At 59.5% G+C, this 55,662-nt stretch carries 58 protein-coding genes and 2 tRNA genes (2 of these 60 only partly in view); 37 read left to right on the top strand and 23 right to left on the bottom strand.

The features are described 5' to 3' along the window. Positions 1–114 carry the 3' portion of a gamma-glutamyl-gamma-aminobutyrate hydrolase family protein gene (locus ACOH1Z_RS03925; RefSeq protein ID WP_449647170.1) on the top strand. It extends 642 nt beyond the left edge of the window, so 114 of the gene's 756 nt are visible here — the last part of the coding sequence; its start codon lies off the left edge, out of view; the stop codon is at positions 112–114. Positions 115–181: 67 nt separating this feature from the next. Here the strand turns inward: ACOH1Z_RS03925 and ACOH1Z_RS03920 are convergent, their stop codons facing one another. Beyond that, positions 182–373 carry a hypothetical protein gene (locus ACOH1Z_RS03920; RefSeq protein ID WP_449647169.1) on the bottom strand — a complete coding sequence of 64 codons (192 nt, stop codon included), beginning with the start codon at positions 371–373 and terminating at the stop codon, positions 182–184. A gap of 298 nt (positions 374–671) precedes the next feature. Here ACOH1Z_RS03920 and otsA point away from each other — a divergent pair, with 298 nt between their 5' ends. Genes otsA through ilvC form a run of 6 tightly spaced genes read left to right on the top strand, consistent with a single transcriptional unit; the run spans position 672 to position 8,096 of the window. Further along, positions 672–2,177 carry an alpha,alpha-trehalose-phosphate synthase (UDP-forming) gene (gene otsA / locus ACOH1Z_RS03915; protein ID WP_449647168.1) on the top strand — a complete coding sequence of 502 codons (1,506 nt, stop codon included), beginning with the start codon at positions 672–674 and terminating at the stop codon, positions 2,175–2,177. After that, positions 2,147–2,977, top strand: a complete 831-nt coding sequence (gene otsB / locus ACOH1Z_RS03910) for a trehalose-phosphatase (RefSeq protein WP_449647167.1) — start codon at positions 2,147–2,149, stop codon at positions 2,975–2,977. The genes otsA and otsB overlap by 31 nt, the downstream gene beginning before the upstream one ends. 27 nt (positions 2,978–3,004) lie before the next feature. Beyond that, positions 3,005–4,708, top strand: a complete 1,704-nt coding sequence (ilvD, locus tag ACOH1Z_RS03905) for a dihydroxy-acid dehydratase (RefSeq protein WP_449647166.1) — start codon at positions 3,005–3,007, stop codon at positions 4,706–4,708. A 36-nt stretch (positions 4,709–4,744) separates the two neighbouring features. Continuing rightward, positions 4,745–6,529, top strand: a complete 1,785-nt coding sequence (locus tag ACOH1Z_RS03900; protein WP_449647165.1) for an acetolactate synthase large subunit — start codon at positions 4,745–4,747, stop codon at positions 6,527–6,529. A 4-nt stretch (positions 6,530–6,533) separates the two neighbouring features. Then, entirely contained in the window at positions 6,534–7,040 is a 507-nt protein-coding gene (ilvN, locus tag ACOH1Z_RS03895; RefSeq protein WP_341954204.1) for an acetolactate synthase small subunit, read from the top strand. Positions 7,041–7,070: 30 nt separating this feature from the next. After that, a complete protein-coding gene (gene ilvC, locus ACOH1Z_RS03890) occupies positions 7,071–8,096 on the top strand; it encodes a ketol-acid reductoisomerase (protein ID WP_449647164.1) in 1,026 nt (341 codons plus the stop codon). 74 nt (positions 8,097–8,170) lie between these two features. Here the strand turns inward: ilvC and ACOH1Z_RS03885 are convergent, their stop codons facing one another. Beyond that, on the bottom strand, positions 8,171–8,935 hold the full coding sequence (locus ACOH1Z_RS03885; protein ID WP_449647163.1) for a DUF1353 domain-containing protein: 765 nt from the start codon (positions 8,933–8,935) through the stop codon (positions 8,171–8,173). 66 nt (positions 8,936–9,001) lie between these two features. Between ACOH1Z_RS03885 and ACOH1Z_RS03880 the strand changes: the two genes are divergently transcribed. Further along, positions 9,002–9,718 carry a Pr6Pr family membrane protein gene (locus ACOH1Z_RS03880; RefSeq protein ID WP_449647162.1) on the top strand — a complete coding sequence of 239 codons (717 nt, stop codon included), beginning with the start codon at positions 9,002–9,004 and terminating at the stop codon, positions 9,716–9,718. Here the strand turns inward: ACOH1Z_RS03880 and ACOH1Z_RS03875 are convergent. From ACOH1Z_RS03875 to ACOH1Z_RS03865, 3 genes are all read right to left on the bottom strand, one after another. After that, entirely contained in the window at positions 9,715–10,503 is a 789-nt protein-coding gene (locus ACOH1Z_RS03875) for a HesA/MoeB/ThiF family protein (protein ID WP_449647161.1), read from the bottom strand. The genes ACOH1Z_RS03880 and ACOH1Z_RS03875 overlap by 4 nt on opposite strands. A 116-nt stretch (positions 10,504–10,619) precedes the next feature. Beyond that, positions 10,620–11,138, bottom strand: a complete 519-nt coding sequence (locus tag ACOH1Z_RS03870) for an META domain-containing protein (RefSeq protein ID WP_449647160.1) — start codon at positions 11,136–11,138, stop codon at positions 10,620–10,622. A gap of 83 nt (positions 11,139–11,221) precedes the next feature. Continuing rightward, positions 11,222–11,614: a DoxX family protein gene (locus ACOH1Z_RS03865; RefSeq protein WP_449647159.1), complete on the bottom strand. Its 393-nt coding sequence runs from the start codon at positions 11,612–11,614 to the stop codon at positions 11,222–11,224. A 132-nt stretch (positions 11,615–11,746) separates the two neighbouring features. Between ACOH1Z_RS03865 and serA the strand changes: the two genes are divergently transcribed. Next, positions 11,747–13,339, top strand: coding sequence for a phosphoglycerate dehydrogenase (gene serA / locus ACOH1Z_RS03860; RefSeq protein ID WP_449647158.1), 1,593 nt, complete (start codon positions 11,747–11,749; stop codon positions 13,337–13,339). A 90-nt stretch (positions 13,340–13,429) separates the two neighbouring features. Here serA and ACOH1Z_RS03855 read toward each other — a convergent pair whose 3' ends face one another. Continuing rightward, positions 13,430–13,684, bottom strand: coding sequence for a DUF6458 family protein (locus tag ACOH1Z_RS03855; RefSeq protein ID WP_449627145.1), 255 nt, complete (start codon positions 13,682–13,684; stop codon positions 13,430–13,432). Positions 13,685–13,818: 134 nt separating this feature from the next. On the opposite strand from ACOH1Z_RS03855, the gene ACOH1Z_RS03850 reads away from it, so the two are divergent. From ACOH1Z_RS03850 to ACOH1Z_RS03830, 5 genes are all read left to right on the top strand, one after another. Continuing rightward, the gene (locus ACOH1Z_RS03850; RefSeq protein ID WP_449647157.1) at positions 13,819–14,865 is read left to right on the top strand and encodes a 3-isopropylmalate dehydrogenase; all 1,047 of its coding nucleotides are present in this window, start codon (positions 13,819–13,821) and stop codon (positions 14,863–14,865) included. Between the two features lie 39 nt (positions 14,866–14,904). Beyond that, positions 14,905–16,011, top strand: a complete 1,107-nt coding sequence (locus ACOH1Z_RS03845; RefSeq protein ID WP_449647156.1) for a branched-chain amino acid aminotransferase — start codon at positions 14,905–14,907, stop codon at positions 16,009–16,011. Next, positions 16,008–16,778, top strand: coding sequence for a fumarylacetoacetate hydrolase family protein (locus ACOH1Z_RS03840; protein WP_449647155.1), 771 nt, complete (start codon positions 16,008–16,010; stop codon positions 16,776–16,778). The genes ACOH1Z_RS03845 and ACOH1Z_RS03840 overlap by 4 nt, the downstream gene beginning before the upstream one ends. A 76-nt stretch (positions 16,779–16,854) precedes the next feature. Next, positions 16,855–18,345, top strand: coding sequence for a glutamate--tRNA ligase (gene gltX / locus ACOH1Z_RS03835; protein ID WP_449647154.1), 1,491 nt, complete (start codon positions 16,855–16,857; stop codon positions 18,343–18,345). Further along, positions 18,342–19,307, top strand: a complete 966-nt coding sequence (locus ACOH1Z_RS03830; protein ID WP_449647153.1) for an NAD(P)/FAD-dependent oxidoreductase — start codon at positions 18,342–18,344, stop codon at positions 19,305–19,307. Before gltX ends, ACOH1Z_RS03830 begins: the two co-directional genes overlap by 4 nt. A 3-nt stretch (positions 19,308–19,310) precedes the next feature. On the opposite strand, the gene ACOH1Z_RS03825 is transcribed toward ACOH1Z_RS03830, so the two are convergent. Next, positions 19,311–19,748 carry a hypothetical protein gene (locus ACOH1Z_RS03825; RefSeq protein ID WP_449647152.1) on the bottom strand — a complete coding sequence of 146 codons (438 nt, stop codon included), beginning with the start codon at positions 19,746–19,748 and terminating at the stop codon, positions 19,311–19,313. Continuing rightward, a complete protein-coding gene (locus ACOH1Z_RS03820; protein WP_449647151.1) occupies positions 19,745–20,296 on the bottom strand; it encodes a PadR family transcriptional regulator in 552 nt (183 codons plus the stop codon). Before ACOH1Z_RS03820 ends, ACOH1Z_RS03825 begins: the two co-directional genes overlap by 4 nt. Positions 20,297–20,398: 102 nt before the next feature. On the opposite strand from ACOH1Z_RS03820, the gene ACOH1Z_RS03815 reads away from it, so the two are divergent. Then, positions 20,399–20,470: transfer RNA gene (locus ACOH1Z_RS03815), tRNA-Gln, on the top strand. 113 nt (positions 20,471–20,583) lie between these two features. Here the strand turns inward: ACOH1Z_RS03815 and ACOH1Z_RS03810 are convergent. Beyond that, positions 20,584–21,039, bottom strand: a complete 456-nt coding sequence (locus ACOH1Z_RS03810) for an SRPBCC family protein (protein WP_449647150.1) — start codon at positions 21,037–21,039, stop codon at positions 20,584–20,586. A 351-nt stretch (positions 21,040–21,390) separates the two neighbouring features. On the opposite strand from ACOH1Z_RS03810, the gene ACOH1Z_RS03805 reads away from it, so the two are divergent. The 3 genes from ACOH1Z_RS03805 (at position 21,391) to ACOH1Z_RS03795 (ending at position 23,487) form a co-directional block, all read left to right on the top strand. Continuing rightward, positions 21,391–21,651: a hypothetical protein gene (locus ACOH1Z_RS03805; protein ID WP_449647149.1), complete on the top strand. Its 261-nt coding sequence runs from the start codon at positions 21,391–21,393 to the stop codon at positions 21,649–21,651. Positions 21,652–21,733: 82 nt separating this feature from the next. Further along, the gene (locus ACOH1Z_RS03800; RefSeq protein WP_449647148.1) at positions 21,734–22,567 is read left to right on the top strand and encodes a type IV toxin-antitoxin system AbiEi family antitoxin domain-containing protein; all 834 of its coding nucleotides are present in this window, start codon (positions 21,734–21,736) and stop codon (positions 22,565–22,567) included. Next, positions 22,564–23,487 carry a nucleotidyl transferase AbiEii/AbiGii toxin family protein gene (locus tag ACOH1Z_RS03795; RefSeq protein WP_449647147.1) on the top strand — a complete coding sequence of 308 codons (924 nt, stop codon included), beginning with the start codon at positions 22,564–22,566 and terminating at the stop codon, positions 23,485–23,487. Before ACOH1Z_RS03800 ends, ACOH1Z_RS03795 begins: the two co-directional genes overlap by 4 nt. Here the strand turns inward: ACOH1Z_RS03795 and ACOH1Z_RS03790 are convergent. The 6 genes from ACOH1Z_RS03790 to ACOH1Z_RS03765 all read right to left on the bottom strand — a co-directional run bounded on the left by ACOH1Z_RS03790 (position 23,468) and on the right by ACOH1Z_RS03765 (position 30,596). Continuing rightward, positions 23,468–25,093, bottom strand: a complete 1,626-nt coding sequence (locus tag ACOH1Z_RS03790) for a DUF5671 domain-containing protein (RefSeq protein ID WP_449647146.1) — start codon at positions 25,091–25,093, stop codon at positions 23,468–23,470. The genes ACOH1Z_RS03795 and ACOH1Z_RS03790 overlap by 20 nt on opposite strands. Beyond that, on the bottom strand, positions 25,090–25,548 hold the full coding sequence (locus tag ACOH1Z_RS03785) for an LpqB family beta-propeller domain-containing protein (RefSeq protein WP_449647145.1): 459 nt from the start codon (positions 25,546–25,548) through the stop codon (positions 25,090–25,092). The genes ACOH1Z_RS03790 and ACOH1Z_RS03785 overlap by 4 nt, the downstream gene beginning before the upstream one ends. 117 nt (positions 25,549–25,665) lie before the next feature. Beyond that, positions 25,666–27,411, bottom strand: a complete 1,746-nt coding sequence (locus ACOH1Z_RS03780; RefSeq protein ID WP_449647144.1) for a cation:proton antiporter — start codon at positions 27,409–27,411, stop codon at positions 25,666–25,668. A gap of 122 nt (positions 27,412–27,533) precedes the next feature. Next, positions 27,534–29,216 carry an MDR family MFS transporter gene (locus tag ACOH1Z_RS03775; RefSeq protein ID WP_449647143.1) on the bottom strand — a complete coding sequence of 561 codons (1,683 nt, stop codon included), beginning with the start codon at positions 29,214–29,216 and terminating at the stop codon, positions 27,534–27,536. After that, a complete protein-coding gene (locus tag ACOH1Z_RS03770) occupies positions 29,213–29,839 on the bottom strand; it encodes a TetR/AcrR family transcriptional regulator (protein WP_449647142.1) in 627 nt (208 codons plus the stop codon). The genes ACOH1Z_RS03775 and ACOH1Z_RS03770 overlap by 4 nt, the downstream gene beginning before the upstream one ends. A gap of 121 nt (positions 29,840–29,960) precedes the next feature. Then, complete coding sequence (locus ACOH1Z_RS03765; RefSeq protein WP_449647141.1) at positions 29,961–30,596, bottom strand: MBL fold metallo-hydrolase; 636 nt, start codon at positions 30,594–30,596, stop codon at positions 29,961–29,963. Positions 30,597–30,662: 66 nt separating this feature from the next. On the opposite strand from ACOH1Z_RS03765, the gene ACOH1Z_RS03760 reads away from it, so the two are divergent. Next, positions 30,663–31,595: a diacylglycerol kinase family protein gene (locus ACOH1Z_RS03760; protein ID WP_449647140.1), complete on the top strand. Its 933-nt coding sequence runs from the start codon at positions 30,663–30,665 to the stop codon at positions 31,593–31,595. 26 nt (positions 31,596–31,621) lie between these two features. Here the strand turns inward: ACOH1Z_RS03760 and ACOH1Z_RS03755 are convergent, their stop codons facing one another. Then, entirely contained in the window at positions 31,622–32,086 is a 465-nt protein-coding gene (locus tag ACOH1Z_RS03755; RefSeq protein WP_449647139.1) for a hypothetical protein, read from the bottom strand. 80 nt (positions 32,087–32,166) lie between these two features. On the opposite strand from ACOH1Z_RS03755, the gene ACOH1Z_RS03750 reads away from it, so the two are divergent. Next, positions 32,167–32,239 (top strand) — tRNA-Glu (locus tag ACOH1Z_RS03750). A gap of 152 nt (positions 32,240–32,391) precedes the next feature. Here ACOH1Z_RS03750 and ACOH1Z_RS03745 read toward each other — a convergent pair. Then, entirely contained in the window at positions 32,392–33,069 is a 678-nt protein-coding gene (locus tag ACOH1Z_RS03745; protein WP_449647138.1) for a DsbA family protein, read from the bottom strand. A gap of 349 nt (positions 33,070–33,418) precedes the next feature. On the opposite strand from ACOH1Z_RS03745, the gene ACOH1Z_RS03740 reads away from it, so the two are divergent. After that, entirely contained in the window at positions 33,419–34,663 is a 1,245-nt protein-coding gene (locus ACOH1Z_RS03740; protein ID WP_449647137.1) for an acyl-CoA dehydrogenase family protein, read from the top strand. Here ACOH1Z_RS03740 and ACOH1Z_RS03735 read toward each other — a convergent pair. Continuing rightward, complete coding sequence (locus ACOH1Z_RS03735; protein ID WP_449647136.1) at positions 34,660–36,600, bottom strand: heavy metal translocating P-type ATPase; 1,941 nt, start codon at positions 36,598–36,600, stop codon at positions 34,660–34,662. The two genes, ACOH1Z_RS03740 and ACOH1Z_RS03735, sit on opposite strands and share 4 nt — an antisense overlap. 256 nt (positions 36,601–36,856) lie before the next feature. On the opposite strand from ACOH1Z_RS03735, the gene ACOH1Z_RS03730 reads away from it, so the two are divergent. Further along, on the top strand, positions 36,857–37,861 hold the full coding sequence (locus tag ACOH1Z_RS03730; protein WP_449648189.1) for a TerC family protein: 1,005 nt from the start codon (positions 36,857–36,859) through the stop codon (positions 37,859–37,861). A gap of 57 nt (positions 37,862–37,918) precedes the next feature. On the opposite strand, the gene ACOH1Z_RS03725 is transcribed toward ACOH1Z_RS03730, so the two are convergent. Continuing rightward, positions 37,919–39,007: a Glu/Leu/Phe/Val dehydrogenase family protein gene (locus ACOH1Z_RS03725; protein ID WP_449647135.1), complete on the bottom strand. Its 1,089-nt coding sequence runs from the start codon at positions 39,005–39,007 to the stop codon at positions 37,919–37,921. 168 nt (positions 39,008–39,175) lie between these two features. Between ACOH1Z_RS03725 and leuC the strand changes: the two genes are divergently transcribed. From leuC to ACOH1Z_RS03695, 6 genes are read left to right on the top strand one after another with little or no spacing between them, the layout of a single operon-like run. Further along, complete coding sequence (gene leuC, locus ACOH1Z_RS03720) at positions 39,176–40,636, top strand: 3-isopropylmalate dehydratase large subunit (protein WP_449647134.1); 1,461 nt, start codon at positions 39,176–39,178, stop codon at positions 40,634–40,636. After that, a complete protein-coding gene (gene leuD, locus ACOH1Z_RS03715) occupies positions 40,636–41,232 on the top strand; it encodes a 3-isopropylmalate dehydratase small subunit (RefSeq protein WP_449647133.1) in 597 nt (198 codons plus the stop codon). Before leuC ends, leuD begins: the two co-directional genes overlap by 1 nt. Positions 41,233–41,240: 8 nt before the next feature. Further along, the gene (gene murA / locus ACOH1Z_RS03710) at positions 41,241–42,608 is read left to right on the top strand and encodes a UDP-N-acetylglucosamine 1-carboxyvinyltransferase (protein WP_449647132.1); all 1,368 of its coding nucleotides are present in this window, start codon (positions 41,241–41,243) and stop codon (positions 42,606–42,608) included. Positions 42,609–42,644: 36 nt separating this feature from the next. Beyond that, entirely contained in the window at positions 42,645–43,385 is a 741-nt protein-coding gene (locus ACOH1Z_RS03705; protein ID WP_449647131.1) for a lysophospholipid acyltransferase family protein, read from the top strand. Further along, on the top strand, positions 43,372–44,406 hold the full coding sequence (locus tag ACOH1Z_RS03700; protein ID WP_449647130.1) for an NAD(P)H-dependent glycerol-3-phosphate dehydrogenase: 1,035 nt from the start codon (positions 43,372–43,374) through the stop codon (positions 44,404–44,406). Before ACOH1Z_RS03705 ends, ACOH1Z_RS03700 begins: the two co-directional genes overlap by 14 nt. Positions 44,407–44,409: 3 nt before the next feature. Continuing rightward, positions 44,410–45,528 (top strand): D-alanine--D-alanine ligase family protein, encoded by a 1,119-nt coding sequence (locus tag ACOH1Z_RS03695; RefSeq protein WP_449647129.1) that lies wholly within the window; start codon positions 44,410–44,412, stop codon positions 45,526–45,528. Here ACOH1Z_RS03695 and ACOH1Z_RS03690 read toward each other — a convergent pair. After that, positions 45,525–46,037, bottom strand: a complete 513-nt coding sequence (locus tag ACOH1Z_RS03690) for a DUF3515 family protein (protein WP_449647128.1) — start codon at positions 46,035–46,037, stop codon at positions 45,525–45,527. The two genes, ACOH1Z_RS03695 and ACOH1Z_RS03690, sit on opposite strands and share 4 nt — an antisense overlap. Positions 46,038–46,060: 23 nt before the next feature. On the opposite strand from ACOH1Z_RS03690, the gene thiL reads away from it, so the two are divergent. Then, positions 46,061–47,053: a thiamine-phosphate kinase gene (thiL, locus tag ACOH1Z_RS03685; RefSeq protein ID WP_449647127.1), complete on the top strand. Its 993-nt coding sequence runs from the start codon at positions 46,061–46,063 to the stop codon at positions 47,051–47,053. Here thiL and rsmD read toward each other — a convergent pair. Beyond that, positions 47,023–47,607 (bottom strand): 16S rRNA (guanine(966)-N(2))-methyltransferase RsmD, encoded by a 585-nt coding sequence (gene rsmD / locus ACOH1Z_RS03680; RefSeq protein ID WP_449647126.1) that lies wholly within the window; start codon positions 47,605–47,607, stop codon positions 47,023–47,025. The two genes, thiL and rsmD, sit on opposite strands and share 31 nt — an antisense overlap. A 149-nt stretch (positions 47,608–47,756) precedes the next feature. Between rsmD and ACOH1Z_RS03675 the strand changes: the two genes are divergently transcribed. The 3 genes from ACOH1Z_RS03675 (at position 47,757) to fgd (ending at position 51,476) form a co-directional block, all read left to right on the top strand. Beyond that, positions 47,757–49,871 (top strand): ATP-dependent DNA helicase RecG, encoded by a 2,115-nt coding sequence (locus ACOH1Z_RS03675; protein ID WP_449648188.1) that lies wholly within the window; start codon positions 47,757–47,759, stop codon positions 49,869–49,871. A gap of 81 nt (positions 49,872–49,952) precedes the next feature. Then, entirely contained in the window at positions 49,953–50,441 is a 489-nt protein-coding gene (gene coaD, locus ACOH1Z_RS03670; protein ID WP_449647125.1) for a pantetheine-phosphate adenylyltransferase, read from the top strand. Positions 50,442–50,459: 18 nt separating this feature from the next. Next, the gene (gene fgd, locus ACOH1Z_RS03665) at positions 50,460–51,476 is read left to right on the top strand and encodes a glucose-6-phosphate dehydrogenase (coenzyme-F420) (protein ID WP_449647124.1); all 1,017 of its coding nucleotides are present in this window, start codon (positions 50,460–50,462) and stop codon (positions 51,474–51,476) included. A gap of 99 nt (positions 51,477–51,575) precedes the next feature. Here the strand turns inward: fgd and ACOH1Z_RS03660 are convergent, their stop codons facing one another. Both ACOH1Z_RS03660 and ACOH1Z_RS03655 read right to left on the bottom strand, forming a co-directional pair. Next, entirely contained in the window at positions 51,576–52,016 is a 441-nt protein-coding gene (locus ACOH1Z_RS03660) for an Hsp20/alpha crystallin family protein (RefSeq protein ID WP_449647123.1), read from the bottom strand. A gap of 152 nt (positions 52,017–52,168) precedes the next feature. After that, positions 52,169–52,447 carry a hypothetical protein gene (locus ACOH1Z_RS03655; RefSeq protein ID WP_449647122.1) on the bottom strand — a complete coding sequence of 93 codons (279 nt, stop codon included), beginning with the start codon at positions 52,445–52,447 and terminating at the stop codon, positions 52,169–52,171. Between the two features lie 13 nt (positions 52,448–52,460). Between ACOH1Z_RS03655 and ACOH1Z_RS03650 the strand changes: the two genes are divergently transcribed. The 5 genes from ACOH1Z_RS03650 to ACOH1Z_RS03630 form a co-directional block, all read left to right on the top strand. Further along, positions 52,461–52,754 carry a hypothetical protein gene (locus ACOH1Z_RS03650; protein ID WP_449647121.1) on the top strand — a complete coding sequence of 98 codons (294 nt, stop codon included), beginning with the start codon at positions 52,461–52,463 and terminating at the stop codon, positions 52,752–52,754. Positions 52,755–53,074: 320 nt separating this feature from the next. Then, positions 53,075–54,088: a TIGR03557 family F420-dependent LLM class oxidoreductase gene (locus tag ACOH1Z_RS03645; RefSeq protein ID WP_449647120.1), complete on the top strand. Its 1,014-nt coding sequence runs from the start codon at positions 53,075–53,077 to the stop codon at positions 54,086–54,088. 38 nt (positions 54,089–54,126) lie between these two features. Then, complete coding sequence (gene cofE, locus ACOH1Z_RS03640) at positions 54,127–54,963, top strand: coenzyme F420-0:L-glutamate ligase (protein ID WP_449647119.1); 837 nt, start codon at positions 54,127–54,129, stop codon at positions 54,961–54,963. A gap of 38 nt (positions 54,964–55,001) precedes the next feature. Then, positions 55,002–55,358, top strand: coding sequence for a PLD nuclease N-terminal domain-containing protein (locus tag ACOH1Z_RS03635; RefSeq protein WP_449647118.1), 357 nt, complete (start codon positions 55,002–55,004; stop codon positions 55,356–55,358). Positions 55,359–55,384: 26 nt separating this feature from the next. Next, positions 55,385–55,662: the 5' portion of an AAA family ATPase gene (locus tag ACOH1Z_RS03630; RefSeq protein ID WP_449647117.1), read on the top strand. The gene runs 718 nt beyond the window's last position; the window shows 278 of its 996 coding nt (coding positions 1–278); the start codon lies at positions 55,385–55,387; the stop codon falls past the right edge of the window.

Below are 55,662 nucleotides of genomic sequence, written 5' to 3'. Positions count from 1 at the left end.
GTTGCGGTTCAGTGGCATCCAGAAGAGGACGCCAAGCAAGATTTGCGTCTCTTCGAGGGCGTCGTTGCGGCTGCGGCCCGTCATCGTGTGCAGCGCCTGGCCCAGGCGAGTTAAGGATTTGGCCTCGGAAGGCTAGCGGACTAGCGGCCTCGCCGGCGCTTGGCTGCACGAGACCGGCTGCCTACTTTTCGAGTTCGTAGGAGTTTTGAGCCTCTTTGACGATGGTGCCGACAGCGATTGCGACTGTGAGCCCCCAACTGATCCACATGAGGATGAGGCGCCAATCGCGCGGTCCTTGCTTAGTGGTTTGGAAGATGCTCCAGCCGCCTGCAACCGCGCTCAGGAGACTGCTGTTGAACAGGAACTTGCGCATATTTCCTCCGGGGTTGCGGTGTCGGCCTAGGCCTTAACGCTAGCGTGAGATTCTGATTGCGGCCAGCAGAGAAGTCGAGCGCTGCCGAAAGTCTAAGAAACGCACCGATCGCAACGTGAACCTTGGAGCGAGTAGCGCGGAGGAGGGCTCCGGGCACATCTCGTCCGCCGATTTCGCCACGGACGCCTACACAGTGTGAGAGTACTGCGTGACGCCAGAATTGGCTCGGCCAATAACGGAGACTGGATTGTCTGTAGTTTCGGTCAGCGCGCAGGGCCCGCTGGTAAAGTGACGAACTATGGAAGCTCACAAGAACTCTTCTCCCGCTGAGTACGATTTTGTTGTTGTTTCCAACCGGTTGCCGGTCGACTGCACCGTTGAAGACGATGGATCCCTCTCCTGGAAGCGCTCGCCCGGTGGCCTAGTGACCGCCCTCGAGCCGATCATGAAGGCAGCTGATGGCGCTTGGGTTGGTTGGGCTGGGCGCCCCGACCTGGAGATCGAACCGTTCCAGAACGACGGCATTCAGATCATCCCTGTTCCTCTGAGTTCCCAAGACATCGAGGAGTATTACGAGGGCTTCAGCAATGACACCCTCTGGCCGCTCTATCACGACGTTATTGCTCCGCCGGCCTATCACCGCGAATGGTGGGACGACTATGTGGCGGTCAATCAACGATTTGCGGATGCCGCTGCCGCCAACAGTGCTGAAGGTGCTGTCGTGTGGGTTCAGGATTACCAACTCCAGCTCGTGCCTCGCATGCTTCGTGAACAGCGCCCTGATCTGACGATCGGCTTCTTCAACCACATTCCGTTTCCTCCCTATGGGATCTTTGCCCAATTGCCGTGGCGCACTCAGATCATTGAGGGGATGCTCGGTGCCGATGTTGTTGGTTTTCAGCGGTCGTCAGATGCGTCCAACTTTTCGTCTGCGGTTCGTCGGCTGACGAATCATCCGACAAAGAATCCCGCCATCGAGGTAACGATTGATGGGCAGCCGACTCGTCGCGTTGTCGCAAAGGCGTTCCCGATTTCGATTGACTCCCGCAGCTTTGAGCAGCTTGCTCGCGATCCTGCCGTTCAACAGCGGGCCAGGGATATTCGCAAAGGTCTCGGTAATCCGAAGACGGTGATGTTCGGTGTTGACCGCCTCGACTACACGAAGGGCATCCGGCACCGTCTCAAGGCCTATGGCGAGCTGTTGCGTGATGGTTCGATCGAGGTTGGCGATGTCGCGCTCATTCAGGTTGCAAGCCCGAGTCGTGAACGCGTCGAGGCTTACATGCATTTGCGTGACGAGATCGAGCTGACCGTAGGCCGCATTAATGGTCAATTCAGCACGCTGAGTCATTCACCGATCAGTTACCTTCATCAGGGTTTTCCGCGTGAAGAAATGGTTGCGCTGTATTTGGCCGCTGATGTGTTGTTGGTTACGGCGCTACGCGATGGCATGAACTTGGTGGCTAAGGAATATGCGGCGAGCCGGTTCGACAATGACGGCGTTCTCATTTTGAGCGAGTTTGCTGGTGCTTCTGAAGAGCTGCGCAAGGCTCTCCTCGTTAACCCGCATGACATTGATGGGTTGAAGGAAGCAATGATGAAGGCGATCAACATGCCGAAAGCTGATCGTGCGACTCGAATGCGTTCAATGCGCAAGCGCGTGCTTGAACACGATGTTGCTCGCTGGTCGAATGCCTTCCTCAAGAATTTGGCCGCTACTCGATCAGATCGCCACCGCCGGATCGCTCCATTAGAGATGGCAGAAGAGGTTGAGTGGACGATCGAGCGAAAGCGAGTCAGGTAGTCGTGCAGTATTCCTCGGAAGCGGAAATTGCTGCGGCGATTGACGCGCTCGTCGCCATGCCCACTGTGCTTATTGCGCTCGATTTCGATGGCACTTTGGCCCCAGAGGTTGATGATCCGCTTGAGGCTCGAGCGCTTCCCGAAGCGCAAGAGCAGTTGGTGCGGATGCTTGAACTCACGGATACGCGCCTAGCGCTCGTCTCCGGTCGGGCACTAGACAGCCTCGAGCATGTGGCCCATTTGCCGAGTCAGGTGCTTTTCGGCGGATCCCACGGCTTGGAGTATCGACTCGACGACGGTGACTCGGTTTTGCCGATGAGCGACGCGGACTCTGCGGCTCTCATGAAGCTTGATGCCCTCATGCATGAACTTGCCGACAGAGCTGAGGGGGCGTGGGTTGAGCTTAAGCCGGCCGGTCGTGCACTTCACGTGAGGCTGACGCCCGCTGACGATGCGGAACGTCTGACCACCGAGGCAGTAGCGCGCGTTGATGCTGAACTTCCGGGGCTGACGACGCGATTTGGCAAGAACGTTGTGGAGTTCGCGATCCACACCGCCACCAAGGGTGATGCGATTGAGCGCTTGCGCGAGTATTGCGGCGCCGACGCGGTTTTTTTCGCGGGAGATGACACAACTGACGAGGACGCCATTGCTGCGCTCGGTCCCCATGACCTTGGAGTTCGAGTGGGGGATGCGCCGTCCGCAGCTCAACTTAGGGTGGCGGGAACCCGCGAAATTGCCGAGGTTCTTCGGATGCTTGTCGATCGTCGCGCCGCCGTAGTTTCTGCTCGGGCAAACTGAGGTTTCGCTAAGCCCTAAACTCGGAGTATGTCTGAGAGTAATTCGATCGATATCAAGCCTCGTTCCCGCACGGTAACCGACGGAATTGAAGCCACTACCTCGCGCGGAATGCTTCGCGCTGTTGGTATGGGAGACGCTGACTGGGAGAAGCCCCAGATTGGTATTGCGAGCTCATGGAACGAGATCACTCCCTGCAATCTTTCTCTTGATCGCCTTGCTCAGGCCGCGAAAGAGGGGGTGCACGCCGGTGGCGGGTACCCGCTCCAGTTCGGCACCATTAGCGTCTCTGACGGCATCTCGATGGGCCATGAGGGAATGCACTTCTCGCTCGTGAGCCGCGAAGTTATCGCTGACTCTGTTGAGGTCGTCATGGAGGCCGAACGTCTCGACGGCTCGGTCACGCTCGCGGGCTGCGACAAGTCACTGCCCGGCATGCTCATGGCCGCAGCTCGTCTCAACCTGTCTTCGGTGTTCCTTTACGCGGGGTCGATTGCTCCTGGGTGGGTCAAGCTCAGCGATGGCACCGAAAAAGACATCACCATCATTGACTCCTTCGAGGCAGTCGGTGCTGTCAAGGCTGGTCGGATGACCGAAGCCGATGCCAAGCGCATCGAGTGTGCTTTCGCGCCGGGCGAGGGTGCCTGTGGCGGTATGTACACGGCCAACACGATGGCGAGCGTTGCGGAAGCGCTGGGAATGAGCCTTCCCGGCTCGGCAAGCCCCGCATCCGCTGATCGTCGTCGCGACTATTTTGCGCACCGTTCGGGTGAAGCGGTTGTCAACCTGCTGCGTTTGGGCATCACTTCGCGCGACATCATGACGAAGAAGGCGTTCGAGAACGCCATCACCGTAGCGATGGCGCTCGGTGGTTCCACCAATGTTGTGTTGCACATCTTGGCGATCGCCAATGAGGCTGAAGTCGATATCACTCTCGATGACTTCAACCGCATCGGTGACAAAGTGCCACACTTGGGCGACCTTAAGCCGTTCGGTAAATACGTCATGAATGACGTTGACCGTCACGGCGGCCTGCCGGTGCTGATGAAGGCGCTCATGGACGAGGGCCTTATTCACGGTGATGCGCTCACGGTCACGGGAAAGACAGTCGCTGAGAACTTCGCCGAGATGGACATTGATCCTCTTGATGGCGAAGTGCTGCGCACGATTGATAACCCCATTCATCCCACCGGCGGGCTGACGATCCTCACTGGTTCGCTGGCTCCCGAGGGTTCTGTGGTGAAGACGGCAGGCTTCGACGTTGCAGAGTTCGAGGGCCCCGCCCGCGTCTTCGAGCGTGAGCGTGAAGCCCTGGATGCTCTCACCGCCGGCACGATCGAAGCAGGTTCAGTTGTCGTCATCCGCTATGAAGGTCCGAAGGGTGGTCCTGGTATGCGCGAGATGCTCGCGATCACGGCGGCCATCAAGGGCGCTGGACTCGGCAAAGATGTACTACTCTTGACAGACGGACGATTCTCAGGCGGCACAACCGGGCTGTGCATCGGCCACATAGCTCCCGAAGCAGTAGACGCAGGTCCTATTGCCTTCGTGCGCGATGGTGATCTGATACGGGTCGATATCGCAGCTCGCTCGCTCGACTTACTTGTCGACTCCGCTGAGCTCGAAGCCCGCCGAAAAGGCTGGGCCCCCCTACCTCCGCGTTACACGCGAGGCGTTCTTGCCAAGTATTCGAAGCTTGTGCAGTCCGCCGCCCGCGGCGCGGTAACCAGTTAGCACCACGCTCACCAGTGAAATTTAAAGGATTTACACATGTCCTCTGACCCCGTACCGCGGCCGAAGAGCACCACGCCGGAGATTCTGACCGGCTCTGGTGCGATCTTGCGCAGTTTGGAAAAGCTGGGTGTGAAAGACGTCTTCGGTTTGCCCGGCGGCGCCATCATGCCCTTCTACGACGAACTCATGGCATCGACTGCTATTCGTCACATTTTGGTGCGCCACGAGCAGGGTGCTGGTCACGCTGCTGAGGGGTATGCCTCGTCATCCGGAAAGCTCGGCGTCTGCATCGCAACCTCTGGGCCCGGAGCGACCAATCTCGTGACGGCTATCGCGGATGCCCACATGGACTCCGTTCCCATGCTTGCGATCACCGGACAGGTCTTCTCGACCTCGATGGGAACCGACGCGTTCCAAGAGGTCGACATCTCGGGAATCACGATGCCGATCACGAAGCACTCGTTCCTCGTCTCGAAGCCGGAAGACATTCCCGCGACGCTCGCTGCCGCGTACCACATTGCGACAACGGGTCGACCTGGTCCCGTGCTTGTTGACGTTACGAAAGACTGCCAGCAAGCATCCGCACCATTCATTTGGCCACCCAAGGTTGACCTTCCCGGTTACCGCCCGGTCATGAAGGCCCACGGCAAGCAGGTTCAGGCAGCGGCACAGATGCTGGCTGAGGCTGAGCGTCCTGTCTTCTACGTTGGTGGCGGTGTCGTGCGCTCTGGGGCGTCAGCGGAACTGCTCGAACTCGCTGAGCAGGTCGGCGCGCCCATCGTGACTACGCTCATGGCTCGCGGCGCGTTCCCTGACTCCAACGAATTGAACCTGGGGATGCCGGGAATGCACGGCTCTGTGCCCGCAGTTCTTGCGATCCAAGAGTCCGATCTTCTCATTTCGCTCGGAGCTCGTTTCGACGACCGAGTCACGGGCAAGCCGAGCGAATTCGCTCCTCTCGCCAAGGTCATTCACGTTGACATTGACCCGGCCGAGATTGGCAAGATTCGGGCGGCAGAGGTGCCCATCGTTGGTGACGCTAAAGACGTCATCATCGACCTGACGGCAGCGTTCGCTGAAGCACGCAAGCAGACACAGCCGGACTACACCGCATGGTGGGAACGACTCAATTCGCTGCGCAACCAATTTCCGCTCGGCTTCACCGAACCAGATGACGGCCTGCTTTCACCGCAGTACGTGATTCAGCGCATCGGTGAAATCACCGGGCCGGAGGGGATCTTCGCTGCCGGCGTTGGCCAGCACCAGATGTGGTCAGCCCAGTTCATCAAGCACGAGCGCCCCAACTCCTGGCTCAACTCTGGTGGTGCTGGAACCATGGGTTACGGCGTTCCCGCTGCGATGGGTGCCAAAGTTGCGAACCCTGATCGCCCCGTGTGGGCGATTGATGGTGACGGATGCTTCCAGATGACTAATCAGGAGCTTGCAACCTGCACGATCAACAAGATCCCGATCAAGGTTGCGATCATCAACAACTCGAGCCTCGGCATGGTGCGCCAGTGGCAGACGCTGTTCTACGACGGCCGCCACTCGTTCACCGATTTGAACACCGGGCACGACACCGTGATGATCCCCGACTTTGTGAAGCTGGGGGAGGCCTACGGTTGCCTCGCCATCCGCGTCACGAAGAAGGAAGAGATCGACCCGGCCATCAAGCTTGCGCTTGAGACCAATGATCGTCCGGTCGTTATCGACTTCGTCGTGAGCCGAGATTCAATGGTGTGGCCCATGGTTCCCCAGGGCGTCGGAAATTCAAGCGTGCAGTATGCCCGCGACCATGCCCCAGAGTGGGAAGAGGAGTAGAGCGATGAGTCACGTACTTTCTCTGCTGGTAGAAGACAAACCAGGTCTGCTCACTCGCGTCGCCGGGCTGTTTGCTCGTCGTGGGTTCAACATCCAATCGCTGGCTGTTGGCTCGAGCGAGATCGAAGGCCTTTCGCGCATCACCGTTGTGGTGGATGTCGAAGAGCTGCCTCTCGAGCAGGTCACCAAGCAACTCAACAAGCTCATCAACGTGATCAAGATTGTTGAGCTTGACCCAGCGCAGTCGGTAACGCGCGAACACCTTCTGATCAAGGTGCGCGTAGATAACACGACTCGCTCCCAGATTCTCGAAGCGGTAAACCTGTTCCGTGCCCGCGTGGTTGATGTCGCATCCGATGCGCTCATCATCGAAACCACCGGTGACTCGGGCAAGATTCAAGCACTTTTGCGAGTGCTCGAACCCTACGGGATCAAAGAAATTGCTCAGAGCGGATTGCTGGCCATGGGCCGCGGTTCGAAGAGCATCACCGACCGAGTTTTCAAGAACTAACAGCACCACCAACTAAGGAGAATCACTACTGTGACCGAGATCTTTTACGACGATAACGCTGACCTCGCGCTCATCCAGGGCAAAAAGGTTGCTGTCATTGGTTATGGCTCGCAAGGCCACGCCCACGCACTGAACCTGCGTGACTCCGGCGTTGAGGTCAAGATTGGCCTCAAGGAGGGCTCGAAGAGCATCGCAAAGGCAACCGACGCCGGCTTCGAGGTGCTCACGAGCGCCGAAGCAGCCAAGTGGGCTGACGTTGTTGTGATCCTTGCTCCCGACCAGCACCAGCGTGGACTCTACGCCGACGACATCAAGGACAACCTTGTTGCTGGCGACACTCTCGTCTTCGGACACGGCTTCAACATCCGCTTCGGCTACATTGACGCTCCCGCCGATGTTGACGTCATCCTCGTTGCTCCCAAGGGACCGGGTCACACCGTGCGCCGCGAGTACGAAGCTGGCCGTGGCGTTCCCGTTATCGTTGCCGTCGAGAATGACGCCACCGGTACTGCGTGGGACATGGCCTGGTCGTACTCGAAGGCAATCGGCGGACTCCGCGCCGGTGGCATCAAGACCACCTTCACCGAAGAAACCGAGACCGATCTGTTCGGTGAGCAGGCTGTTCTTTGTGGTGGAACCTCGCAGCTCGTACAGTACGGCTTCGAAACCCTCATCGAGGCTGGCTACCAGCCGCAGATCGCCTACTTCGAGGTACTTCACGAGCTCAAGCTCATCGTTGACCTCATGTGGGAGGGCGGCATCGCTAAGCAGCGTTGGAGCGTTTCTGACACCGCTGAGTACGGCGACTACGTTTCGGGCCCCCGCGTCATCGACGAGTCGGTCAAGGAAAACATGAAGGCTGTTCTCGCAGACATCCAGTCGGGTGCCTTCGCCGACCGCTTCATCAAGGATCAGGATGCTGGCGGAGTTGAGTTCCTCGCCCTGCGTGAAAAGGGCCAGAACCACCCCATCGAAGCAACTGGCAAGGAGCTGCGTGCTCTCTTCGCTTGGAAGCAGCAAGACTCCGACTACACCGACGGTTCAGCTGCACGCTAACTTTCGCTAGTCACTACGACGGCCGTTCCGCTACTGCGGGGCGGCCGTTGTGCTGTGCGCTGCTAGCTGTGCTGCTACTTGGGCGGCAGTGTTGTTCCGCGGTCCGGCCAACGCAGTGTCGGCTCCGCCTTGGGGGCAGGGCCGGGGGTGCCTGTTCCGACCCAGATGGATAACGCCAGGAGTTGTTCAAGGCGCGACCCGATGAAGGCGGCGGCAACCAGCGGCGCGTACAGGGCGCCCAGATAGGTGGCGGCAAGAACGAGATCCAGATTTTTGCCCCAGACTGCGGCGGCAATTGCGGGAGCCAGCGCGAGAATGAGCCACAGCGGATGCACGATTACCGCGAGCACGACAGCGCCAATGATCGCCAGCACACCAAGACTGAGTTGCGTGATTATCGCGGCTCCCAGCGCCCCGGCATGGCGGGCGTACCGCTCAATTCCCACCGATGCCCACATGACACGGGCGCGCAATTGGTGAACACCACTATCGATGAGTGACACCCGAAAGTCTTCGTCAGCTGTGCGCCTCAGCTCGAGACGTTGATCTGGGGGTGCGAGCCTCGACTGAGCAGTGAGCGAATCATGCAATACGGCTGGCAGTGTTTGTTTGCCAAAACTGGCGATCAGGCCCCACAGAAATGGTGGTACGGAGGCGAAGTCGGTGCTGTTGCCCTCTCCAGGGGGAAGCGAGAGGTCGTGGGCGGGAATGGTGAGCACGCGATCCCAATCACGCGGGTCGCGCCAACAAAACTCCTCCGAGACCTGAAAGTCTCGCCCTAGGCGGTACACCAGCGGCAGGCTGCTCAGCTCAAATCCGTTGCGATCGGTAAACGGCATTGTGAGCTCCTCGATCGACTGTACGTCTGCCTGTGTGAACCTGTTTGAGGAGACTAGTCTGTCGGAGTGACAGCGAACGCGCAGCCAATCTCCCCAGAAGCCGCATCCTCAGAACCTCAGCGTGATGTCGGTGACGTCGTCCGGATCTTCGGCATCCTTCGACTCGCCGTTGCGGTCCTCGTCTTTGCCAGCATCGCCACTCAAGTGATTGATGAGTCGATCCACAACGACTTTGTGGCAAAGGAATACTTTAGCTACTTCACCATCCAGTCGAGCCTGATTAACGTCGTGATTCTTGCGCTGAGCGGGCTGGTGGCGGTGCGCCGTGAACGGGAATCGACGCTGTTGTCGGTGCTGCGAGCATCCGTCGTCTCCTATGCTGTCGTCACCGCTGGCGTGTATAACGTGTTGCTTCGTGGCATTCCTGACGAAGGCTATGTGGGGATTCAGTGGCCAAACGAAGTAATCCACGTGTGGGTGCCGCTCTTTTTACTTCTTGATTGGCTCGTGGCCCCATCACGGCCGGTGCTGAGGATGCGCGACGTGCGCATCGTCGTCATCTACCCGCTCGCGTGGTTGGCGTTCACTTTCGTGCGCGGCGCGCTTGACGGGTGGTTCCCTTACCCGTTCCTGCAACCCAACGGTCCAGACGGCTGGGGTGGGATCGCTGTCTACGTGCTTGGCATTGCCGCATTCATCATTGGGATTTCGGTGGTGCTGATTGCGGTCAGTCGTGCGCGCTGGGCACGCACCGGTCGCCTGTGGGCGTCGCGTCGCCGCTAGCTCGTCGGCCAGTCGTCGTCTGAGGTGTAGCCGCACAGCTCCCGATAGTCGGCTAGCGCAGTAATGGGTATTGCTCCGGCTGAGCGCGTATAACGCTTTTCGGAAAATTCACCGTTGAGCGCATTGAAACGCGTCGTGCGGTTGATCAGTGGTGTGCCGATCTGCGCCGCAATTTTGATCGCTTCACTCGCCACTATCGCAGCAATAACTGCCACTGCTCCCGGAAAGATCCCGTGAGAAAGATTGGTGTCAATGGCGGCGCGTTCCGGCGGTGTCGGATACAGGTCGCGAAAGCCCACACCGCGGGCGGGCCAAGAAACACCAGCTTCTGCGCCAAACTCGCACGCCCAACCCCAGACGACCGGGATTCCGGTGATCTCTGCTGCATCAGCCGCCAGATAGTGGGTGGGATAGTTATCGCTACCGTCGACGACAAGGTCATAGTTGGCAAAGATAGCGAGAGCGTTTTCCGGCGTGAGCTTCTCGTCGATCGCAATCACAGTCGTTGCAGGACTGAGATCTGCGATGCGGGAAACAGCGGATGACACTTTCTTGTGGCCGACATCCAACAGTCCGTGGATGTGTTGGCGGTGCAAGTTGCTGAGTTCAACACGGTCGTCATCAATGACGCCAACGGTGCCGACACCGGCTGCAGCCAACGAAGGTATAGCGGTGCTGCCGACACCGCCCGCCCCGATGACGAGCACGCGTGCGCGCGCCAAATTGTGTTGCGCCTGCTCTCCGAAGTCGGTTAATGAGAGCTGGCGGCTGAACCGCTGATCCATGATCTGATTCTTCCACCGCCGACCTGATTATTCGTCTGAAAACAGCTTCTTCAGAGCTGTTTGCCCGTGAACTGGGGGTCTTGAGCGCGCGCACTGAGCGGTCACGAGCGGCAAGATTACCCCTCCGGAAGCGATGACGACGGCAAGAAGTTCAGGTTGATTCCCTGACCCTGCAGCACGAGGCTGCCTCCCGTGGGAATAGCAGTTGTCGTTGCCGACAGTGCGGCGAAGTAGCGTGACTCGAACTCCATGAGGGAGCTCTCGCATCCCATTCGAGTTGACACCAACGGGCCAATCGTCAGGTCGTTTGGCTCGCCGATAAATGTCGCGCTGTAACTGTTGCAGGTCGATTGGCCCATGAGCTCGTCACCTGAAATCGTGAGGGTCACCGTCGCAGACTCGTCGAGGGTGAGCGGACCATTGGGGTCGCTACCGTCTGCGTAAATCCAGGTACCGTCAATTCCCTCGATGGGAATGGCATCGCCAGGCGTTTCTTCGACGCCCATGCCCGGACCGCTATCGATCGGTGGCTCGTCGGCATCAGCATCCGAGATGGACCCGGCGCAGGCGCTGAGAGCAAGTAGCCCAACAGCCAATAGTGGCGTGAATTTTGCGAGCACTGATTTCTTGGTCATTGTTTCCTCCTACCTAGGTAGACGAAGGGACGCTCGGTTTCGTTGGGTGGGCTCGAAACTTTTTCAGCGCAGTGAGCAGGTCCTTACAGTGCAGCGAGGAGGCACAGTGCGATCAGCGCTAGTTGCGCGAAGTAGCGCGGCCAGAATGGGGTTGCGGCTTTTCCGAAGCGTTCCCGATGCTCGGCCGCATAGGCATTGGCGGGGAAGACGGCAATCAAAAAGAGCACGAGCGCGATTCCGGCAATAAACCGCACTGGTTCCCACAGCAGCCCAAGACCGCCAGCAACCTCGCAGAGTCCAGTGATGGTGACGAGAATCGTGGGGGAGGGCATCCACTTCTGGCGCAGCACGGGAGGGATCATGGCTCGCATTGTGCGGGCGGGGGCGGCAACAAAGTGGCTGACTCCCATGCCGATAAAGGCGAGTGCGAGGGCAACACGCAACACCCACTGGGCAATTTCGGCAGCATCCATCATGGGTCTATCGTCGCACTGCGCTGTCACATGGCAACGGCGGCTTCCCGTCGCCGCTAAAGTTGCTGTAGTTGTGTACTCAAGCAGCCTTCGTGGTGTCAGCGCGAAGTCCCCGCGAATTGAAGGACCAGATCTGTGGCTAAGCCGATCGTTGTGATCGCCGAAGAACTTTCCCCCGCAACAGTTGACGCCCTCGGGCCCGACTTTGAGATACGAAACATTGATGGCACCGACCGTGCCGCTTTGAAGTCTGCGCTCGCCGATGCGCAGGCCGTTCTCATCCGCTCTGCAACCACCATGGATGCCGAAGCCCTTGCCGCAGCGCCCTACCTGAAGGTTATTGCGCGTGCCGGTGTTGGGCTCGATAACGTGGACATCAAGGCGGCTACCGCTGCCGGTGTCATGGTGGTGAATGCGCCAACCTCGAACATCATCTCGGCTGCAGAGCTGACTGTCGGGCACATTCTGAGCCTGGCACGTCACATTCCGGCTGCGTCAAGCGCTCTGGCGCAGGGGCAGTGGAAGCGTTCGCAGTATTCGGGCACTGAACTGTTTGAGAAGACCATTGGCATCATTGGCCTTGGCCGCATCGGTGGCTTGATTACCGAGCGGATGCAGGCCTTCGGCACGAACATCATCGCCTATGACCCCTATGTCACTTCTGCTCGTGCGCAGCAGATGGGGGTCACGCTGGTGTCGCTTGATGAGCTGTTACAGCGTGCAGACTTCATCACCATTCACATGCCCAAGACCCCGGAAACGACCGGGATGATTTCGACTGAGCAGTTCGCTCACATGAAGTCGACCGCCTACATCGTCAATGTTGCCCGCGGTGGCCTCATCGATGAAGACGCCCTCTACACAGCTCTCAAGTCGCGCCGCATTGCGGGCGCTGGCCTCGACGTGTTCGTGAGCGAACCGCCAACAGGTTCCCCGCTGCTCGGCCTCGACAATGTCATCGTTACCCCTCACCTCGGCGCTTCGACCGCTGAAGCGCAAGAGAAGGCTGGTGTTTCTGTTGCCAAGTCGGTTCGACTTGCCCTCGGCGGCGAGCTCGTGCCTGACGCGGTGAATGTTGCTGGTGGCATCATCGATCAGAGCGTGCGCCCCGGCATCCCGCTCATGGAAAAGCTTGGCCAGGTCTTCTCTGGTCTGTCCGCTAGCCCACTGACGAGTGTCGACATTGAAGTTCGGGGCGAAATTGTCGAGTTCGATGTCAACGTGCTCAAGCTTGCTGCCCTTAAGGGCATCTTCACCAACGTCGTGTCGGAGACAGTTAGCTATGTCAACGCACCGGTTCTTGCCGAGCAGCGTGGCCTCACGGTTCGTTTGATTACGGATGCAGTGAGCCCCGAATACCGCAACCTGCTCACCATCCGTGGTTCGCTGGCTGACGGTTCGCAGGTTTCGGTCTCAGGAACGCTAGTCGGAAACAAGCAGCTCGAGAAGATCGTCGAGATCAACGGTTACGACATTGAGGTTCCGCTCGCGGATCACCTGATCGTGATGATGTACGAAGACCGCACCGGAATCGTTGCCGTCTTCGGTAAAGAGTTCGGCGACGCAGAGATCAACATCGCGGGCATGCAGATTGCGCGTGAAAGTGTCGGCGGCAACGCGCTGTCGGTACTCACGGTCGACTCGCAGGCATCCGCTGAAGTTCTTGCCACTGTTGCCGAGCGCATTGACGCTCGCTACGTGCACGCGATTGACATCGTCGACGCATAGTTTCGGTTGCCGCTGCCTGCGGCCCAGACGCAACAAAGGGCGCGCCCCGTGTGATCGGGACGCGCCTTTTGTGTTGGTTGTACCTAGTCGTTAGATGGTTTCGTCGGGGGTTGTGGTCGTGCGACGTTCCGTCACGGAGTTGTTGACTCCGTCGTTGTTGTGCACGGTGGTTACTGAGGTGCGCTTACGCATCATCAGCACGAGGCCGATAATGAAGACGACAGCTCCGGCGATCATCAGGATGTAACCGATGAGGTCGAAGTTCACCCCTGCCACTTGAAGGTCGAGCGCGAAAGTAAGAATCGCGCCAATAACTACTAATACAATTCCGGTTCCGATACTCATGTGCCCAATTTTAGCGCGCCTCGTACAGTGCGCAATCAGAAAACACTCAGGAAAGCCATATTTATGAAATTCTGACAGTCACGATGGGCTCGAGGCTGCTGCTCGCGCACTGCCCGCAGCGGTACTGTATTTACATGCCTTCTCAGATCAAGCTTGCAGTCATTCCCGGTGATGGTATTGGGCCAGAAGTTGTGACCGAAGCCCTCAAGGTGCTGACAGCAACCGGTGTGGATGTTTCCACCACAGAGTTCCCTTTTGGTGCGAGCCATTACCTCGAGTCGGGCACGATTCTCGAAGACTCCGACATCGCTGAGCTCGCCAGGCACGACGCGATCCTGCTGGGAGCCGTTGGAGGGGATCCGCGCGATCCGCGTCTCACGGGCGGCATCATCGAGCGCGGCCTGCTCTTGAAGCTGCGTTTTGCGCTTGATCACCACGTGAACTTGCGTCCCACCAAGATTTTTCCTGGGGTAACGTCGCCGTTGGCTGACGCCGGCGAGGTTGACTTCGTGGTTGTTCGCGAGGGCACCGAGGGCCCCTACGTGGGCAATGGTGGGCGCATCCGTACTGGTACGCCTCATGAGATCGCCACTGAGGTGTCGATCAACACGGCGTTCGGTGTTGAGCGCGTTGTTCGTTTCGCGTTTGCGCAGGCCATGTCGCGTCCGCGCAAGAAGCTCACGCTCGTGCACAAGACCAACGTGCTCGTTCACGCGGGCGGTTTGTGGCAGTCGACGGTTGACCGGGTTGCGGCCGAGTTCCCCGAGGTCGAAGTCGATTACATGCATGTCGACGCGGCGACGATTTATCTGGTCACAAATCCGAGTAGATTTGACGTCATCGTCACCGACAACCTTTTCGGTGACATCCTCACAGACCTCGCAGCAGCCATCAGCGGCGGCATTGGTTTGGCCGCCTCCGGCAACTTGAATCCGAGCGGGGCATTCCCCTCCATGTTCGAACCGGTTCATGGCTCAGCGCCCGACATTGCGGGCAAACAACTCGCTGATCCCACGGCGGCAATCCTGTCGATCGCATTGCTGCTCTCACAGTTCGGCGAATCGGATGCTGCGGCCCGCGTCACTGCGGCCGTGGAAGCTGATCTCAGCGCCCGTGGCACCGCCGCACGGTCGACGTCTGAGATTGGCAGTGCAATTGCCGACGCTGTAGCGCAGAATTAACCCACCGCCATTGTGGCTGTACGTCATTAAGGACATTTGATGAAGAATCTGCTGGCTGATCGCCCTCTCACTTTCATGGTGAAGAAGAACCAAGAACCTCGCTCGGTTGAAGCGCGTGACGCGATTCTGGCTAACCCCGGGTTCGGCGTGAATTTTACTGACCACATGGTCGACGTGTGTTGGTCAGAGATGGGCGGGTGGCACCGTCCGCGCGTGCAGCCGTATGGTCCGATCACTCTTGACCCGGCTGCTGCAGTGTTGCACTACGGCCAAGAGATCTTCGAAGGGCTGAAGGCGTTCCGTCACGAGGACGGTTCGATCTGGTCGTTCCGCCCCGAAGCGAACGGTGCGCGTTTGCAGCGTTCGGCCCGACGCATGGCATTGCCTGAGCTGCCCATCCCGGCGTTCATCGATTCACTCAAGCAGCTCATTGCTGTTGATGGTGACTGGGTTCCGAATGCTCCCGAGACGAGCCTCTATTTGCGGCCCTTTATGTTTGCCAAGGAGGCATTCCTTGGGGTGCGCCCGGCAAAGAAGGTCAACTACTACGTGATCGCTAGCCCCGCCGGCGCCTACTTCGCTGGCGGTGTTGCTCCGGTGTCGATCTGGATCTCCACGAACTTCACCCGTGCTGGCAAGGGCGGTACTGGCGCGGCAAAGACGGGTGGAAACTACGCTTCGTCCCTGATTGCCCAGCAAGAAGCATCCGCTCAGGGCTGTGCCCAGGTGTTGTTCTTGGACGCCGAAGAGGGCAAATACATCGAAGAGCTCGGTGGCATGAACGTGGTTCTCGTCAAGAAAGACGGCACGCTAGTGACGCCGCAGTCAGAGTCGATTCTTGAGGGAATCACTCGCGACTCCGTGTTGCAGCTTGCAGAAGACCGCGGCCACAAGGTTGAGCGTCGCCGCGTCACGCTCGAAGAGTGGCGCGAGGGCGTTGAGTCTGGCGACATTACCGAGATGTTTGCGTGCGGTACTGCTGCCGTTATCACTCCGATCGCGATGCTCAAGGGCGATGGCGTTGAATTTGGGTCGGCGGATGCTCCGGCCGGTGAACTGACGATGTCGCTGCGCGAAGAGCTCACGGACATCCAATATGGCCGTCGCGAAGACAAGCACGGCTGGATGATGAGGCTCGACGCATGAAGGTAGCTCGTTTCAGCGCAGGTGCAGGCGCCCGCTACGGGATTATCGACGACGACGAAATTGTCGTGCTCACCGGCGACCCGATGTTCAATGGCTTTGAGCCCACCGAGGAACGTTTGCCGCTGTCGGACATCAAGCTGTTGGCGCCGGTGATTCCGCGTTCCAAGGTGGTCGCTTTCGGTCGCAACTATGCCGAGCACGCCAAGGAGCTTGGCAATGAAGTGCCCGACGAGCCGATGATGTTCATCAAGCCCAACACTTCGGTGGTTGGCCCCGGCGATGCCATCATGTTGCCGCCGCAGAGCGAAGAGATCGGGTTTGAGGGTGAGCTTGCCGTAATCATCGGCAGCATCGCCAAGAACGTCGCGGTCGAAGATGCTGACAGTGTGATTTTTGGGTACACGATTGCCAACGATGTTACCGCTCGCGATCTTCAGAAGAAGGATGGCCAGTGGTCACGCGCGAAAGGCTTCGACACGTTTTGCCCACTGGGACCTGTGATCGAGACCGAGTTCGTGGTGGCGTCGCAGAGCATCCGCACGACTGTTAACGGTGACCTCAAGCAAGACGGAACCGTTGACCAGATGATTCATTCGGTGGCGGCGCAGGTTGCGTATGCTTCGGCCGCATTCACGCTGTTGCCCGGCGATCTGATTCTCACGGGAACCCCCGCGGGCGTCGGACCTCTGGTGCATGGCGACACCGTCGAGATCACGATTGAGGGCATCGGCACGCTGAGCAACCCGGTGCGCCGGGCTTCGCGCTAGAACGCACAATTCTGGGTGCAGGGGCTGCTTTCGGCAGCCTCTGCCGCACAGGCTTGTCTCGCATAGAATGGTGGCAATGTCTGCGCCATTTTCTACTGCAACCGCTTCCGACGTTCGCGTTCGGTTTTGTCCGTCACCTACGGGTACGCCCCACGTTGGGCTGATTCGTACTGCCCTGTTTAACTGGGCGTATGCGCGCCACATGGGCGGCAAGATGGTGTTCCGTATTGAAGATACGGATGCCGCTCGCGACAGCGAAGAGAGCTACCTGCAGCTTCTCGACGCGATGCGCTGGTTGGGGCTTGACTGGGACGAAGGCGTCGAGACGGGTGGCCCGAATGAGCCGTACCGTCAGTCGCAGCGCACCGACATCTACCTTGAGGTCATTGAGAAGCTGAAGGCTTCCGGTCACCTGTATGAGTCTTTTGCGACGGGTGAAGAGATCGAGGCCCGCAACGTGGCTAACGGTCGCGACCCCAAGCAGGGCTACGACAACTTCGAGCGCGACCTCACCGCTGAGCAGATCGCGGCATTCAAAGAAGAGGGTCGCCTGCCGGCACTGCGTTTGCGCGTGCCCGACTCTGATCTGAGCTTTGATGACCTGGTTCGTGGCGACATCACGTTCCCCGCCGGTTCGTTCTCTGACTTCGTTGTGGTGCGCCCGAATGGTGCTCCGCTGTACACGTTCGTGAACCCCGTGGATGACGCACTCATGGGCATCACGCACGTGCTGCGCGGTGAAGACCTGCTTTCGAGCACTCCTCGCCAGATCGCCCTCTACACGGCACTTATTGAGATCGGGCTGACGGATGCGATTCCGCGCTTCGGTCACCTTCCTTATGTGATGGGCGAGGGCAACAAGAAGCTGTCCAAGCGTGACCCTGAGGCGAGCCTGTTCCACCACCGTGACCGCGGGTTCATCCCCGAGGGCCTCATCAACTACCTGTCGCTGCTCGGCTGGTCGCTTGCTCCCGACCGCGACGTGTTCTCGGTCGAAGAGATGATCGCGGCGTTCGATGTTGAGAATGTGACGCCGAGCCCGGCCCGTTTTGATGTAAAGAAGGCGGAGTCGCTGAACGGCGACCACATCCGTCTGCTGTCGGCGGAAGAATTTGCTGGCCGTCTCGTGCCGTCTCTCGTTGCTGCTGACGTAATTTCGGCGGAGCCCACTGAGGCTGAGCTGGCGACGCTCGCTGCTGCTGCGCCACTCGTGCAGGAGCGCATGCAGTTGCTGGGCGATGCGCCGGCACTGTTGCAGTTCTTGTTCACTCCGGATGCTGAACTCACGGTTGATGCCGATGCAATGCCGAAGGCCGAAGGCCCCGAGGTCCTGGACGCGTCGATCGCCGTACTGACTGATCTTGATACGTGGACGCACGATGCAATCGAAGCGGCTCTCCGCGCCGAACTTATTGACGTGAAGGAAATGAAGCCACGTTTGGCGTTTGGTCCGTTGCGTAGTGCGATCGCTGGTCGCCGCATCAGCCCGCCGCTGTTCGAGTCGATGGAACTGCTCGGTAAAGAGTCGTCGCTGGTTCGTTTGAAGGCGTTGCGCGCGCAGCTATGAGTGAGCAGTTCGACTGGGATGTTGTCATTGTCGGCGGCGGACCGGCCGGACTCAGCGCTGCCCTGAATCTGGCGCGAGCGCGTCGTCGCACTCTCGTGCTCGACAGCAATCGCCCCCGTAATTCGGCGACGTTTCACTCGCACGGCTTTTTGAGCCGCGATGGTATTTCTCCTCTCGAGCTGCGCAAGATGGGGCGGGAGGAGCTCGAGCAGTATCCGAACGTGAAGTTTGAGCGCACGATCGTCGAGGGTATCGAGCCTCTTGTCGCTGCTGATGAAGCGGATGCCACGAGTGGGGTTTCGAGCGACGCCGAGGTCGCTTCTGCGACCGTCGGCGCCGGCTTTGCGGTGACGCATCGCGGGGGAGCGGTCACTACCCGCACCGTGCTGATCGCGACGGGGTTGCGCGAGGTTCTGCCGAAGTTGCCGATGCTGCGCGCGTTCTATGGCACGAGCATCCATTCGTGCATGGAGTGTGACGGTTATGAGTATGCGGATCGCCCGATTGCGCTGATTGGGCACACGGATGACCTCGCCGAGCGGGCGCTGCTGCTCTCGCAGTGGAGTCGCGATCTGATTGTTTTCACGCAGGGCGTTGGCCACGTGAGCGACGCTGATGAGGCGATGCTCGCGGGGCGTGGTGTTCGCGTGGATCGTCGTGAGGTGGCGGATGTTGCGGGCGACCGTGATGGTCTGAACGGCGTTGTGCTTGCCGACGGCGAAACTATCGCACGCGAGGCCGCGTTTGTGCGCCCCGACTATGAGACGGCGCTCGACTATGCGGCGGGCCTGCAGCTCGCACTCGACGCGGAGGGACTGATTGTCGTGGACGCTGCCGGCCGCACCACCACGGCGGGAGCCTATGCGATTGGTGATGCCACCCCGCCCGGCCCCCAGCAACTCATTGTTGCCGCGGGTGACGGTGCTGAGGTTGCCGCGGTCATCAACCGCGACTTGCTCTAGGGGCTACTTCGCCGCGCGGCCGCGCGTCAGCAGCATGGTGACGAGGCACGCCGCGAACATCACGGCTGTGACGGGGGCCCACACTGCTCGTTCGACGGCGCTTGGCGTGATGAGATTCAGGATGACGCCCAGACCCGCATAGGCGGTGGTGATCCAGGCGAGCACGGCGATGAGTCGGCGTGGGGCGAATCTCGCGGGGCCGCGTTCGGTGCGAGCGAGCATTGCTGCTGCCATGACGAGAACGAGTGCGGCAGAGACGCCCGCAATGACACGGCCCTGAGCGGGGAGCGTGCCTTTGTTCGCCCCGCCCTGGGTGTATTCGCCGAGGGGTGCCCCGAGAACGACCGCGAGTTGGAAGAGCGCGACCAGGGTGAAGAGCACGGCCGCGATAGTGGCGCCGATGCGCGCAGCGCGGTGGATGGGGTTGGCGTTGTCGTTCATCGAGCGGACTCCTTGTGGTCGGTGAGTTGGGCGCGAAGCTCATCGAGCCACGTGATCTCGGCGCGCGCGTGGGTTCGTCCCGATTCGAGCGTTGCGTATTGCAGTCGGATGGCGAGAGTGGTTTTCGAGGGTTTGTGGGGTGCGCTCGAGGCGAGAGCATCGAGCGTGGTGAGGAGTTCGATGGCGGCGGAGCGACGTTGGTCGAGCAGTTCGATAACGCCGGCGGTGCCGAGCGATGCGGCGAAGAAGAGTCTCAGCAGAAAGGGTTCGCGGGAGTTCTCTGGTTCGAGGGGGGAGGCCAGCCAGGCATCCAATGCCTCTCTACCTGGCTTGAGCAGCGTGTACAAGCGGCGGTCGGGTCGTGTTGTCTGCTCGACGGTGGTGCTTTCAACGAGGCCGTCGGCTTCGGCGCGGTGGAGGGTGCGGTAGAGCTGTGACTGATCGGCTGACCAAAAGTGTGCGGCAGTTGTTGAGAACGCTTTGCCGAGTTCGTAGCCGGTCATTGGCTGGATTGCGACGAAACCGAGCACCGCGTGGAGTAGGGACATGTACTGAATATAGGACAAGTCCTATATGGCGTCAAGGGGTGAACCACAGCGCGCTCAGGATGCGCTAAAGTAGTAAATCGGTTCGGCTTCGGCTGAATCCTGTGGGGTATGGTGTAATTGGCAACACGGAAGATTCTGATTCTTTTGTTCTTGGTTCGAGTCCAGGTACCCCAGCAAAACGACTAGGGAGCAACTCCCGCTCAGCCCGGCTCGCGCCGGGTTTTTTCTTTGCTGTAGGTGAGCGCCGTCATTGCGCAACTCGCCGGCCGGTGCCGATCTGAATCGATCTAGCGACCTGCAACTACGCGAACGAGCGCAGCGTTTCGCTCCTCAAGCAGCGTCTGCATGTAGCGGCGGAGGAACAGTTTCTCTGCGAGATGCCCGAGTGGCCCGAAGGGGGCCGCGAAGGTGAGTCGATCCTGCATGTGGGTGCGGCCGTCGATCTCGGTGAAGAGATGCTCGTGGTGGTAGGCGGCGAAAGGGCCGCGGACTTGTTCATCCGCAAACCGGTGCGGAGCATCCACATCAAAAATTCGGATCGTTAGCCGCAGCGGCAAACCGAAGTGTCGCGCCGACCAGGTCACCACATCGCCATCCACGAACTGGCCTGTCGTGCGGCCCGCGACAACTTTTTCGCGGTGGTGCGTCATCGAATCGAGGTGCAGGTTCACGCTCAACGACATCGCGCACACCTCAGCGATCGGGGCATCGAACACCGTATCGAGCACGATCAACTGCGTCATAACTTGAGCCTACTGTTCGCCAGCGCGAGCCTCGGCGGGGGCGGTTCGTGCGGCCTTGAGCGATCCGGCAAATCTCACGCAACACCACACACCGCGGGCGAAAAACTATCGCGCAATGACGGGGCAGACAGGTACGATCATCGCAACGAAGCTGTGCCAACGAGGGAGTTGCAGTGAGAACTACGTCCCGCCTAAGTCCGAAAGTTCTAACGCTTATCGGTGCAACTGTTGTCGTCTAGAGGCCAGGCGTTCCTGAAGGGGATAAGAGCAGCAGGTCTTGGGCTTTCCGCAGTTGCTCTAACGATCGGCCTGAGCTCGTGCACCGCGCCACCGCCCCCAACGTACGAGAGCGTGATTGGGCTGACCGTATTGGAGGCCACACCATTGCTTCCCGATGACCTTCGCATCTACGACCTGTCGATCCCGCTTCTCGACATCGCGCCCGCCTATAACGGCGGTGAACCGGCGGGCCGCTGGGTGATCGTGGCACAGTGCCCCGAAATCGACGCCGGGGCAATCGGCGTCGTGCCCATTGACGAGTACACGGGCGACCTCAGAGCAAGCGCCGAAGATCACAGGTGGAATGACGCGCTACTGGAGTGCGCTGAATGAGGAAGCTACCAGCCAGCTTCTGGACTCTTCTGCAATAAAGCTTGATTTGTTTCACTCAGGAGGATACATTTCAAGTATGGACATGCGAGAAGTTGAACATGCTCTCGCCGAAATTACGGCAAGTCAGTGGGGAATGGTGACCACTGCGCAAGCGGCGCGGGCGGGAGTGTCTCGACTGACTCTTGCGCGTTCCGAAGAACGGGGAGCACTTGAACGCCTTACTCAAGGGGTTTACCGGGATACCGCTGCACCAAACGATGTGAGCGAAGAGCTCAAGGCTGCGTGGCTCAGCACTGACCCAACTCGTCTGGCTGAGGAACGACTTCGCGATGCAGAAAAAGGGGTCGTTATTTCAGGGGAATCAGCAGCCTCCCTTCATGGGATTGGCGACATTCGGGCTCTTCACCACGAATTCACTGTGCCCACAAGGCGACAAACCCAACGCCGTGAGATCCGCTATCGGCAGCGCGCGCTAGACCGCAAAGACATCACCATCGTTGCGGGCCTTCCCGTCACAACTATCGAGCGCACAATCGCCGACCTTGTGGAAGCGCGAACCGACCTGAGCCTCCTCGCAGCGGTAGTAAGAGATGCGACGCGGAAAACTTCGCTAGATCGACAACGACTACTCGAACTGCTCGAGCCCCTCGCTGCAAGAAATGGGTTTAATGACGGTGACGCAGAAGCGTTTCTTGAGCACATACTCACAGCCGCAGGAGTTGATACCGTGTCGCTAGCAAAGCAACTCGTCGCCATTCCAGGAATTGCGGACGCAATCACAGCAGCGTTCGCAACAAGACCAATTGCCACGCAAGCGAATAGAGCTCTGGCTCCGCTCGGCGAAATGGCGAAGCTAGTGAGCATCGCATCCCACAGTCGCGGGTTCGACGATGTCGGTGAACGGTCTCACCGGTGAACGAGCCGTACTCATCGAGCAGTGGAGTTGCGCAAGCCCTCAAAGACGCCGCGAAGAAGGCGCACGCCGCCGACTCAACCGTGACCGTGCAAGAACGGTTGCGGCAGGAAGAATTTCGTCGGTTCCTCAGCCGCGTCTTCGCTTCACCCACCTCCGACTGGATACTCAAAGGCGGCACCGGGGTGCTCGCACGCGTACCTGATGCACGGTCAACACTCGACATAGACCTATATCGCTCCGGATACTCGCTCGAACAGTCATTGGCTGAATTGCGCCGACTTGCTGAAGTCGACCTCGGCGACCACTTTCAGTTCGTCTACAGTTCCCACGAACTGATTCTCGCGGGTGATCAGCAGGCATATACCGAAGGGATGCGCGTCACATTCGCCGTCTATCTTGGAGCTCAACAGAGAGACCACATAAAAATTGACCTCGCTACCGGAGCCGGGCTCACGGACGAGATCACGGTTCAACACCCTGCAGGCGCGCTTGACCTGCCACGCTTGAGGAGTGCACCGTATCGGCTGTACCCCGTCGTCGATCAAATCGCGGACAAAATTTGTGCAACATTAGCGACCTACTCAACAGGGGCATCCACGCGTGAGAAAGACCTCATCGACCTTGTGGTGTTCGCGACCACCCAGGAAATCTACTCAGACTCGCTACTGCGCGCTGTTCGGAGAGAAAGCGCGCGCAGAAAGCTACCCGAAATAGTTGAGCTAGTCGTTCCTCAATCGTGGGGCCCCGCGTATTCGCGAATGGCGCGCGCGACCCCCGCATGTGCTGAATTCACCACTATCGTTAGCGCCATGGAACTGATGAACAGGTTCCTCGATCCAGTTCTCCGCGGGGAAATCGAAGACTCTCTCTGGAACCCGTCAAACAGAAGCTGGAGCGAGCTCAGCCCTGGAGCGGAATAACTGCAACCTTTCCCTTGACCCCAGCGACGACGAGCACATGAGCTGCCTCAACGCCGTCGAGTGCGGCAACGATTGCCGCGACATCCGGCTCCCGCAGCACTGAATCTGCACGCTGAAGAACCGTGACCCGAGCGCCAGTCGAGGCACGAACGGCATCCACAATCTCAGAGCTATCGCCAGAAGCGACAAGCGTCACACGACCGATGCGCTGGACGCGTTCGTCGGCAACGTCAGAGTGGCGATCGTTTCGCCAGATCGCAAAATGGTAAGCCGCAACAAGAAGCGTGGCCGTGAGAAGCCCGAGAGCCTGACGTGAACGCTCAACGAAGCTTTCGCCACTGCCGCTATCGAGCAAGAACGAGAACAGTTGGAACCCGATCACGAGCAACGTGATGAGCGCCACCAACGCGCTGACACCAAAAATGATCACCAGATAGATGCGTCGGCCAGGGGTGGCAACACGCTCAGGGGTTGACGCCTGCAGTGGCTTCCACAACATCCACCACAGCACGCCACCCACGATCAGAGCACTGAGCCCGCCTAATAGCAGACTGCGGATGTTGCCCTCAATAAGTGAACTACTCGACGTAGCGAGCAACGCATTCACCATCACGCCAACACCTGACGCCGCATACGCGAGCGAAACACCGGCACTCGCGAGCCGCGTAGCCGAACGCACCCCGGCCGAACGTCCCGAGACAACACGGGCGTGATAAACCAGCACGAGCGCGCCGACGACCGCATTGGCAATCGCGATCCCTAGAGGCTCAAGCGTGACAGCGATCGGCTGCGGCGACGCCGTTATCAGCTCAAGAATGGCGGTGAGCGTGACCATGATGCCCGCCGCAAACAGCGCAATCGAGGCGATTCCCGCGATAAAGACCAGTAGCACATTCGAAAAACCGTGCGATTGTTCCCTCACACCTACACGGAACCAATGCCACCACCACAACAGCGCACCACCAACAGCCCACACCAGCCCCTGCAAGACCAGCTGCCACACCGGATCGCTAATCACTACCGAGCCGAGTACCGCATCCACCGCAGAATCAATGAGTTGACCGAGAGCCCACACCACACCACCGGCAGCGTACGTGAGGCCAATAAGAGAAGCGATTGCGGGTGCCGCGCCTGGCAGCCGGGTCGGAGCCTTGCTGGGGTGACGCCACATCCAGTAATGCCACAGCCACACCAGCGCCCACACAATGCCCGCCGCGAGCCCATACGGTTGCCAACCATTGACAATGGCTTCTGCAGCCCACGTAAAGAGTGAAATTGTCGACACCAGCAAAGCCACCGTCGACATCAGCATGAGGTAAACAGGCCAGACAACGGATGCTCGGTCGCGGGCCATTGCCGCATCCCGCCACGTCAACCACCACAACAGAGCAGCTAGGGGCCCAGCGATCAGAGCAGAAGCCAACGATGTCGCCAGACCGTAATTATCGAAACTGACCTCGACACGGCTCGCCGAGAACAAGCGATCGAGGAGCCCGCTGACACCACTCGCGGCAATAATCACCGTCGTCGCGAGCAACAGGTACGTGATAACGCGGCGCACCGTTTGCACGCCCCCGACCGCCGGAGTCGCGCTCATTGACGTCATTCGCTTATCCCTTGGTTGTAGCAGAGAGTCAGATCCCACGGAGCTGACTCAATCCTCCATGATCGGTCCTCAAGAACGAGGGCGAACACTTCCTCAGACACATAACCTGATCCGCCGAATTCACCGCTGCCGCGCTCCATCGATACCCGCACTACGGCATTGTCATCGTTGATGATTGACGAAATGACGGTCATCCGCAGCCCCTGAATCGTGTTCAGGTCAGCTTTGTCGCAATTCTCACGCAGCTCGGTCGACAAAAAATCGCGCGCCGCCGCATAGTCGCTATCAACAACTGCCAGCGAATACGACTGCACAACCCCCTCCGGCGTTGTGGGGTCGACCTCCGCGGCCCCGCCCCGGGTGAACACCACCACGAGAGCAATCACCACAATGGCGGCAATGATGGAAAGGATCGCGATGAGCGTCCTATCTGGTCGAACGGATTGCTGCGTCATGAGGACATCATCTACCCTCAGCGCCACTTAAACCACTGTCTTCGTGCCCTGTTCGGATCGTGTCCTGAAGCGTCGACGTGCCGCGGATGTTGCACCCGACCCACGAGCGACGCACACTCAGTTTGTAGGCTTACCCCGCATTTCCAACGTAATTTGCGTGGCATCAAGATTGTCGAGCGCATTCTCGAGCACATCTGCATCGAATATTCCGTTATCGCGGGCATCAAGGAGTGCCGTGCGTTGGGCGCGGATGACGGCGAGATGGTGTCGCTTTTCTGTGTCGAAGCGTGCTCGCCGAAGCTCATAGTCTTCGTCGGACGTTGAGTGATCGTCGCCCTCCAACTGGTCGCCATTGACCGTGCTGATTTCTACTTCGTCACCCGCTGCAGCAGGCTTCGGCACTGTCGCGGCGCTCGCCTTAAGTAGAGCAAACAGCCTTGTGCGCTCGGTGGTTGCCCGTTCATCCTCGACAGCCTGATCCACTTTCGGCGCGATACGTCGGACAACCGCTCCGATAGTTCCGCCCTGCACCAGCAATGACATGGCCGCTACGGCGAAAGCAATAAGAACGAGTGTCGAGCGCAGGGGAGTGTCGATGGGAAGCGACTGCGCTGCAGCGACCGTAATAGCGCCGCGCATCCCCGCCCACACCACCGTGGTGCCCTCACGCCATCCGAGTGGTTCGCGCAAAAAGTATTCGATATCGGCCAGCGAGCGAGTCACCAGTGACGTGACCCGATTAACGTAGCGAGCCGACTTGGTGGGGGTGAGGCCACTGGGGTGTGCTGGGGCATCCAGAATCTCCTGCGGGGTTGTCAGTCGCTCCTGAATCACTTCCATTCGGGGCTTCATTTTGGCGTGCCGCCGCGATCGTCGAGACAGCACCGCCAGCAGCGGTGCGACAAAAGCAGCGCGAACCACAACAGTAATGACGAGCGCCCCCACCGCATTCAGCAGCGAGGCTTTGATTCCGGCATCATCGTTTTCCACATCGGTGAGGATGCTCGAAATCTGCAATCCCATCAACAAGAAGATGCCGCCCTCAAGAACAAGCTCGATCATGCGCCAGTTCTGGGAATCTGACAGCCGGTTCTGGGGAGAAAGAACGCGGGCCGCTCGAACGCCGGTGACGAGCCCAGCAACAACCGCGGCGACCAGCCCAGACGCCCCCAAAAGCTCAGCGGGGATAGAGGCAACAAAGGGAACAGTAAAGGAGAGCGCAGTATTGACGGTCGGATCGGTGATGCGCTTACGCACCTCTAGGTTCAGCCAGCCAACCGCCCCGCCAATGACGAGAGCAACCGCGACCGAATACGAAAAGGATGCGACGACGCCCCAGAACGAGAACGAGGCGGCAGTGGCCACAATCGCCGCCCTCAGCAGGGTGAGCGCGGTGGCGTCGTTGAGCAGGCTTTCACCGTCAAGCATCGCCACGACCCGCTTCGACACCGGGGTCTGCTTCACAATGGATGCCGCGACAGCATCCGTCGGGCTAATGATCGCCCCGAGCGCAACGCCCCAGGCAAACCCGAGCCCGGGAATCACGAGCATGAAGAACACACCCAAAATGAGCGACGTGCCCACGACTAGCGCAACTGAGAGCCCACTAATTGCCCCAAATTCGCGCCGAAAGTTCATGGTCGGCAATGACACGGCAGCCGAATAGAGCAGTGGCGGCAAGACGCCAAGAAGAATGAGCTCTGGGCCAATCTCCACCGAACTGAACGCCGGCACCACCAAACTTGCGACAACCCCAATCGCCACCAACACGAGGGGCGAAGCCACCCCGAGGCGAGGTCCGACGAGAGTTGCTCCGGCAATCACGATAAGCGCGACCACCATCACGATTAGCAGTTCAGTCATGGGGTTAACCATGCAGCAACGATTTATCGAGAAGCTGGGGGAGCTCGAAAAGAGAACTCGTGTTGGGTCCAGACGGGCCCCTCAACCGGTGGCGGTGACCTTGTGGTCACCGCCACCAACAGTTAAGGCTGGCTGCGAATTATGGAAATCGCGCCGGACTGATCACTCACTGTCGTCAGTTCGTGAGATTCGGCATCCGAGTCCACATCCGATTCGGCGTGGGATTCTGCATCACTTTCGCCGGCCACAATGAGGGTGTCGGTTGGTTCGTCACGCTTGATGGTGGTCGCCAGCGGAACCTCTTTCACGAAGGCCAGCAGTACAGCCGAGAGAAGCACGAGCGGCACCATGTAGAGGAACACCGGGGTCAGCGAGTCGTTGTACGAACCCACGATGATCTCGCGCACCGCATCCGGCAGGTCGCGCACTGCGGCAGGGGTCAACGAGTTAGTGTCGCCAGTTGCCCCAGCGGCAGCGGCCGGAAGACGAGTGCCCAAAAGTTCCGTGAGGCGAGCAACGAAGAGACTGCCCACAACTGCGGTACCAATAGAGGCACCAATCTGACGGAAGTAGTTGTTCGATGCCGTCGCGGTACCCACTTGGGAGTTCGGGAAAGTGTTCTGCACAATGAGCACCAGAATTTGCATGCTCATACCTAGCCCCAGCCCCATCACCGCAAGGTAAGAGCAGAGAATCCAAATAGGCAGATCAGGGGTCATCGTCGAGAGCAGTGCCAAACCGATCGCCACAATTATTGACCCCGTCAACGGCAACCACTTGTAGCGACCCGTCCGGCTCACCAGTTGACCAGCCGTCACCGAACTCACGAGCAGAGCACCCATCATCGGGATCATCAACAATCCGGCCTGGGTAGCATTCACGCCCGTCACCATCTGCAGGTAGGTGGGCATGTAGGCGAGGGCACCAAACATGGCGATACCCGTGATGAGGCCGGATGCCGTGGTCAGAACAAAGTTGCGTTCCTTGAACATGTGCAACGGCATGATCGGCTCAGCCGCAGCGCGCTCCACCATGACGAAGGAGAATCCGGCAACGACGGCGAGAGCAATCAGGCCGATGATGATGAGCGAATCCCAGTCATACTGCGTTCCGCCCCACGTGGTGACGAGAACGATCGCGGTAGAGGTGAGAGCGAGCAGGATCATGCCGGCAACATCGATCGTCGGCTTGCGCTTCGAGGTCTTCGGAAGCTTCAACAGGGTCACAGCAGCGAAAATTGCGAGTGCACCAAGCGGGATATTCATCCAGAATGCCCAACGCCATCCGATGGACTCAGTGAACCAACCGCCCAATAGGGGGCCCGCGACGCTAGCGAGCGCAAAAACGCCACCGATCGCACCCATGTAGCGGCCGCGCTCTCGAGCGGGAACCACATCGGCGATGATCGCCTGCGAAAGAATCATGAGGCCACCGCCACCGAGCCCCTGAACGGCGCGACCGATAATCAGCCACGTCATATCGGGAGCAAGGCCACCAACGACGGAACCAATCATGAAGATCGAGATTGCCCCGATAAAGAGGCCCTTGCGACCGACGAGGTCGCCGAGCTTTCCGTAGACCGGCATCATGATTGTGGATGCCAAAATGTAAGCGGTCGTGACCCACAGCATGTGGTTGACGCCGTCGAGTTCGCCGACGATGGTGGGCAGAGCGGTGCTGAAAATGGTCTGGTCGAGTGCCGAAAGCAGCATGGTGACCATGAGGCCCGCAAACAAGAGCAAGATGCTGCGCTTTGTTGCCGGATCACTCGTGGTCATGACTTCGGGTTCATTGGTAGTTGTCATTGAAATGTGTTCAGTGTTTCTCGTGTAAGTCCGACCGCGCGAAGGTACATGGAGTCGATGTCGGCGGTAGCGCCATCAGCGATCCATTCCTTTACTGCGATTCGAACGGATGCGACGCAAGTGGCTACGGCAATTTCAGCGACCTGTTCGGGGTCGCGGGGAAGCGTCGCTTCTCGCTTGGTGAGGAATTCGACAACGGCAGCAGCCATTGTGCTGTTCAGTTGCGTGAATTGGTGAATCTGTCGGCTCAACAAACGCGGGTGTTCTTGAACAAGAGCCATCCGCTGAGTTTTGAGCTGAGTTCGTGCGGCCATCGGGCCAAAGATGTGGAACATGGTGGAGACGATCGCAGCGACCAAGTCGTCGGTTTCTGCACCGGCTACTCCGGCGTCGATCGCGCGCTGAACTTCGCCGATGTCTTGGATGCCGAGGATGGCATTCTCTTTACTCTCGAAATAGTTAAAGAAGGTGCGCGGCGAGATGTCGGCACGGTCGCTGATCATGTCGACTGTGGCGCCGTCAAGCCCTTCAGCCGTGACGATCTCGACCGCAGCGGTCTCAATGCGCAGTCGCGTTTCGAGTCGCTTGCGGTCGCGAAGACCGAGGGGAGGAGTATCAGGCACTCAGCAATAATTGCAGGGACTGCAAAAATGCACAACTGCAAAAAGCTGGGAGGATGCTCAGAAGATTCGCGGAATCGTCTCTGGGACAGCCGAACGGTCACCCCAGAGCCGCGAAAATTACCTAGAGCGCAAGCGATTCGCCGGGCTGCAGCACAGTGAAATCGCCGCCGTAGCGCGCCATGACATCCGTGATTCGGGCGGCCGACAGCGCGAGTCCTTTGTCAGAGAGCACGGCATCGTGTGTCTGAAATGCGCGCTTCGGTGCCAACTCAGCCACGTAATCCATGACCTCACTGATCTTCAACCACGGTGCACCAGCGGGGATTGCGGCGCTCACAACAGGCTTGGGTGGCACGGTAAATGAATCTCCGCCATACCAAAATTCACCATTGACGAGCACACCCAGGTTGTCGATCACCGGGATTGATTCGTGGATGACAGCGTGTTCGCCGCCGAAAAATTCGAGTTTCCAGACACCAATAGTTTCGGTCGCGCCGTCGACAACTGTCGTTACATTCCAGTCGCTGGCAGCGGCCGCGACACCGGCAGGGCCGAAAATGGGCGCGTCGGGATTGTTTTCCCGAATGCGCGCAAGTTGCTCACTCGTCCAGTGGTCGGGGTGCTGGTGGGTGATCACGATCGCGGTCACGTTGTCGAGTTCCGGTAGTGGTTCCGTGAACCCACCGGGGTCGATGACGAGTCGTTGGTTTTCGTGCTCAAGAACGAGGCACGCGTGCTCATACTTGGTGACATTCATGTCCTGAGCCTAGACCGGTGATGTCAGTGGTGCATCCGATGTGAATCAGTGCGACATACTGATCAGGTGGAGTCGATCAAACCCCTGCGTCTTATTGTCGCGATCAATCCGACAGCGTCTTTTGGTAAAGGCAGACATGTTGGCCCCCAGGCTGTTGAGGCACTGCGTGCCCTCGGTCATGAGGTCACCGCTCTTGAGGAGCCGAACTTTGCGTTGCTACTGAAGCGCGGCCGCAAAGCTGTCGCTAAGAAGCCGGATGCTCTTCTGGTCGTTGGCGGCGATGGCATGGTCAATCTCGGCACCAATTTGGTGGCGAAGACGAAGGTTCCGTTGGGAATCATCCCGTCGGGAACCGGCAACGATATGGCCAGAGGTTTGGGCATCCCCTTTGCAAACACAGATGCCGCTATCGCGAGCATCGTGCGCGGCCTTGGTCGGCCGTCGCGTGCGATCGATGCTGGCAGCGTTGCTTATGTTGATGAAGCTACGGGCACCCCGGCAACACGCTGGTTCGCGTGTGTGCTGTCTGCCGGATTTGACGCCATTGTCAACGAACGCGCCAACCTAATGTCGTGGCCCAAGGGTGCGAGCCGCTATACGGTCGCTCTCGTCATCGAGTTGTTGCGATTGCGCGCCATCACCTACAAACTCACGATCGATGACATGGTGATCGAGACCACGGGTGCGCTCATTAGTGTCGGCAATAACGTTTCGCTGGGTGGCGGCATGAAAGTGACGCCGGACGCGCTCGTGGATGACGGTCTCGCTGACGTTCTTGTCGTCGAGGCCCTTTCGCGGTTGGCTTTCTTGCGCGTGTTCCCGCGCGTGTTTTCGGGCACACATCTCAGCGATCCTCGGGTGACGGTTTATCGCGGAAAACGCATCCGCATTGAGTCTGAGGATGTCACGGCCTATGCCGATGGTGAGCGGTTTGCTGCGCTACCGATCGACATCACTATGGTTCCTGGCGTGCTTCGCATCCTCGACCAGCGGGAATAATCCGCCGAGGTTTCGGCCGCTGGTAGTTACGCTGCAGGCACGGCTGCATCGGTCGCGATGCAGGCGTAGTCGGTCATCAGTACGTCGTCTTCTGTCGTACGTTCTGAGACGATGAACTCTTGATCGGGGCGAACGCCGTCAGCGACGGTCTCTTTGAATTCGCTAAATGTCTCGGCACAGGATGACGACACAGCGTTCTGCAGGCCACCAGCTTCACTGATTTCTGCTTTCGCTAGCTCGCCCTTGCCGATCACGATGTGGGTGTGAGCGTTGGTGCATGGAGCAACTTCAGCTTCGCTGAGATTGCTGCCGTCAACGAAGCTGAAGCAGTCTCCGACGAGCAAATCGGTGGAGCCGATAATGGCGGGCTCAAGAACCTGACCGTTATCGTCGCGCGCAAGTTCGGGATAAAGCAGCGAGCACCCCGCGAGGGCGGCGAGCACTGCGGTCGCAACGATGGTGGCAGTGGTGGCGCGCGTGATAGTAGTCAAGAATGGTCCTGTGGTTCGGAATTGGCAGTGGTGGAAAATATTGCCCCAAATTTGTGGCATACTTTTCTAGTTGTTGTGACGGCCCCATCGTACAGAGGCCTAGTACGCCGCCCTCTCACGGCGGTAACGCGGGTTCGAATCCCGCTGGGGTCACAGTAGCAAAGTTCCGGTCATGTTCGTTTGAACAGGGCCGGGACTTTCGTCGTTAAGCGGTCGAGCTTCGCGAACCAGGGCTGGCGGTCGTCGGTGGCAACTCTGTGCGCCGGCGGCCGCCTGCACGGCCTTCTGCCCACCCTTAGCGCGCCCTACTGCGCTGTCTTGAGCGCCTCGTTGATCGCCTCGGGCAGATCCTCAACGCGTTGAGTATCGACGAGCTCATCATTCACGAAAAACGATGGAGTGCTGTTGACGCCAAGCGCCTGTCCGCCCTCGAAGTCTGCTTCTACGCGAGCTTGAGTCGCTGGATCGTCAATAGCTGCGTCGTAAGCATCGAGGTCAAGCCCTAGCTCGGCGGCATAGTCACGAAATACGCTCGCTTGCGAACCATCGGCAAAGCCCCACTCCGCCTGGGTTTCGAAAAGCTGCTGATACATCGCTTCGAATTCACCCTGCTGTGCCGCAGCCTCGGCGGCAATGGCCGCTTCCATCGAGTGCGGATGATTCGGCAGGGGAAAATAGCGCACAACATAGTTGATCTTGCCGTCGTAGTACTCGCGCATTGCCTCGACGTAGGGATAAAACTGGCCACAGGCGCTGCACTCGAAATCGAGAAATTCAACTACGGTCACCGCATCCGAATCCGCTGTGTCCAGATAGTGGGAGTCGCTTGCTACCGCCGAGCTTGGTGATTGCGCAGTGCCGCCGCTCGCGTCATTGGTGGGGCTGGTGTCTGCCGCGTTCACGGAAACGTAGATAAACACGCCTACGGCGAGAGCGACGAGCACACCAAGCGCAACCAGGGTAGGGACAAGGGCCTTTTTCATGGAGTCTCCGACTGAGATTTGACAGTGAGTTCCGCTCAAGGGTAGCCGGGAAGTCGCTCCGCAGCCTGTCCTTTGCCTGCAAGTCGCGCGACGCCGAACGGCACGCGGCAGCCCGAGCTCGATCGCGAGCGCGAGCGTTCTGGAGTAGGGCCCGACGTCGGGTGCGGTCGCTGTGGCAGCGGGTTCGCGCCAAAAAAAGCGATCGAGATTAGTCACGAAAGCACACGATGCGTAACAAGCGGTAGCGCAACGACATGAAGTCGACACAAACTCGACGGTCGCTGGAATCAGGCACAGGATGTAGCCAACACCACCCAGAAAAGGGGGTCTATAACTGAGGAGAGCGACCATGTCAGACAGCACCAGCACCATCCACGCGATTGGCAATCGTTGGGAATCCATACACCGACCGACCACGCCAGAGAGCTGGCTGCAACGCGCAGTTGAGGTGTCTGACATCCTCGCCGCCGACGCTAGTGAACGCGACGCCGCTAACCAGCCACCGCACGCAGAAGTGAAACTACTCAAGGACTCGGGACTTGTGACCGTGCTCGGGCCGATCGCGCATGGCGGCGGAGGGCAGTCATGGGAGACGACCTACAAGATCATCCGCACGATAGCTCGGGGCGACGGCTCAATAGGCCAGCTTCTTGGTTACCACTACCTGTGGGCGTGGGCAGCACGTCTTGTCGCCACGGATGAGCAGATCGCTGACATAGAGCAGCTGTACACCGAGAAGAACTTCCTCTTTGGTGGTGCCGTCAATCCCCGCGACTCCGATTTGACGGTCACGGAGGCCGGAGACGACATCGTCTTCACCGGAAATAAGTCATTCTCCACCGGCGGTGTCGTTTCGGATCTCACGGTGCTTGAGGGCATCCTCGAAGGCACCAACACCCACGTGTTCGCGATCGTTCCGACCGATCAGTCAGCCATCGTGTTCAATGGTGATTGGGACAATCTCGGCCAGCGCCTTACCGAGTCAGGTTCAGTGCAGATCAACGGTGTGCGCACGAGTTGGGCTTCCGCTTTGGGTTTCGTTAACAAAGAGTTCCAGCCGCTCACTTACGGCACCCTCAACGTTCCCGCCATCCAACTGGTCTTCGCAAATTTCTATCTCGGTATCGCCCAGAGGGCAATCGAGAACGCTTCTGCGTATACACGTACGAAGAGTCGCGCCTGGCCCTATGGCGGAGACAACAAAGCGCACGCATCAGAGGAGTGGTACATCCTTGAGGGCTACGGCCAATTGCAATCAAAGCTGTGGGCGGATGAGGCGCTGCTTGACGCGGTCGGGAGCGAAATCAGCGCGGTTTTGCATGCGCCTCGCGCGGATCTCACCGCACGACGTCGCGGAGAAATCGCTGTACGCATCGCTGCGGGAAAACTCCGCATCAGCGAAGACGGGCTTGAGACGGCGACGAAGGTATTTGAGCTGACGGGCGCGCGAGCATCCGCTAATTCGGTCGGCTTGGATATTTATTGGCGCAACTTGCGAACCCATAGCTTGCACGACCCAGTGCCCTATAAGAAGCGCGAGGTCGGTCAGTACGTGCTACTCAACGAGGTGCCGGAGCCTAGCTGGTATACCTAAGACCGGATGTCGATGCGTGCGCGTGGTTTGTCGACACTGAGCGGAACCTCCGCAAAGCTTGGCGAGAGTCGCGCCGCGCGGATTCCGTTGACGATAACGATGAGCTCGGCAAGCTCGTGCACCAGAACGACTCCTGCGAGACCAAGCGTTCCGGTGAGGGCAAGCGGAAACAGCACAACAATGATCGCTAGTGAGAGTGCGATGTTGCTGGTCATGATTCGTCGTCCGCGGCGGGCATGAGCCAAAGCAACGGGGATGAGGCGCAGGTCGTTGCCGGTGAAGGCCACATCGGCAGATTCAATGGCAGCCGCTGAGCCTGCCACTCCCATCGCAATGCCGACATCGGCGGTGGCGAGTGCTGGCGCATCATTGATACCGTCGCCAATCATCGCGGTTGGTGATTCTGTGGCGAGCGCTGCGATGGCGTTCGACTTTTCTGCCGGCAGCAACTCGGCGCGAATATCGGTGATTCCTGCCTGGCGAGCGAGTGTCTCGGCGGTGCGAGCGTTATCTCCCGTGAGCATGAGGGTGCGGATGCCCGCCTGCGCAAGTTGCTCGACTGCTTCGGCAGCCTCTGGCCGAAGTTCGTCGCGCACACCCATGAGCCCAATTGCTTGACCGTCTCGTTCCACGGCTATCACAGTCATGCCTTCATTCGCGAGGCGCTGCGCGACGGGGGAGAGTCCTGCGACATCGAGGAAGCGCACGCTTCCGGCTCGCACGGGCACGCCGTTGAGTGTTCCCGAGATCCCTCGCCCGGCGTCTTCGCGCACCTCGGTCGCCTCGGAATACTCGGGTCGTTCTGCGAGCACTGCATTCGCGAGTGGGTGTGTGCTGTGACTCTCTAGTGCAGCCGCGATGCTGAGCACTTCGGTGCTTGTCACTCCGTCAATGGTTTCCACGACGACAACGGTTGGACGGTTTTGCGTTAACGTTCCGGTCTTGTCGAAAGCAACGGTGCGGATGCTGCCCATCCGTTCGAAGGCTGCACCAGACTTGACGATTATCCCGAGCTTGCTTGCTGCGCCAATTGCTGAGATCACGGTGACGGGTACAGCGATTGCGAGAGCACACGGAGAAGCGGCTACGAGCACCACGAGGGCACGTTCCGTCCATAGTGCGGGTTCGCCAACGAGGAAACCGTAGCCGACGATCGCGGCGGCGACTCCCAAAACTAGGGGCACAAGCGGCCGGGCAATTCTGTCGGCGAGGCGAGCGCGCTCACCCTTGCGGTTATTTGCTTCTTCGACAAGTCGCACGATCGTGGTGAGGGAGTTGTCGGTGCCTTCAGCGGTTGCCCGGATGCGCAGAGTGCCGATTCCATTGATGGACCCCGCGAGCACGACGCTGTGAGCATCGACAGCGATGGGCATCGATTCTCCGGTTATTGCCGAGGTGTCGACACTGCTGCGCCCGCTTGTGACAATTCCGTCGGTGGCTACCCGCTCGCCAGCACGCACGATGAGGATGTCGTCGATGAGAATGTCGGCTACTGCAATCTGCGAAATACTCCCCTCGCGTTCCACGATTGCAGTCTCTGGCACAAGAGACAGGAGCGCTCGCAGTCCGTGGCGAGCACGGTCCATTGCACGATCTTCGAGGGCCTCGGCGATCGAGAAGAGGAAGGCGAGTGCGGCTGCTTCGGCAACGTGGTCGAGCGCGACGGCTCCCACGGCCGCAATCGTCATGAGCAAGCCAACACCAAGGGACCCGCGCACCAAGCGGCGGAGAGCGCCCGGCACGAAAGTGATTGCACCGGCAATCAAGCCGAGACTATAAAGGAGCGTCGTTGGCCAGCCGGTTACTCCCCACAGCTGCACGGTAAATGCCGCCACGAGCAAAAGCCCAGAGGCGGCAGGCAGTGCAAGAGCACGATCCGTCCACCACGGTGGCAGTGCATCTGCGCGCGACGGCGGCGGAGAGGCAATCGTCAGCATGGGAAGACTGTACAGCAGGCGTCCACCGCGATTGTTTCGGCTCGACGCGAAAGTCCTCTGCGCAACCTGTGAATTCGCAGGCAGCGCAGAAGTGTCGGTCAGCTATCATTGTGAACGCGAAGGGGAGTATCCCACCTCGTTGTACTCGTCAATACGAACCACTCAGTAGTGGCTCCGGGGCAACGGCATCCACCATTCAGCTGGATGCGGGAGAGACTTTCGAGACTTGCGGCACCTCGAAACCCCCGAATGGAAAATCTTGACCACTCTGCCTATCTGGTTCGAAGCAACTTCCCTGACGGTGCTGCTGATTATCCTCGCAGCCGACCTCGTCATGGCCTACAAGCGCCCGCACATTCCGAGCACGCGCGAATCTGCGCTCTGGGTTGGCTTCTATGTGAGCCTCGCGCTTATCTTCGCCCTCATGATGTTCCTCCTCGGCGATGTCGAGCAGGCCGGGCAATTCATTGCCGGTTGGGTCACCGAATACAGTCTCTCGATCGACAACCTGTTCGTGTTTGTGATCATCATGGGGCGCTTCTCGGTGCCGCGAAAGTACCAACAAGAGGTACTGATGGTCGGCATCCTGATCGCCCTCGTCTTGCGTGGCATCTTCATCCTGCTGGGCGCGCAACTGATCGAAAACTTCAGCTTCATCTTCTACGTCTTCGGTGCGTTCCTGCTTTACACGGCCATTCGCCAAGTGTTCGAAGATCACGATGACATGGAACAAACTGAGAGCGGAATCATCCGTTTCTTGCGGAAGCACATCAACATTTCACCGGTATTCGATGGCGGAAAAGTGCGCACCGTGATCGACGGCAAGAAGGTCTTCACCCCGATCCTCGTCGTGTTTGTCGCCCTCGGTATCACCGACCTCGTGTTCGCGATCGACTCGATTCCCGCGATCTTCGGAATCACGACAGATCCCTTCATCGTGTTCACCGCCAACATCTTCGCGCTCATGGGGCTACGTCAGCTGTACTTCTTGCTCGGCGACCTCATCGACAAACTCGTATACCTGCACTACGGCATTGCCTTCGTGCTCGGCTTCATCGGCGTGAAACTGTTCCTCCACGCACTGCACGTGAACGAACTCCCGTTCATCAACGGGGGAGAGCCAGCACTGTGGGCGCCAGAAATTGGCACATGGACTTCGCTCATCGTCATCCTGGTCGCGATGGCGATTGCGGTCATCGCGAGCCTGGTAAAGATGAACCATGACAAGAAGCGGGAACTCGTCAGCGTCGACAACGACTAACGAGCGGCAAACTCGTTGTGGTGCGCGCCCGGCTCCAGCCAGACGCGCACTCTCTGCCTAGACGGTAGTGGCTAGTCGTGACTGCGCGAGTCGTTCTGCGGCGTCCAAGGTTGTGATTCCCTGGTCGGCTGCATCGCGGAAGATCGTGGCAACGGTCTCACCGATAGCCTCGACGCGCTTGGCGATTTCGTCAGCATCGGCATCCGGTTCTGATGCCATATCGAGGTAAATCACACCACCGCCGTTAACGACGAAGTCTGGTGCCCAGAGAATGCCGCGCTCGGCAAGTGCCTCAGCGCCATCATGCTGGGCGAGTTGGTTGTTGGCGGCTCCGACGACACCGCTGACGTTGAGTTCGCGGATAACGCGGGGGCTCAGAGCGCCACCCATTCCGCAGGGAACGTAAATGTCTGCGACAACACTGTGGGCTTCATCCGCATCGACCCAGTTGGCGTCGAGTTCGGCAGCGAGTAGCTTGCGGTCGAGGTTGACGTCGGTGACCGTCAGCACAGCACCGGCAGCGGTCAGTGAGCGAGCGAGACGTCCGCCTACCTGGCCGAGACCCGAAATTACGAGGTGACGTCCGGCAAGGTCGCGAGTGCCGAAGAGGGCCTCGCAGGTGGCAAGAATGCTGGCGTGAACGCCGGCTGCAGTGGCATCTGCCGGTTCCCCTGCTCCACCCTGATCGGCGGGAAGGCCGCACACGTGTTCGGTGCGTTCGGCGACGATGGACATGAGCTCGGCGCTCGTACCAACATCTTCCGCCGTCATGTAAGCACCGTTGAGGCTTTCGATGGCATCGCCGAGGTCGAGCATTGCGTCACGCTTCTGCGCGGGAGTAAGAACAATGCCCATCGGAACGTGGATGACCGACTTGCCGCCTCCGCGGTTGAGCCCGGCGGCAGAGTTCTTGAGAGTCATCGCGGCCGAGAGGCGCAGGGAGTCGGCTACGGCATCCGTCCAGTGCGGGTAGTTCCACATTCGTGCTCCACCCAGGGCTTGCCCGAGGACGGTGGAGTGGACGGCGACGCTAATAACGAGGCCGGAACGTTTGCCCGTAGAGACGAGGACATTCTCGTGCGAGAACTCCGCATTTTCGATAGCGGATACGGGGGCTTCTAACGTCGTTGACGCTTGCGTAATCATGAACTTCTCCTGCGAGTGGGCCTTGTGGGCAAAACAACAAAATGGCAAGTGGTGGTAGCGCGAGGGTGGTGCGCTGTGGCCAGCATACTGCCGACGCAGACAGAAGTAGACTAGAGAGATTGAGCCGCGCATTTTGCGGCACGATCGTCGATTCGAAAGAGGTGCGCTATGGGCAAGACCCTGGCAGAAAAAGTGTGGGATGACCATCTGGTCGTCACGGGTGCCGATGGCACTCCCGACCTCATCTACATTGACCTTCACCTTGTGCACGAAGTCACGAGCCCTCAAGCATTCGATGGACTCCGGATGGCCGGGCGCCCCGTTCGTCGCCCCGACCTGACCATTGCCACCGAAGACCACAACACTCCGACTCTCGCGATCCACAAGCCGATCGCTGACCTCACCAGTCGTACCCAGATTGAAACCCTGCGCAAGAACGCGAAGGAGTTCGGTGTGCGGCTGCATTCACTCGGCGACATCGAGCAGGGAATCGTTCACGTCGTTGGCCCGCAGCTTGGCCTCACGATGCCCGGCATCACCGTCGTCTGTGGCGACTCGCACACCAGCACGCACGGCGCCTTCGGTGCCATGGCCTTCGGCATCGGTACGAGTGAAGTCGAGCACGTGCTCGCCACCCAGACCCTTCCTCTTAAAGCATTCAAGACAATGGCCATCACCGTTGAAGGCGAACTGCGCCCCGGCGTCACCGCAAAAGACATCATCCTTGCCGTCATCGCGCAGATCGGAACCGGCGGAGGCCAAGGTTACGTTCTCGAATTCCGCGGAAGCGCCATCCGTGCCCTCTCTATGGAGGGGCGCATGACAATCTGCAACATGTCGATCGAAGCTGGCGCCCGCGCCGGAATGATCGCCCCAGACCAGATCACCTACGACTATCTTCAGGGTCGCCCGCACGCACCAGAGGGTGCCGACTGGGATGCCGCTGTTGAGTACTGGAACACGCTCGCCACCGACGATGACGCCGTCTTCGACGCCGAAGTCTTCCTCGATGCCAACACGCTAGAGCCGTTCGTCACTTGGGGAACCAACCCCGGCCAGGGCGTCTCGCTCAGCGACAACGTTCCCGTGCCCGCCGAAATTGCCGACGTCAACGAACGCGCTTCCGCAGAACGCGCGATCGAATACATGGCGCTTGAGGCAGGCATGCCAATGAAAGACATCCGCGTGGATGCTGTCTTCATGGGCTCGTGCACCAATAGTCGTATCGAAGATTTGCGCGCATTCGCGTCCATCATTCAGGGGCGCAAGAAAGCGGATCACATTCGCGTCATGGTCGTGCCAGGCTCCGCGCGCGTGCGCATCGAAGCCGAAGCCGAAGGCATCGACAAGATCGTCGAAGAGTTCGGCGCAGAGTGGCGCTTCGCAGGCTGCTCGATGTGTCTCGGAATGAACCCAGACCAGCTGGCGCCTGGCGAGCGGTGCGCCTCAACAAGCAACCGCAACTTCGAAGGCCGCCAAGGCAAAGGAGGGCGCACCCACCTGGTGTCTCCACTCGTTGCCGCAGCCACCGCCATCCGCGGAACCCTCTCTAGCCCCTGGGATCTCGACAACAGCCCCCTGCCAGAGCAGATGGCGCTCGCCGCAACGACCGCTGAGGAGTCACGCTAATGGACAAGGTCACCACCGTCAGCGGAATCGCCGTTCCGCTCAAGCGCAGCAATGTCGACACCGACCAGATCATCCCTGCCGAGTTTCTCAAGCGAGTAACCAAGACCGGATTCGATGATGCGCTCTTCTTTGCATGGCGCCAAGACCCCGACTTCATTCTCAATCGTGAGCCATACAATCAGGGCAAAATCTTGGTTACCGGTTCCGACTTCGGCACGGGCTCTAGCCGCGAGCACGCTGTGTGGGCGCTTCGCGATTACGGTTTTCAGGCAGTTCTCAGTTCCCGTTTTGGCGATATTTTTCGTGGCAACTCTGGAAAGCAGGGTCTGCTCGCAGCCCAGCTAACAGAAGACGAAATCGAGACAATCTGGGCTCTCATCGAAGCAGATCCCGGGCTCGAGGTGACAGTCGATCTCGAAGCTCGCACGGTAACTGCAGGTGCTGCGCAGTTCACTTTCGAGATAGATGATTACACTAGGTGGCGTTTGCTCGAAGGGCTCGATGACATCGGCCTGACTTTGAGAAACGAAACAGACATCACGGAGTTCGAAAGCCGCCGAGAATCATGGCGACCTAAAACTTTGCCAGCGAAGTAGGGGTAACGATGAATCCATTGGCTCAAGATGCCACAGCGGCAGCCAAGCGAACCGGCTTGCTTTCCAACCAGATCATTATCAACGGCGGAAAGCCCCTTCGGGGACGCATCAACGTGCGTGGTGCTAAGAACCTCGCTACCAAAGCAATGGTCGCGGCTCTTCTCGCCGACACCCCCAGTGTGCTTAGGGATGTTCCCGCCATCAGTGACGTTCGCGTCGTCACCGGAATGCTCGAAGCGTATGGCGTTACCGTTACAGAAACGGGCGATGGCGAGCTGACCCTCGACCCTAAAAACGTGCTCAAGGCCCACTTTGCCAAGATTGACGCGCTCGCAGGTTCGAGCCGCATCCCGATCCTGTTCTGCGGTCCACTCCTGCACCGCCTCGGCGAAGCTCTCATTCCCGACCTCGGTGGTTGCCGCATCGGTGACCGCCCCATCGACTTCCACTTGGATGCTCTGCGAGCGTTCGGCGCGATCGTCGACAAGAGCTACGAAGGCATTCGCCTGACAGCTCCTGAAGGTCTTCACGGTGCGGACATCGAACTGCCGTACCCCAGCGTCGGAGCGACCGAACAAGTACTGCTCACGGCTGTACTGGCTAAGGGAGTCACCGAGCTCAAGGGCGCGGCGATCGAGCCCGAGATCATGGATCTCATCGCTATCCTGCAAAAAATGGGCGCCATCATCAACGTTGAGCCCAACCGCGTCATCTTCATTGAGGGCGTCGAGAAGCTCAGCGGCTACAACCACCGCGCACTGTTCGACCGCAACGAAGCCGCAAGCTGGGCATCCGCTGCTCTTGCAACCGGTGGTGACATTTTCGTTGAGGGCGCTAAGCAGCAAGAGCTCATGAATTTCTTGAACATCTTCCGCAAAGTGGGCGGTGCGTTCGATATTGCCGAAGACGGCATCCGGTTCTGGCATCCAGGCGGGCCGCTCAAGCCGGTCGTTATCGAAACCGATGTGCACCCCGGCTTCATGACCGACTGGCAGCAGCCCCTAATCGTTGCTCTCACGCAGGCGGAAGGTCGCTCTGTTGTGCACGAGACCGTCTACGAGAACCGTCTCGGATTCACCTCAGCGCTGATCGAAATGGGCGCCAACATTGTGGTGCACGAAGAGGGGCTGGAATCAATCAGCCGTCGTGTTCCCCGTCGCCCACTCGAACAGGCCGCCGTCATCATCGGACCAACGCCTTTGCACGGTGCCGATGTTGAGATTCCTGACCTTCGCGGCGGCTTCAGCCACCTCATTGCCGCACTGACCGCCGAGGGGCAGTCAACTGTCAGCAACATTGGCATCATTGCTCGTGGCTACGAGCACTTCGTTGACAAGCTTGAATCTTTGGGTGCCGACTTCATCTACGAGGGATAACCAGCAGTGTCGTCAAGCCCAAAGGCGGGAGCACGCGTGAAATCTGAGAAGACAGCTGCATTTCGTCTGCTCGCATTCCTGCTGCTCCCCGCCATGACCTTCTTGGCGAAGTACACACTGCATGACGTGCACAACGTTCCCGCTCACGGCGCGTTCGTGATGTCGCCCAATCACTACAGCAATATCGATCCCATCGTGATTGGTGTTGCCATGTGGAAGATTGGTCGGATGCCGCGCTACATGGCCAAGGCGTCGTTGTTCACGGTCCCCGTTCTCGGGTGGTTGATGAAGAAATCGGGACAAGTTCCTGTCGAGCGCGCCTCCCGCAGTCGCGAAGGCGGCGACCCGCTCAAAGCCGCCCGCCACATCGCCGACCAGGGACTCGCCGTAGTGGTGTACCCGGAGGGCTCGCTCACACGCGAACCCAATATGTGGCCGATGCGTGGAAAAGCGGGAGCGGTGCGAACGGCGCTCGAAGCGGGTATTCCTCTGATCCCCGCTGCAAGCTGGGGCGCGCAAGAAATTTTGCCGCGATACTCCAAACGGATCAGCGTTTTTCCCCGTAAGACTGTTCACATTCGTTTCGGCGAGCCAGTAGACCTGTCAGAGTTTAAGGGCAAGCATTTAGATGCGCGCACGCTTGCTGAAGCCACGGAGAAACTCATGACCGCAATTACGGCCCTTCTCGAAGACCTTCGGGGCGAAACCGCCCCGAAGATGCGCTACAACCCGGCCGACCATGGCCAGAGTGAGGTTGGTCGTTTTGAGCAACGTTAACGCGGGACCCGATCATGCCCCCGCCCGCCGTGTAGCAGTTCTTGGCGCTGGTTCTTGGGGCACGACGTTCTCAAAAATTCTTGCCGACGGCGGCAACGACGTAGCGCTGTGGGCTCGCCGCCCTGAGCTTGCCCGCGAAATCTCGCAATCTAAGCGCAACAGTGACTACCTGCCGGGCATCAATTTGCCGCGGTCACTCTGGGCGAGCGACAAGCTGCACGAAGTTCTCGAAGGCGCAGAGCAGGTTTACCTGTCTGTGCCTAGCCAGTCTTTGCGCGAGAATCTGCGGATCGTTCGCGAGCTGATTCCCGAGGATGCCCTCATCGTCTCGCTCATGAAGGGTGTCGAAAAGGGCACTGGCGCGCGCATGAGTGAAGTGATTTTGCAAGAACTGGGTGTCGACCCCAACCGGGTTGCCGTGGCATCCGGCCCCAACCTTGCTCTAGAGATCGCCAAAGAGCAGCCAACAGCGGCAGTGATGAGCAGTGCGAGTCTTGAGACCGCGACCACCGTTGCGGTAACCGCACGCAATCGCTATTTCCGGTCGTTTGTCAACACGGATGTCATCGGCACCGAATTTGGCGGAGTCCTCAAGAACCTGATCGCCGTTGCGATCGGAATCGTCGATGGAGTCGGCTACGGCGAAAACACAAAGGCGTCGATCATCACCCGCGGACTTGCCGAGATGACTGATTTCTCGGTCGCTTTCGGTGCTCGGGCAGAAACCCTTGCGGGCCTTGCCGGCCTCGGAGACCTCATCGCCACGTGTGAATCGTCGCTCTCACGCAACAACACGGCAGGGCGCTTGCTCGGTCAGGGCTACAGCTTCTCTGAAGTCATCAAGCAGATGAATCAGACCGCTGAAGGTCTCTCGTCTGTTGCCCCCATTCTTGAACTGGCACTGTCGAAGGGCGTCGACATGCCGATCGTGAGTCAGGTTGCTGAGGTTTTGGCCGGTACGCTCGCTCCGCGGGATATTGCTCCGCATTTGACGACTGACGACCTTCCGCAGGGGGAGTAAACGATGACGGACGCGCCCACAACAACGGCCAAGTCCACGGTGACTGTAGTTCTCCTCTTTGGCGGTCGTTCTTCGGAACACAGCATCAGCTGCGCCACCGCAGGGGGCGTACTTTCGGCGATTGATCGTGCGAAGTACACGGTGATTCCGGTGGGGATCACGCGTGACGGCGCTTTCACATTGCAGCCTGACGACGCTGAGGGGTTTGCGCTGAACCCCGAGGCGATGCCCGAAGTTGCCGACAATGGCACTCGCGTGCACTGGCCGGATTCGTCGCTCTCGAGCGAGCTGACGATTACGGAAGCCGATGGCTCTACCCGCAGTCTCGGCGACGTTGATGTAGTGTTCCCGATTCTACACGGCCCTTTTGGTGAAGACGGCACAATTCAGGGCCTCATCGAGTTGACAGGCCTGCCCTACGTCGGCAATGGTGTCCTCGCCTCGGCGATGGGGATGAACAAACACTTCACGAAACTCGCGCTCGAAGCTGCCGGTGTTGCCGTTGCTCCGTGGGTGACGGTATCTGCGGTGCAGTGGCAACGCGATCCTTCTGCCTGGCGTGAGCGTGCCTCGACTCTCGGTTTCCCTGTCTTCGTCAAGCCCGCTCGCGCAGGATCATCGGTCGGCGTCACCAAAGTTAACGCTCGGGCCGAGCTCGATGCGGCCTTTGCGACCGCTTTTGCCGAAGATTCGACTGCTCTCGTCGAGCAAGCGATGACCGGCCGTGAGATTGAGTGTGGTGTGCTCTCGGGGCGCGACGGCACGGATACCCGTGTGAGCGTTGCCGGGGAAATTGTTGTCACCGGGCGCGACTTTTATGACTTTGAGGCCAAATATCTCGACGTTTCCGCGGCCGAACTTATTTGCCCTGCACCGCTCCATGATGGAGAACTGTGGCAGATGCAACGCACCGCTGCTCGCGCTTTCGAAGCGATCGGGGGAGCAGGGCTCGCTCGCGTCGACTTCTTCTTTGACGGCACCGAGTTCGTGGTTAACGAAATCAATACCCTGCCGGGCTTCACGCCGATCTCGATGTTCCCCAAGTGTTGGGCTGCCAGCGGGATGAGCTATCCGGAACTCATCGATGAACTCATCGAGTTGGGGCTCGAAACCGTGCGCTAACCTGTCGTCTCTGACAGCGCAACGCAAAAACGATCGGGAACGATCTGGCTTACCGCGCCAGCAAGCTCAACGAGTGCATCGAACCCAGACACCTCGTCGCCCTCGACATCAGGGTCACCATCGCTATCAATGATCACTTGCACGGCAGGATCGCGGCCATACGTCGTGAAGACATAGTTCGGTGCATCGCTATCGTCACGCAGCCAGTCGACGCCATTGTCGGGAGCAGTGACGCAGGCCAACGATGCCGTCGGATCGGGCACGGCTACTCCGCAACGCAAGAGAACATTGGCTGGTTCCCCCCAAGCTCCAGTTCCCTGCGCGTTAGTCTCACGAATATCCAGACCCGCAACAGTGTCAGGCAAGCGCACAATAACTTCGGCGCAGGTAGGGTTCGCCGCATCATCCGCTGGCTCGAGAGCAACAATCGACGCGCATCCGGTTAGCAGAGCAACAAGCGGGACCACAGCGAGCATGGCCAAAACGGGGGTGCGGGTCGTCGATCTCATCGCCTTCAGGCTACCGTGAGAATATGACGAAAGACCGCGAGGGCGACCACCGTGACACACTCGGCCAGGTCGGGGAACTGGATGCCCTTAAGCGCATCTTTCCGCGGCTACCCTCCGCTGCCGCCGAACTAATCGGGCCCGGCGACGACTCCGCAGTGCTGGCAACGCCAGACAGGCGTGTGGTGATCACGACAGACATGATGATTCACGGCCCCGATTTTCGACTCGCGTGGTCGACTCCCTACGACCTTGGCTGGAAAGCTGCTGCCACGAACCTCTCAGACATCGCAGCGATGGGCGCAGTGCCCACTGGCCTCGTGGTTGCGATCGCCGCCCCCAACGACACCCCTGTCGCCTCGCTCGAAGCGATCGCCGACGGGCTCCGTGAGGGTTGCGAAGCGCTAGCGCCCGGCAGCGGAGTGATCGGCGGCGACCTCTCGGTCTCACCGGTGCTCACCATTGTCATTACGGCTTTCGGCGACCTAGAGGAGCGTGCGCCCGTGCTGCGGTCCGGTGCACAACTCGGTGACGTCATCGCGGTTTCTGGAACGCTCGGCCTCGCCGCCGAAGGGCTTCGTCTGCTCTTCACCGAAGGAGTAGTTGAGGGCGAACCGGATGCTTCAGCCGCCGCCTCGCTCGCGACGCAGTATCCCGAGGCCATCGCCGCCCAACTCCGGCCATCGCCTCCCATAGCGGACGGCAAAGCAGCATCGCTCGGGGGAGCCACAGCCATGCTCGACCTGAGCGATGGGCTCGCGATTGATGCCCGCCGTATTGCTACCGCGAGCGGTGTTGCTCTCGATCTGTCATCCGAGTCGGTGGGTGGCCGGGCGCAGCTTGACGGTGGCGAAGATCACTCGCTGCTCGCGACATTTCCGCAGGCGGTCGAATTGCCAGCGGGGTTCCGTGCGATCGGCCGCGTTGTCGAGGGGGAGGGCCTTCTCGTCGATGGGGTCGCGTACACCGAGCGTGGTGGCTGGGATCCTTATGCTGGCTGGGATGGCGCTTCGGGCTGAACCCAGTAGAGCGTTGTGTCGCCGTAGTCTTTGCGGCGGTCGAGCTCGAGACCGGCGGGCCATTCGGGCTCAGGGTCGCGCGAACTGCGTTCCACAACGACGAGTGCATCGGGGCTGAGTTGGCTTGACAGCAGCTCTAGAGCCACGAGAAGTTCGGCGTTGCCGAGCTCGTACGGTGGGTCAATGAACACCAGATCCCATTGATCGCCGGATGTCTCTAAGAAGGTGTGCACGGCGCGGGCGGCGGTCAGAATGATCGGCTTTGAGCCGCGGGGAGCTTGTGCGGCGATGAGGGTCGCGTTCTTGCGGCAGGCATCGGCGGCACGAGGATTTTTCTCCACGAGTGTGACATGGGGTGCGCCGCGTGATGCCGATTCGAGGCCGAGGGCGCCGGTGCCGGCATAGAGGTCGAGAACTCGGGCGCCATCGATGGCGTCGCGGGCTTCGAGGGCCGAGAAGATTGCTTCGCGAAGGCGATCACTTGTGGGGCGCGTGCCCGCGCTGGGGACGGCAATGGTGAGGGAGCCAGCGTAGCCGGCGATAATGCGTGTCATAGCGTGTCGAGCCTAGCCGAGAGCCCTCGCGCACGTAGTTCAGTGCCCGGTGACAAGGGAACGCCGGTGGCCACCGGTACTCTGTGAGAGTGACCTCGCCCCTCGATCAGAAGCTCAGTGCCGTGCTGGGCGGGCGCACCGCAACCTCGATGCAGCGCGGGCTCGGTTTGGTGACTGTCGGCGATCTCATGACGCACTACCCGCGGCGTTATGCGCGGCGCGGTGAGCTCACTGCTCTGGCCCAGTTGCCGCTCGATGAGGCCGTCACGATCGTGGCTGAGGTTCGCGAGGTGCGCAATCGCCCGATGCGCAACAAGCGCGGGTCGATCCTTGAAGTGTCGATCAGCGATGGCACGGGCATCCTGACTCTCACGTTTTTCAATCAGGCCTGGCGAGCGAATGAACTGTCACCAGGCGTCCGCGGAATTTTTGCTGGCAAAGTCGGCCAATATCGGGGCACGCGCCAGCTCGCTCACCCTGATTACGAACTTTTTGATCGGGATGCGCTTGAGCTGAAGAAACCTGAGCAGGCGAAGGCGTGGGCTGAGCAACCCATTCCGATTTACCCGGCAACGTCAACCGTGGCGAGTTGGCAGATTCAGAAAGCGGTCGAGGTCGTGCTTGACACTCTTGGACCTCTCGACGATCCTGTTCCGGATGCCGTACGTCGCGAGCGTGAGCTGCTTCCATTTGCGAAGGCGCTTGAGCAAGTGCATCGCCCGAAGGTTGACTCGGATTGGCGAGCAGCTCGGGACACTCTGCGTTTTCAGGAGGCGTTCGTTTTGCAGTCTGCACTGTTGCAGCAACGACAGAGGCAGCGTGAATCTGAGGCGATTGCGCGCACGGCTGGGTCGCTCGTGGACGGTTTTGATGCGGCGCTTCCGTTCGTGCTGACTGGTGATCAGCAGACGGTGGGGGAGCAGATCTTTCACGATCTGGCCGAGCCGGTTCCGATGAATCGTCTGGTGCAGGGCGAAGTGGGCTCTGGCAAGACTCTCGTGGCATTGCGAGCGATGCTGGCGGTGGCCCAGTCGGGTGGGCAGTCGGCCCTGCTTGCGCCAACCGAGGTGTTGGCGCATCAGCATTTCCGATCCATCGTGCGCACTCTTGGCCCCGATCTTGCGGCAGAATTGCGCCCGACTCTCATCACAGGCCAGCTCTCCACGGCCGAGCGCAAGAAGGCGCTTCTCGCGAGCGTGTCTGGCGCCTCACGCATTGTGATCGGCACCCACGCACTCTTGGGCGATGCGGTGAGCTTCGTTGACCTCGGCCTAGTTGTCGTAGACGAGCAGCACAGATTTGGTGTTGATCAGCGTGAAGCACTGCGACTGAAGGGGGCCAAGCCACCACACGTTCTCGTTCTTACGGCGACACCCATCCCTCGCACGGTCGCGATGACAGTCTTTGGTGACCTCGATATTTCGTCGATCGCCGAATTGCCCGCTGGTCGCCAACCCATCAGCAGTCATGTGGTTCCGCTGGCCGAAAAACCCGGTTGGGTGTCTCGTGTGTGGCAGCGTTTAGCCGAGGAACTCGCTATTGGCAGGCAAGGTTTCGTCGTGTGCCCCGCTATCGATGCCAAGACGCAAGAGCCCGGCAGTGACCCTGCACCGGCAGCGGCTGATGATCCGGATGCCGGACCGCCGCGACCTATCGCCAACGTTACTGAGGTGTTGGCTTCGCTACGCAGCAACGAGGTGCTCGCAGGTAAGCGCATCGAGGCACTCCATGGCAAGTTGTCGAGCGACGAAAAAGATGACCTTATGCGGGCGTTCGCTGCCGGTGATGTAGATGTTCTTGTCGCAACGACAGTGATCGAGGTTGGCGTTGACGTGCCAAACGCTTCTGTGATGGTCGTGCTTGACGCTGATCGCTTCGGGGTATCCCAGTTGCACCAGTTGCGCGGCCGTGTTGGCCGAGGTGGCGTGCCGGGCCTGTGCCTGTTTGTGACTGCAGCGGAGGTGGAGTCGCTTGCCCGCGAACGTGTTGAGGCTGTGGCATCCACTCTTGATGGTTTCGAGTTGGCGAACAAAGACCTTGAGCTTCGTCGTGAAGGTGATGTGCTCGGCGGTGTGCAATCGGGTGGGCGTTCGAGTTTGAAGCTGTTGCGAGTGGCCAATGACGGGCAACTCATTACGGAAGCGCGGGAGGCTGCGCAGGCGGTCTTGGCTGACGATCCGACTCTGGCCGAGCATCCGGCGCTCGCCGAAGCACTCAAGCGTCGCCTCGATGAGAGTGCAGAAGCCTTCCTCGGCAAGAACTAACTCCCTGTGACCTTGCTGGCGAGTTTCCTCGTACAGCGAACTCCCACGCGGTGAGCAGCACTCAGCCACTATCGTTGAGGCATGAGTCGGATCGCTGTCGTTCCTGGGTCCTTTGACCCTGTCACCCTGGGCCACCTGGATGTGATTGAGCGGGCAGCAAGAACCTTTGACGAGGTGCACGTTGTTGTCGTGCACAACCCGGGCAAGACGGCGCTTCTGCCGATCGCACAGCGGGTTTCGCTCATTGAGCAGGCGGTGGCGGATGCACGGCTTGCCGGCAACATTCGGGTCACGAGTTGGAGCATGGGTTTGCTCGTCGACTACTGCACCGAGGTTGGGGCGAGTGTCATTGTTAAGGGCATCCGTTCTCAAGTGGATGTCGCGTACGAAACCCCGATGGCGATCGTGAACCGCGATCTTGCTGCTGTCGAAACAATTTTCATGCTGCCAAACCCTGAACACGCTTATGTTTCGAGCTCGCTTGTGCGGCAGGTTGCCGCTCTGGGCGGCGATGTTGCGCCGTACGTTCCGCGGTCAGTTTCTGATTTTTTGCAGGCGCCTCGCGAGTAGTACGGGCACAATGGGTCTATGACTCTTACTCTCGGATACAAAGCCTCAGCTGAACAGTTTGCCCCACGTGAGCTCGTAGAGATTGCGGTCGCGGCCGAAGCCCATGGCATGGAGAGTGTTGCGGTAAGCGATCATTTCCAGCCCTGGCGTCATGAGGGTGGTCATGCACCGTTCTCACTGAGCTGGATGGCTGCTGTTGGAGAGCGCACGAGCACGATTCGGATTGGCACGAGCGTGATGACCCCCACTTTCCGTTACAACCCTGCCGTTCTGGCGCAGGCTTTTGCCACGATGGGTTGCCTTTATCCTGGGCGCATCATGTTGGGGGTTGGCACGGGTGAAGCGCTCAACGAGGTCGCTACCGGATTCCGTGGTGCTGGCGCGCAGGACTGGCCCGAGTTCAAGGAGCGGTTTGCGCGCTTGCGCGAATCAGTGCGCCTCATGCGTGCACTCTGGACCGAGGATCGGGTGTCGTTCGAGGGAGAGTACTACTCCACTCACGAAGCCAGCATTTATGACCGCCCCGACCAGCCCATCCCGATTTACATTGCTGCGGGCGGCCCGATGGTTGCCCGCTACGCCGGTCGTGCCGGTGATGGTTTCATTTGCACCTCTGGCAAGGGCATGGAGCTCTACAACGACGCGCTCATTCCTGGCGTCAAGGAGGGTGCGGCTAAGGCTGACCGCAAGTTCGAGGACATCGACCGGATGATCGAAATCAAGCTCTCCTACGACACCGACGCCGAGCTCGCCCTCGAAAATACACGTTTCTGGGCCCCGCTTGCGCTCTCGAAGGAGCAGAAGCACGACATCACTGATCCGATCGAGATGGAGAAGGCTGCTGACGCGCTGCCGATCGAACAAATCGCTTCGCGGTGGATCGTGGGCAACGACCCAGACAAGATTGTTGAAGAGATTCGCCAGTATGTGGATGCCGGACTCAATCACCTCGTGTTCCACGCGCCCGGGGGCGACCAGCGTCGTTTCCTCGAGCTCTTCGAGCGCGACATCGCACCGCGATTGCGGGCGCTGTAGCGACTAGAGCGCGAAGTACTTAACGAACGATGGGCGGATGCGTGAAGCATCCGCCCATCGTTGGTGTGTGGCGTTGGCGCGTCGACAGCGGCGTGCTGACTAGCTCGTAACGGCGACTGTCTCGGACGATCGAGCCTGGTTCGCGGAGTTGGTGCTGACCTCAATCTTGCGAGGTTTTGCCTTCTCCGACACCGGGATGATGACGCTGAGTACGCCGTTGTCGTAGCTGGCGCTGATGTTTTCGCGGTCAATGCCGGCGCCAATGCTGAACTGGCGCAGGTAGGACCCGTAGCGACGCTCCTGTGATAGCCACTTGGCTCCTTCGCGCTCGCCGGCGGTGCGTTCGGCACGAATGGTGAGCAGCTGGCCATCGACGTCAACGTCGACGGAGCCGGGGTCTACGCCCGGAAGGTCGGCGGTGAGAACGTACTCGTCGGCCTGACGGTAAAGATCCACGGGCATGGGCTGGGTGCCGACGCGGGACTGGGCTGCAGCGGTGAGCCGGTCGAGTTCGGCAAAAGGATCAAATGACAGTGTCATGGGAAACCCCTTTCTCAAAGTTGAGTCACGGTGACTCAATAATCAGAAATTAGCACTCTCACCCCGAGAGTGCCAAGTCATTTTGCTCACAGTTCGCTGATAACGAAGCGACCGTCGCCGGAGCGATCCGGCGACGGTCGGGTGCGGCGCAATCATCGGATGATGAACCGCGGATAGTTCTGCTCAGCGCGAGTCCGGGCTAAAGCCAGGCGCTCGCGACGGAGTTGGTGTTCGGCCCGGAATTCAGCGGTTGCGATCAGTCGAGCCCGGTGAGGACGGCGGCTCCACGTGATGAGCGCAACGCCGAGATGCAGAGCAATTCGGTCGATGAGTCCCACGCGGTGCGCCGAAGTTGGGCGCGACTGGGCGTTGTTGCTGGGTTCGGGCGGATGGTTAGGGCGGTCCTTAGGGGCCGCCAGAGTTGTGTTCATGAGGTGATCTTTCGTGACAGAAGTTGATGCGGAAGGCGCGCAAAAGCGCGCCGGTTCAGGTGGCGACCCAACGTCATCCCTCGGCGATCGCGAGTTGCAGAAGAAGGAGAGATCATCGCGATGCGCTGGCGCTCCAGATGAGGTGGGCGCAGACTCGTCAGTCGAACGCAGTCTCGTGATGATCGAGTTGAGTCGTGTGCTCCGTGAGCGCCGCCACCGTCAGAACGGGTTGGCGGAGATCGCTAGCCGGTTAGGCGGAGAGGGTGCCGACGGAGCCGGCGATAGTCGGAATCATTCCGATAGTTGAAATAAACACGCGAGGCTCCTTTCGATTGTTGGCGTTTGCTCAGTGTAGAACTATCGCCAACTGAGAATCAAGACCCAATTTGGCGACGATCTATTGCCGGTGCTGCCAGTGCTGGTCCATCAGGACGGGGTTGCCGTCTGGATCTTCGAGAACAATGCTGGCTGGGCCTTCGGTGGAATCATCCACACCGTTGATAATTGCCGCCGTTCTTCAGCATGAGCCAGCCCGGTGAACGGCCAAGTATCCGGTCAGCGGTTCGGGAATTCGCTGGTTCATCCGTTGTGACACGGCAGAGGCGCAGTCCGCGCGACAATAGACAGATGCCCGCCTCCGTTTCTGCGCCCCACATTGGCTATGCCGCAATGCTTGAGCGGTTTCATCCGCGCGACGTGTTGGCGTTTGCCCAGCACGCCGAATCACGCGGCTTTCGTGGGGTGATGGCCGCAGACCACTATCAGCCGTGGACGCCGCAACAGGGCCAAGCTTCCTTCGTGTGGAACGTGCTGAGCGCGCTTGGCCAAACCACGATAGGTGACTTAGGCACCGGAGTCACAGCGCCCACATTTCGTTGGCATCCCGCGATGGTCGCTCAGGCATCGGCCACTCTTGCCGCAATGAATCCGGGCCGGCACTGGCTGGGCCTTGGCAGTGGTGAGGCCATTAACGAACATGTGGTCGGCCAGTACTGGCCTGAAGCGCCCGAACGCATCAACCGCATGTTTGAAGCCGTCGAAATCATCAAGAAACTGTTCGCCTCGGGGCTGGCAGGCAAAGATGTGCGCCACGATGGTCAGTTCTACCGGCTGGAGTCGACTCGGCTCTGGACAATGCCCGAGACCGCACCCGAGATCTTGGTCGCCACCGCCGGTCCCGTCGCAGCCAAACGCGCAGGGAAAACGGTTGATGGGCTCATCACCGAGGCCGCGCCGCTCGAAAAGATTGACATGCTGCTCAAACGATTCGCTGAGGGTGCACGTGAAGCCGGCCGTGACACTGCACAGCAGAGCCGCGTCTTGAGACTGCATCTCAGTTGGGCGGACACTGACGAGCAGGCGATGAAGAACGCCATCACCGAGTGGCCTAATGGTGGTCTGCGATTCGCAAAGAACGACATCCGGTCACCATTCGAGCTTGAACAACTCGCCCGAATGGTTCGTCCTGAAGACTTTGAAGGCCGGATGCCCGTCAGCGCGGATCCTGACGTGCACCGTGCCTACATCCAGAGCTACCTAGACCTCGGTTTCGACCGCATTTACCTCCACAACGTTGGTCGAAATCAGCGGGAATTTCTTGATGTTTTCGGTCGTGATGTGCTTCCCTCATTGCGCAAATAGTGTCGCGGTCGCCAATGCCGCAGACTAGACACGTGAGAATGAGCGCCTGGGCCGTGCCCGGCATCCCCGAAATTATGTCCGGTGACGACCTCGTGCAGGTGATATCGGCGGCATTGATTGCCGACTCGAACGATTCGCCGGACGGTGGGCTTGAGGATGGCGACATTCTCACGGTCACCTCCAAGATTGTGAGCAAGGCCGAGGGTCGCGCAGTGAAGGCGGCTGATCGTGAGCAGGCAATCACCGACGAAACCGTTCGTGTGGTGGCGTCACGGGAGCACCCCAACGGTGTGACCCGCATCGTCGAGAATCGCCTCGGGCTGGTGATGGCTGCGGCCGGTGTCGATTCGAGCAATACGCCCGACGGCATCGTGTTATTGCTTCCGCTCGATCCCGATGCGACTGCTCGCCAATTGTGCTCGGCGCTTCGCGAACGCTTCGGTGTGCGGATTGGCATCATCATTACGGACACCGTTGGCCGACCGTGGCGGCGAGGTCAAGCCGATATTGCAATTGGTGCTGCGGGCATCCGCGTTCTCGATGACCTTCGCGGCACCGTTGATGCGTCGGGGCGCCCACTTGCCGTCAGCGTTACTGCCGTTGCCGATGAGATCGCTGCAGCGACAGATCTCGTGAAGGGCAAGGCCGGGGGATTTCCTGTTGCTGTGGTGCGCGGCCTTGCGCAGCACGTAGTTGAGATCGAAGTGCCGGGAGCACGTTCGCTGGTGCGCGTTGGCGCGGACGATATGTTTCGGATGGGCACCAAGGAAGCGTGGTTGGCAGGCTTCGACGAAGCTCACACCGATGCCGACGTCGACGGCGATACTGGCTTCACTCGCGGTCAGCACAACCGGGCCGACCATAAAGAAGATTAATACTCGACTGTGAGTCTGTTTGCCCCTATCCTGATCCAATGGGGAGTCTGATTTCGCTTGCGTTCTTCGCGTTGCTCATCGCGGTTCTGATCGACATCATTCTGATCGACGAATGGCGCATCAAGCACCTAGGCAAAATTACGTGGATCTTCTTGGTGATCTTCCTGCCCCTGATCGGCAGCATCCTCTGGTTCGTGCTTGGTCGCGAATATGCTCCGGCCACTCAATCCAGCAGTTTCGGCGCTCCCCAACGTCGCGAATCCTTGCCCCCGCTAGACACAAGCAACACCGAAGCTGAGCTGGCCAAGCTCGATGCGGAGATCGCATTTTTCGAAAATCAAAAGAAAATTCGCGATCTTGAAGAGAAGCTCCGCGAGCGTAAGCAATTGCCGTAGTGCTCTAGCGCTGGCAGACTCAACGAATGGATGATGTGACTTCCACACCGATGCCCGATGACGTGTTCCATGATCACTGTGCTGCCATTGTGCGCAGTGTTTCGACGGTGATCGACGGCAAAGCTGATGCCGTGCGCTTGGCGCTCACGGTACTTCTGGCGGAGGGCCATCTCCTCATTGAGGATGTTCCCGGAGTTGGCAAAACCATGCTGGCCCGGGCCCTGGCCCGCACTGTCGACTGCTCGGTTTCGCGAGTTCAGTTCACGCCAGATCTGCTACCAGCCGATATCACCGGTGTTTCGGT

This window comes from Rhodoglobus sp., assembly GCF_053580035.1.
The sequence above is the reverse complement of the archived record's forward strand: the minus strand, read 5'-3'. Positions and strand labels throughout refer to the sequence as shown.

Coding starts and splice junctions, on each gene's coding strand:
- ACOH1Z_RS03885 (WP_449647163.1), bottom strand. CDS start 8,935: ATGCCGTTTACCGATCGCAACGGATTTGAGCTGAGCAGCCTGCCGCTG.
- ACOH1Z_RS03810 (WP_449647150.1), bottom strand. CDS start 21,039: ATGACGCAGTTGATCGTGCTCGATACGGTGTTCGATGCCCCGATCGCT.
- ACOH1Z_RS03745 (WP_449647138.1), bottom strand. CDS start 33,069: ATGAAAAAGGCCCTTGTCCCTACCCTGGTTGCGCTTGGTGTGCTCGTC.
- ACOH1Z_RS03740 (WP_449647137.1), top strand. CDS start 33,419: ATGTCAGACAGCACCAGCACCATCCACGCGATTGGCAATCGTTGGGAA.
- ACOH1Z_RS03855 (WP_449627145.1), bottom strand. CDS start 13,684: ATGAGTATCGGAACCGGAATTGTATTAGTAGTTATTGGCGCGATTCTT.
- rsmD (WP_449647126.1), bottom strand. CDS start 47,607: ATGACACGCATTATCGCCGGCTACGCTGGCTCCCTCACCATTGCCGTC.
- thiL (WP_449647127.1), top strand. CDS start 46,061: ATGACGAAAGACCGCGAGGGCGACCACCGTGACACACTCGGCCAGGTC.
- ilvN (WP_341954204.1), top strand. CDS start 6,534: ATGAGTCACGTACTTTCTCTGCTGGTAGAAGACAAACCAGGTCTGCTC.
- gltX (WP_449647154.1), top strand. CDS start 16,855: ATGTCTGCGCCATTTTCTACTGCAACCGCTTCCGACGTTCGCGTTCGG.
- ACOH1Z_RS03725 (WP_449647135.1), bottom strand. CDS start 39,007: ATGATTACGCAAGCGTCAACGACGTTAGAAGCCCCCGTATCCGCTATC.
- ACOH1Z_RS03870 (WP_449647160.1), bottom strand. CDS start 11,138: ATGACCAAGAAATCAGTGCTCGCAAAATTCACGCCACTATTGGCTGTT.
- ACOH1Z_RS03830 (WP_449647153.1), top strand. CDS start 18,342: ATGAGTGAGCAGTTCGACTGGGATGTTGTCATTGTCGGCGGCGGACCG.
- ACOH1Z_RS03655 (WP_449647122.1), bottom strand. CDS start 52,447: ATGAACACAACTCTGGCGGCCCCTAAGGACCGCCCTAACCATCCGCCC.
- leuD (WP_449647133.1), top strand. CDS start 40,636: ATGGACAAGGTCACCACCGTCAGCGGAATCGCCGTTCCGCTCAAGCGC.
- ACOH1Z_RS03695 (WP_449647129.1), top strand. CDS start 44,410: ATGACGGACGCGCCCACAACAACGGCCAAGTCCACGGTGACTGTAGTT.
- ACOH1Z_RS03785 (WP_449647145.1), bottom strand. CDS start 25,548: ATGACGCAGCAATCCGTTCGACCAGATAGGACGCTCATCGCGATCCTT.
- cofE (WP_449647119.1), top strand. CDS start 54,127: ATGAGCGCCTGGGCCGTGCCCGGCATCCCCGAAATTATGTCCGGTGAC.
- ACOH1Z_RS03660 (WP_449647123.1), bottom strand. CDS start 52,016: ATGACACTGTCATTTGATCCTTTTGCCGAACTCGACCGGCTCACCGCT.
- ACOH1Z_RS03875 (WP_449647161.1), bottom strand. CDS start 10,503: ATGGATCAGCGGTTCAGCCGCCAGCTCTCATTAACCGACTTCGGAGAG.
- fgd (WP_449647124.1), top strand. CDS start 50,460: ATGACTCTTACTCTCGGATACAAAGCCTCAGCTGAACAGTTTGCCCCA.
- leuC (WP_449647134.1), top strand. CDS start 39,176: ATGGGCAAGACCCTGGCAGAAAAAGTGTGGGATGACCATCTGGTCGTC.
- murA (WP_449647132.1), top strand. CDS start 41,241: ATGAATCCATTGGCTCAAGATGCCACAGCGGCAGCCAAGCGAACCGGC.
- ACOH1Z_RS03900 (WP_449647165.1), top strand. CDS start 4,745: ATGTCCTCTGACCCCGTACCGCGGCCGAAGAGCACCACGCCGGAGATT.
- ACOH1Z_RS03690 (WP_449647128.1), bottom strand. CDS start 46,037: ATGAGATCGACGACCCGCACCCCCGTTTTGGCCATGCTCGCTGTGGTC.
- ACOH1Z_RS03790 (WP_449647146.1), bottom strand. CDS start 25,093: ATGACGTCAATGAGCGCGACTCCGGCGGTCGGGGGCGTGCAAACGGTG.
- coaD (WP_449647125.1), top strand. CDS start 49,953: ATGAGTCGGATCGCTGTCGTTCCTGGGTCCTTTGACCCTGTCACCCTG.
- ACOH1Z_RS03675 (WP_449648188.1), top strand. CDS start 47,757: ATGCAGCGCGGGCTCGGTTTGGTGACTGTCGGCGATCTCATGACGCAC.
- ACOH1Z_RS03825 (WP_449647152.1), bottom strand. CDS start 19,748: ATGAACGACAACGCCAACCCCATCCACCGCGCTGCGCGCATCGGCGCC.
- ACOH1Z_RS03635 (WP_449647118.1), top strand. CDS start 55,002: ATGGGGAGTCTGATTTCGCTTGCGTTCTTCGCGTTGCTCATCGCGGTT.
- ilvD (WP_449647166.1), top strand. CDS start 3,005: ATGTCTGAGAGTAATTCGATCGATATCAAGCCTCGTTCCCGCACGGTA.
- ACOH1Z_RS03780 (WP_449647144.1), bottom strand. CDS start 27,411: ATGACTGAACTGCTAATCGTGATGGTGGTCGCGCTTATCGTGATTGCC.
- ACOH1Z_RS03920 (WP_449647169.1), bottom strand. CDS start 373: ATGCGCAAGTTCCTGTTCAACAGCAGTCTCCTGAGCGCGGTTGCAGGC.
- ACOH1Z_RS03800 (WP_449647148.1), top strand. CDS start 21,734: ATGCGAGAAGTTGAACATGCTCTCGCCGAAATTACGGCAAGTCAGTGG.
- ACOH1Z_RS03820 (WP_449647151.1), bottom strand. CDS start 20,296: ATGTCCCTACTCCACGCGGTGCTCGGTTTCGTCGCAATCCAGCCAATG.
- ACOH1Z_RS03765 (WP_449647141.1), bottom strand. CDS start 30,596: ATGAATGTCACCAAGTATGAGCACGCGTGCCTCGTTCTTGAGCACGAA.
- ACOH1Z_RS03865 (WP_449647159.1), bottom strand. CDS start 11,614: ATGATGGATGCTGCCGAAATTGCCCAGTGGGTGTTGCGTGTTGCCCTC.
- ACOH1Z_RS03735 (WP_449647136.1), bottom strand. CDS start 36,600: ATGCTGACGATTGCCTCTCCGCCGCCGTCGCGCGCAGATGCACTGCCA.
- ACOH1Z_RS03840 (WP_449647155.1), top strand. CDS start 16,008: ATGAAGGTAGCTCGTTTCAGCGCAGGTGCAGGCGCCCGCTACGGGATT.
- ACOH1Z_RS03645 (WP_449647120.1), top strand. CDS start 53,075: ATGCCCGCCTCCGTTTCTGCGCCCCACATTGGCTATGCCGCAATGCTT.
- ACOH1Z_RS03775 (WP_449647143.1), bottom strand. CDS start 29,216: ATGACAACTACCAATGAACCCGAAGTCATGACCACGAGTGATCCGGCA.
- ACOH1Z_RS03845 (WP_449647156.1), top strand. CDS start 14,905: ATGAAGAATCTGCTGGCTGATCGCCCTCTCACTTTCATGGTGAAGAAG.
- ACOH1Z_RS03850 (WP_449647157.1), top strand. CDS start 13,819: ATGCCTTCTCAGATCAAGCTTGCAGTCATTCCCGGTGATGGTATTGGG.
- otsA (WP_449647168.1), top strand. CDS start 672: ATGGAAGCTCACAAGAACTCTTCTCCCGCTGAGTACGATTTTGTTGTT.